Annotated in this window: 56 protein-coding genes and 5 pseudogenes (1 of these 61 only partly in view); 25 read left to right on the top strand and 36 right to left on the bottom strand. The window is 72.0% G+C overall.

The genetic code is table 11. The annotated features are described in order from the left end of the window. On the top strand, positions 1–918 hold the 3' portion of the coding sequence (gene gndA, locus AMK33_RS25055; protein WP_073935201.1) for an NADP-dependent phosphogluconate dehydrogenase. It extends 522 nt beyond the left edge of the window; 918 of the gene's 1,440 nt are visible here — the last part of the coding sequence; its start codon lies beyond the left edge, outside the window; the stop codon is at positions 916–918. 477 nt (positions 919–1,395) lie between these two features. Here gndA and AMK33_RS25050 read toward each other — a convergent pair whose 3' ends face one another. The 7 genes and pseudogenes from AMK33_RS25050 to AMK33_RS44010 all read right to left on the bottom strand — a co-directional run. After that, a complete protein-coding gene (locus AMK33_RS25050; RefSeq protein ID WP_073935363.1) occupies positions 1,396–2,160 on the bottom strand; it encodes a DUF899 family protein in 765 nt (254 codons plus the stop codon). Positions 2,161–2,192: 32 nt separating this feature from the next. Beyond that, positions 2,193–2,528, bottom strand: coding sequence for an ArsR/SmtB family transcription factor (locus AMK33_RS25045; RefSeq protein ID WP_073935200.1), 336 nt, complete (start codon positions 2,526–2,528; stop codon positions 2,193–2,195). Next, on the bottom strand, positions 2,525–3,022 hold the full coding sequence (locus AMK33_RS25040) for an SRPBCC domain-containing protein (RefSeq protein ID WP_073935199.1): 498 nt from the start codon (positions 3,020–3,022) through the stop codon (positions 2,525–2,527). The genes AMK33_RS25045 and AMK33_RS25040 overlap by 4 nt, the downstream gene beginning before the upstream one ends. Positions 3,023–3,150: 128 nt before the next feature. Beyond that, positions 3,151–3,282, bottom strand: coding sequence for a hypothetical protein (locus AMK33_RS44755; RefSeq protein WP_268817384.1), 132 nt, complete (start codon positions 3,280–3,282; stop codon positions 3,151–3,153). A gap of 205 nt (positions 3,283–3,487) precedes the next feature. Beyond that, complete coding sequence (locus AMK33_RS25030) at positions 3,488–3,832, bottom strand: GNAT family N-acetyltransferase (RefSeq protein WP_073935198.1); 345 nt, start codon at positions 3,830–3,832, stop codon at positions 3,488–3,490. 34 nt (positions 3,833–3,866) lie between these two features. After that, a complete protein-coding gene (gene panD, locus AMK33_RS25025) occupies positions 3,867–4,289 on the bottom strand; it encodes an aspartate 1-decarboxylase (RefSeq protein ID WP_073935197.1) in 423 nt (140 codons plus the stop codon). 591 nt (positions 4,290–4,880) lie between these two features. Next, positions 4,881–5,099, bottom strand: a pseudogene (locus AMK33_RS44010) (integrase core domain-containing protein); the annotation flags it as partial. Between the two features lie 47 nt (positions 5,100–5,146). On the opposite strand from AMK33_RS44010, the pseudogene AMK33_RS44005 reads away from it, so the two are divergent. Further along, positions 5,147–5,449, top strand: a pseudogene (locus tag AMK33_RS44005) (helix-turn-helix domain-containing protein); the annotation flags it as partial. On the opposite strand, the pseudogene AMK33_RS45245 reads toward AMK33_RS44005, so the two are convergent. Beyond that, positions 5,441–6,267 (bottom strand): annotated as a pseudogene (locus AMK33_RS45245) (IS3 family transposase); the annotation flags it as partial. The pseudogenes AMK33_RS44005 and AMK33_RS45245 overlap by 9 nt on opposite strands. A 562-nt stretch (positions 6,268–6,829) precedes the next feature. On the opposite strand from AMK33_RS45245, the gene AMK33_RS25005 reads away from it, so the two are divergent. The 3 genes from AMK33_RS25005 to AMK33_RS42255 all read left to right on the top strand — a co-directional run bounded on the left by AMK33_RS25005 (position 6,830) and on the right by AMK33_RS42255 (position 8,512). Next, a complete protein-coding gene (locus AMK33_RS25005) occupies positions 6,830–7,507 on the top strand; it encodes a DsbA family oxidoreductase (protein WP_073935195.1) in 678 nt (225 codons plus the stop codon). A 138-nt stretch (positions 7,508–7,645) separates the two neighbouring features. Then, positions 7,646–8,215: a DUF6328 family protein gene (locus tag AMK33_RS25000; RefSeq protein WP_073935194.1), complete on the top strand. Its 570-nt coding sequence runs from the start codon at positions 7,646–7,648 to the stop codon at positions 8,213–8,215. A gap of 117 nt (positions 8,216–8,332) precedes the next feature. Then, positions 8,333–8,512 carry a hypothetical protein gene (locus tag AMK33_RS42255; RefSeq protein ID WP_143203864.1) on the top strand — a complete coding sequence of 60 codons (180 nt, stop codon included), beginning with the start codon at positions 8,333–8,335 and terminating at the stop codon, positions 8,510–8,512. A 498-nt stretch (positions 8,513–9,010) separates the two neighbouring features. Here the strand turns inward: AMK33_RS42255 and AMK33_RS24995 are convergent, their stop codons facing one another. From AMK33_RS24995 to AMK33_RS44750, 4 genes are all read right to left on the bottom strand, one after another. Further along, on the bottom strand, positions 9,011–9,817 hold the full coding sequence (locus AMK33_RS24995) for an SDR family NAD(P)-dependent oxidoreductase (RefSeq protein WP_073935193.1): 807 nt from the start codon (positions 9,815–9,817) through the stop codon (positions 9,011–9,013). Positions 9,818–9,888: 71 nt separating this feature from the next. Then, positions 9,889–11,757: a polysaccharide pyruvyl transferase family protein gene (locus AMK33_RS43995; protein ID WP_235618192.1), complete on the bottom strand. Its 1,869-nt coding sequence runs from the start codon at positions 11,755–11,757 to the stop codon at positions 9,889–9,891. 366 nt (positions 11,758–12,123) lie between these two features. Then, positions 12,124–12,285 (bottom strand): zinc ribbon-containing protein, encoded by a 162-nt coding sequence (locus tag AMK33_RS24980; protein WP_073935191.1) that lies wholly within the window; start codon positions 12,283–12,285, stop codon positions 12,124–12,126. After that, a complete protein-coding gene (locus tag AMK33_RS44750; RefSeq protein ID WP_073935190.1) occupies positions 12,282–13,607 on the bottom strand; it encodes a zinc-dependent alcohol dehydrogenase in 1,326 nt (441 codons plus the stop codon). The genes AMK33_RS24980 and AMK33_RS44750 overlap by 4 nt, the downstream gene beginning before the upstream one ends. 307 nt (positions 13,608–13,914) lie before the next feature. Between AMK33_RS44750 and AMK33_RS24970 the strand changes: the two genes are divergently transcribed. Beyond that, entirely contained in the window at positions 13,915–14,913 is a 999-nt protein-coding gene (locus AMK33_RS24970; protein WP_073935189.1) for a Ppx/GppA phosphatase family protein, read from the top strand. Between the two features lie 27 nt (positions 14,914–14,940). On the opposite strand, the gene AMK33_RS24965 is transcribed toward AMK33_RS24970, so the two are convergent. Both AMK33_RS24965 and AMK33_RS24960 read right to left on the bottom strand, forming a co-directional pair. After that, the gene (locus AMK33_RS24965; RefSeq protein ID WP_235618191.1) at positions 14,941–15,249 is read right to left on the bottom strand and encodes an STAS domain-containing protein; all 309 of its coding nucleotides are present in this window, start codon (positions 15,247–15,249) and stop codon (positions 14,941–14,943) included. 95 nt (positions 15,250–15,344) lie between these two features. Next, entirely contained in the window at positions 15,345–16,526 is a 1,182-nt protein-coding gene (locus AMK33_RS24960) for a PP2C family protein-serine/threonine phosphatase (RefSeq protein ID WP_383460744.1), read from the bottom strand. Between the two features lie 869 nt (positions 16,527–17,395). On the opposite strand from AMK33_RS24960, the gene AMK33_RS24955 reads away from it, so the two are divergent. Together AMK33_RS24955 and AMK33_RS42950 are read left to right on the top strand one after the other, a co-directional pair. Then, on the top strand, positions 17,396–17,629 hold the full coding sequence (locus tag AMK33_RS24955; protein ID WP_073935186.1) for a DUF5133 domain-containing protein: 234 nt from the start codon (positions 17,396–17,398) through the stop codon (positions 17,627–17,629). 50 nt (positions 17,630–17,679) lie between these two features. Beyond that, the gene (locus AMK33_RS42950; protein WP_167748589.1) at positions 17,680–17,853 is read left to right on the top strand and encodes a hypothetical protein; all 174 of its coding nucleotides are present in this window, start codon (positions 17,680–17,682) and stop codon (positions 17,851–17,853) included. 422 nt (positions 17,854–18,275) lie between these two features. Here the strand turns inward: AMK33_RS42950 and AMK33_RS24950 are convergent, their stop codons facing one another. The 3 genes from AMK33_RS24950 to AMK33_RS24940 form a co-directional block, all read right to left on the bottom strand. Beyond that, entirely contained in the window at positions 18,276–18,686 is a 411-nt protein-coding gene (locus AMK33_RS24950) for a DUF2795 domain-containing protein (RefSeq protein ID WP_073935185.1), read from the bottom strand. Between the two features lie 34 nt (positions 18,687–18,720). Beyond that, positions 18,721–19,872 carry a baeRF2 domain-containing protein gene (locus AMK33_RS24945; protein ID WP_073935184.1) on the bottom strand — a complete coding sequence of 384 codons (1,152 nt, stop codon included), beginning with the start codon at positions 19,870–19,872 and terminating at the stop codon, positions 18,721–18,723. A gap of 230 nt (positions 19,873–20,102) precedes the next feature. Beyond that, on the bottom strand, positions 20,103–20,297 hold the full coding sequence (locus AMK33_RS24940) for a DUF2795 domain-containing protein (protein WP_073935361.1): 195 nt from the start codon (positions 20,295–20,297) through the stop codon (positions 20,103–20,105). 359 nt (positions 20,298–20,656) lie between these two features. Between AMK33_RS24940 and AMK33_RS24935 the strand changes: the two genes are divergently transcribed. From AMK33_RS24935 to AMK33_RS24880, 12 genes are all read left to right on the top strand, one after another. Further along, complete coding sequence (locus tag AMK33_RS24935) at positions 20,657–21,619, top strand: NAD-dependent epimerase/dehydratase family protein (RefSeq protein ID WP_073935183.1); 963 nt, start codon at positions 20,657–20,659, stop codon at positions 21,617–21,619. Positions 21,620–21,801: 182 nt separating this feature from the next. Next, entirely contained in the window at positions 21,802–23,436 is a 1,635-nt protein-coding gene (locus AMK33_RS24930) for a carbamoyltransferase family protein (RefSeq protein WP_073935182.1), read from the top strand. 3 nt (positions 23,437–23,439) lie between these two features. Further along, positions 23,440–24,444, top strand: a complete 1,005-nt coding sequence (locus AMK33_RS24925) for a glycosyltransferase family 2 protein (RefSeq protein ID WP_073935181.1) — start codon at positions 23,440–23,442, stop codon at positions 24,442–24,444. Continuing rightward, on the top strand, positions 24,441–25,031 hold the full coding sequence (locus tag AMK33_RS24920; protein WP_073935180.1) for a D-glycero-alpha-D-manno-heptose-1,7-bisphosphate 7-phosphatase: 591 nt from the start codon (positions 24,441–24,443) through the stop codon (positions 25,029–25,031). The genes AMK33_RS24925 and AMK33_RS24920 overlap by 4 nt, the downstream gene beginning before the upstream one ends. Beyond that, positions 25,028–26,017, top strand: coding sequence for a glycosyltransferase family 9 protein (locus tag AMK33_RS24915; protein WP_073935179.1), 990 nt, complete (start codon positions 25,028–25,030; stop codon positions 26,015–26,017). Before AMK33_RS24920 ends, AMK33_RS24915 begins: the two co-directional genes overlap by 4 nt. Further along, positions 26,014–26,970 (top strand): glycosyltransferase, encoded by a 957-nt coding sequence (locus AMK33_RS24910; RefSeq protein ID WP_073935178.1) that lies wholly within the window; start codon positions 26,014–26,016, stop codon positions 26,968–26,970. Before AMK33_RS24915 ends, AMK33_RS24910 begins: the two co-directional genes overlap by 4 nt. Next, positions 26,967–28,184: a glycosyltransferase gene (locus tag AMK33_RS24905; protein WP_073935177.1), complete on the top strand. Its 1,218-nt coding sequence runs from the start codon at positions 26,967–26,969 to the stop codon at positions 28,182–28,184. The genes AMK33_RS24910 and AMK33_RS24905 overlap by 4 nt, the downstream gene beginning before the upstream one ends. Beyond that, entirely contained in the window at positions 28,184–28,771 is a 588-nt protein-coding gene (locus AMK33_RS24900; protein WP_073935176.1) for a D-sedoheptulose-7-phosphate isomerase, read from the top strand. The genes AMK33_RS24905 and AMK33_RS24900 overlap by 1 nt, the downstream gene beginning before the upstream one ends. Positions 28,772–28,773: 2 nt before the next feature. Then, positions 28,774–30,192, top strand: coding sequence for a D-glycero-beta-D-manno-heptose 1-phosphate adenylyltransferase (rfaE2, locus tag AMK33_RS24895; protein ID WP_073935175.1), 1,419 nt, complete (start codon positions 28,774–28,776; stop codon positions 30,190–30,192). Then, positions 30,189–31,139 (top strand): glycosyltransferase family 9 protein, encoded by a 951-nt coding sequence (locus AMK33_RS24890; RefSeq protein ID WP_073935174.1) that lies wholly within the window; start codon positions 30,189–30,191, stop codon positions 31,137–31,139. The genes rfaE2 and AMK33_RS24890 overlap by 4 nt, the downstream gene beginning before the upstream one ends. Further along, positions 31,136–32,002, top strand: coding sequence for a glycosyltransferase family 2 protein (locus tag AMK33_RS24885; protein WP_073935173.1), 867 nt, complete (start codon positions 31,136–31,138; stop codon positions 32,000–32,002). The genes AMK33_RS24890 and AMK33_RS24885 overlap by 4 nt, the downstream gene beginning before the upstream one ends. Further along, the gene (locus AMK33_RS24880) at positions 31,999–32,895 is read left to right on the top strand and encodes a glycosyltransferase family 2 protein (protein WP_073935172.1); all 897 of its coding nucleotides are present in this window, start codon (positions 31,999–32,001) and stop codon (positions 32,893–32,895) included. Before AMK33_RS24885 ends, AMK33_RS24880 begins: the two co-directional genes overlap by 4 nt. A gap of 106 nt (positions 32,896–33,001) precedes the next feature. Here AMK33_RS24880 and AMK33_RS24875 read toward each other — a convergent pair whose 3' ends face one another. From AMK33_RS24875 to AMK33_RS24865, 3 genes are all read right to left on the bottom strand, one after another. After that, entirely contained in the window at positions 33,002–33,493 is a 492-nt protein-coding gene (locus tag AMK33_RS24875) for a hypothetical protein (protein ID WP_073935171.1), read from the bottom strand. After that, positions 33,490–35,985, bottom strand: a complete 2,496-nt coding sequence (locus tag AMK33_RS24870) for a molybdopterin oxidoreductase family protein (protein WP_073935170.1) — start codon at positions 35,983–35,985, stop codon at positions 33,490–33,492. The genes AMK33_RS24875 and AMK33_RS24870 overlap by 4 nt, the downstream gene beginning before the upstream one ends. Before the next feature lie 406 nt (positions 35,986–36,391). After that, positions 36,392–37,855: an aminotransferase class I/II-fold pyridoxal phosphate-dependent enzyme gene (locus tag AMK33_RS24865; RefSeq protein WP_073935169.1), complete on the bottom strand. Its 1,464-nt coding sequence runs from the start codon at positions 37,853–37,855 to the stop codon at positions 36,392–36,394. Between the two features lie 194 nt (positions 37,856–38,049). On the opposite strand from AMK33_RS24865, the gene AMK33_RS24860 reads away from it, so the two are divergent. The 4 genes from AMK33_RS24860 to AMK33_RS24845 all read left to right on the top strand — a co-directional run bounded on the left by AMK33_RS24860 (position 38,050) and on the right by AMK33_RS24845 (position 40,767). Next, positions 38,050–39,246: an amidohydrolase gene (locus AMK33_RS24860; protein WP_073935360.1), complete on the top strand. Its 1,197-nt coding sequence runs from the start codon at positions 38,050–38,052 to the stop codon at positions 39,244–39,246. Positions 39,247–39,249: 3 nt separating this feature from the next. Further along, positions 39,250–39,540: an SDR family oxidoreductase gene (locus AMK33_RS24855; RefSeq protein ID WP_073935168.1), complete on the top strand. Its 291-nt coding sequence runs from the start codon at positions 39,250–39,252 to the stop codon at positions 39,538–39,540. A gap of 469 nt (positions 39,541–40,009) precedes the next feature. After that, positions 40,010–40,426, top strand: coding sequence for a CBS domain-containing protein (locus AMK33_RS24850; RefSeq protein WP_073935167.1), 417 nt, complete (start codon positions 40,010–40,012; stop codon positions 40,424–40,426). 125 nt (positions 40,427–40,551) lie between these two features. Further along, the gene (locus AMK33_RS24845) at positions 40,552–40,767 is read left to right on the top strand and encodes a DUF5133 domain-containing protein (protein WP_268817383.1); all 216 of its coding nucleotides are present in this window, start codon (positions 40,552–40,554) and stop codon (positions 40,765–40,767) included. A 50-nt stretch (positions 40,768–40,817) separates the two neighbouring features. Here AMK33_RS24845 and AMK33_RS24840 read toward each other — a convergent pair whose 3' ends face one another. The 4 genes from AMK33_RS24840 to AMK33_RS24825 form a co-directional block, all read right to left on the bottom strand. Beyond that, positions 40,818–41,102, bottom strand: a complete 285-nt coding sequence (locus tag AMK33_RS24840; RefSeq protein WP_073935165.1) for a SpoIIE family protein phosphatase — start codon at positions 41,100–41,102, stop codon at positions 40,818–40,820. Positions 41,103–41,359: 257 nt separating this feature from the next. Next, positions 41,360–41,686 (bottom strand): plasmid stabilization protein, encoded by a 327-nt coding sequence (locus AMK33_RS24835; protein ID WP_073935164.1) that lies wholly within the window; start codon positions 41,684–41,686, stop codon positions 41,360–41,362. A gap of 53 nt (positions 41,687–41,739) precedes the next feature. Beyond that, positions 41,740–41,928: a hypothetical protein gene (locus AMK33_RS24830; protein ID WP_073935163.1), complete on the bottom strand. Its 189-nt coding sequence runs from the start codon at positions 41,926–41,928 to the stop codon at positions 41,740–41,742. Between the two features lie 85 nt (positions 41,929–42,013). Further along, complete coding sequence (locus AMK33_RS24825; protein ID WP_073935162.1) at positions 42,014–44,146, bottom strand: SpoIIE family protein phosphatase; 2,133 nt, start codon at positions 44,144–44,146, stop codon at positions 42,014–42,016. A gap of 116 nt (positions 44,147–44,262) precedes the next feature. On the opposite strand from AMK33_RS24825, the pseudogene AMK33_RS43980 reads away from it, so the two are divergent. After that, a pseudogene (locus AMK33_RS43980) lies at positions 44,263–44,346 on the top strand (flavodoxin family protein); the annotation flags it as partial. A gap of 187 nt (positions 44,347–44,533) precedes the next feature. Here AMK33_RS43980 and AMK33_RS24820 read toward each other — a convergent pair. From AMK33_RS24820 to AMK33_RS24765, 12 genes and pseudogenes are all read right to left on the bottom strand, one after another. Beyond that, entirely contained in the window at positions 44,534–45,763 is a 1,230-nt protein-coding gene (locus tag AMK33_RS24820; RefSeq protein WP_073935359.1) for a cytochrome P450, read from the bottom strand. A 70-nt stretch (positions 45,764–45,833) separates the two neighbouring features. Beyond that, positions 45,834–46,488: pseudogene (locus tag AMK33_RS24815) on the bottom strand (SDR family NAD(P)-dependent oxidoreductase); the annotation flags it as partial. After that, the gene (locus tag AMK33_RS24810; protein WP_327379778.1) at positions 46,487–46,840 is read right to left on the bottom strand and encodes an STAS domain-containing protein; all 354 of its coding nucleotides are present in this window, start codon (positions 46,838–46,840) and stop codon (positions 46,487–46,489) included. The gene AMK33_RS24810 and the pseudogene AMK33_RS24815, both read right to left, overlap by 2 nt. Positions 46,841–47,412: 572 nt before the next feature. Next, on the bottom strand, positions 47,413–47,823 hold the full coding sequence (locus tag AMK33_RS24805) for a four-helix bundle copper-binding protein (RefSeq protein WP_073935160.1): 411 nt from the start codon (positions 47,821–47,823) through the stop codon (positions 47,413–47,415). A 379-nt stretch (positions 47,824–48,202) separates the two neighbouring features. Beyond that, positions 48,203–49,210, bottom strand: a complete 1,008-nt coding sequence (locus tag AMK33_RS24800; RefSeq protein WP_073935159.1) for an SDR family oxidoreductase — start codon at positions 49,208–49,210, stop codon at positions 48,203–48,205. A gap of 105 nt (positions 49,211–49,315) precedes the next feature. After that, positions 49,316–49,495: a hypothetical protein gene (locus AMK33_RS24795; protein ID WP_073935158.1), complete on the bottom strand. Its 180-nt coding sequence runs from the start codon at positions 49,493–49,495 to the stop codon at positions 49,316–49,318. Between the two features lie 195 nt (positions 49,496–49,690). Further along, complete coding sequence (gene mnhG / locus AMK33_RS24790; protein ID WP_073935157.1) at positions 49,691–50,083, bottom strand: monovalent cation/H(+) antiporter subunit G; 393 nt, start codon at positions 50,081–50,083, stop codon at positions 49,691–49,693. After that, entirely contained in the window at positions 50,080–50,346 is a 267-nt protein-coding gene (locus tag AMK33_RS24785) for a monovalent cation/H+ antiporter complex subunit F (RefSeq protein ID WP_073935156.1), read from the bottom strand. Before AMK33_RS24785 ends, mnhG begins: the two co-directional genes overlap by 4 nt. Next, positions 50,343–50,948: a Na+/H+ antiporter subunit E gene (locus AMK33_RS24780; protein WP_235618189.1), complete on the bottom strand. Its 606-nt coding sequence runs from the start codon at positions 50,946–50,948 to the stop codon at positions 50,343–50,345. The genes AMK33_RS24785 and AMK33_RS24780 overlap by 4 nt, the downstream gene beginning before the upstream one ends. Next, on the bottom strand, positions 50,945–52,477 hold the full coding sequence (locus tag AMK33_RS24775; RefSeq protein WP_073935155.1) for a Na+/H+ antiporter subunit D: 1,533 nt from the start codon (positions 52,475–52,477) through the stop codon (positions 50,945–50,947). Before AMK33_RS24775 ends, AMK33_RS24780 begins: the two co-directional genes overlap by 4 nt. Beyond that, the gene (locus tag AMK33_RS24770) at positions 52,474–52,905 is read right to left on the bottom strand and encodes a Na(+)/H(+) antiporter subunit C (protein ID WP_235618188.1); all 432 of its coding nucleotides are present in this window, start codon (positions 52,903–52,905) and stop codon (positions 52,474–52,476) included. Before AMK33_RS24770 ends, AMK33_RS24775 begins: the two co-directional genes overlap by 4 nt. Beyond that, on the bottom strand, positions 52,902–55,751 hold the full coding sequence (locus AMK33_RS24765; RefSeq protein WP_073935154.1) for a Na+/H+ antiporter subunit A: 2,850 nt from the start codon (positions 55,749–55,751) through the stop codon (positions 52,902–52,904). The genes AMK33_RS24770 and AMK33_RS24765 overlap by 4 nt, the downstream gene beginning before the upstream one ends. Positions 55,752–55,910: the final 159 nt, after the last annotated feature.

Here is a 55,910-nt window from a genome sequence, read left to right as displayed (position 1 = left end):
GTCGGCCCGGACGGCGCCGGACACTTCGTGAAGATGGTGCACAACGGCATCGAGTACGCCGACATGCAGCTGATCGGTGAGGCGTACCAGCTGCTGCGCGATGTCGCCGGGTACTCCCCCGCGCGGATCGCGGAGATCTTCCGCACCTGGAACACCGGCCGGCTGGACTCCTACCTGATCGAGATCACGGCCGAGGTGCTGTCGCACGTGGACGCCGCCACGGGCAAGCCGTTCGTGGACGTGGTGGTGGACCAGGCGGAGCAGAAGGGCACGGGCCGCTGGACCGTGCAGATCGCGCTCGACCTGGGCGTGCCGGTGTCCGGCATCGCCGAGGCCGTCTTCGCGCGCTCCCTGTCCGGTCACGCGGCGCTGCGCGAGGCCTCGCGCTCCCTGGCCGGTCCGAAGGCCGCGCCGATGGGCGAGGCGGAGGCGGCGGCGTTCGCCGACCGGGTGGAGCAGGCGCTGTACGCGTCGAAGATCGTGTCGTACACGCAGGGCTTCCACGAGGTCGCGGCCGGCAGCGAGGAGTACGGCTGGGACATCGACCTCGGCGCGGTCTCCGCGATCTGGCGCGGCGGCTGCATCATCCGTGCGGCCTTCCTGGACCGCATCCGGGCCGCCTACGACGCCCGCGCGGACCTGCCGAGCCTGCTGTCGGACGAGACGTTCGCGCGGGAGATCGCCGACGCCCAGGACGACTGGCGCGAGGTGTTGATCGCGGCGACCCGCCAGGGTGTGCCGACCCCCGGCTTCGCCGCCGCCCTCGCCTACTACGACGCCCTGCGCGCGGAGCGTCTGCCGGCCGCGCTCACCCAGGGCCAGCGCGACTACTTCGGCGCGCACACCTACCGGCGCACGGACCGCGCCGGCTCGTTCCACACGCTGTGGGGCGGGGACCGCTCGGAGGTGACGGCGTAACACCCCGTGCGACAGGGCGGTGGACGGCCTGCCGGTCGTCCACCGCCCTGTTCCGTGCCGCGTCCGGGTCAGCTCAGCGGCGGGCCGGGTTCCGGGTTCGGCACCGGCTCGGGGCCCGGCGGGATCGGCGAGGGCGACGGCTCGGGGGGACCCGGGTGCGGCGGGGGCGGCTGCGGTCCCGGGCCCGGCGGCTGCGGGGTCGGCTCCGGACCGGGGCCCGGCGGCGGGGGCGGAGGGGTGGGCTCCGGGCCGGGCGAGGGCACCGGGTCGGGGTAGGGCTCGGGGTGCGAGGGGTCCGGGCCCGGAGTGGGGCCCGGCGGGACGGGGTCCGGGTACGGGTTCGTCATGGCGCGTGTCCTCCGGCCTGTCGGTCGACGTCGGCTCTGGACTACTCCCCCGCCTACCCGACGGGCGCCTCTCCAGTCACCCGCCCGGGTGACGGCCGGGGGCCGGGTGGCTCCGGTCCGGGGCAGGGCGTCAGGTGCGGGGCGTGAGGTCGTCGGAGCGGCCGGCCTCGATGCGCGACCACTGGGGGGTGGGGCGTCCGTCGCTCCGCAGCCGGATGGCATCGACGGGCGTGCCCTGGACGGTGGGCCAGCCGGAGGGCGAGTCCTCCCACAGCTCCTGGCGTCCGTACACGGTGAGATCCATGAGCGCGTAGCTGTAGTCCATCGCCTCCACGCCGCGCCGGGTCGTCCAGTACGTCTCGAAGACGCGGTCGCCGTCCCGCAGGTAGCACACGATGTGCATCATGCCGACGTGGCGCCCGGTCAGGAGTTCGTCCTGGGACGGGACCGCCGAGTACCACGGCACGTCCCAGCCCATGAAGTCGCGGTAGCGGCGGCTCTCCTCGTACGGCCCCTGGCAGAAGACCGCGTAGGTGATGTCGCGCGAGTGGAAGTACGACAGCTCCTGCACCTGGGTGGTGACCCAGGTGCAGCCCTCGCACTGCCCGGCCGCGTCGTGGCCGTGGTGCCACATGAAGTAGTAGGCGATGAGCTGTCGGCGCCCTTCGAAGGCCTCGAGCAGGGTGACCGGTCCGTCGGGCCCGGTCAGTTCGAGGCCGGCGTCCACCTCGACCATGGGCAGCCGCCGCCGGGCGGCGGCGATCGCGTCGCCTTCCCGGGTGTGCGCCTTCTCCCGGATCCGCAGCCGGTCCAGTTCGGCCTCGAAGGCGGCCCGGTCGGCCGTCGGGGGCAGCGCCGGGGCACGGTCCGTGGGCCTGTCGTCATGCTCATTCATGATCATGTCCCATCGTCGTAGGTCGCGGTCCGTCAGGTGGCCGGGTCAGGTCCGGGACGCTCCGCCAGTTCCTTGATCCGCAGCAGACGTGTCTCCCAGTCTCGGCCTATCCGGTCGAGTTCGCGGGCCAGCGCACCGAGCCGGGCGCCGACGGCGAGGTGGACGACCTCGCGCCCGCGCCGCTCGGACTCGACCAGCCCGACCTCGCGCAGCACCTCCAGGTGCTTGCCGATCGCCTGTCGGCTCACCGGCAGGGCCCTGGCCAGCGCGGACGCCGACATGGGGCCCTCGCCGAGCCGGGTGAGTATCTCCCAGCGCGTCGCGTCGCCGAGCGCGGCGCACACGACGGGGAGAGCGGAAGCGGTCACGGACGCCTCGCCGGGGCCTGCGCGCTCTTCTCGACGAACACCTTCGCGGCCGTCAGCTCGGTGAGCCAGCCCTTGTCGTTGCCCTCGCGCTCCTTCAGCCATGCCGCCGGGTCGTCGGCGAGGCTGGAGAACCCGCTCTCCACCACGCGCAGGGTCACCCCGCCGTCGTCCCGCTCGTCGATCCAGAACTCGACCAGGGTCGAGGGCGTCGAGTCGTCCCGGTAAGGAGTTCCTGTCCAGCGGAACGCCGCGTAGCGCGGCTTGTCCAGCTCCACCGTCCGGAACCGGAACTCACCCAGCGACGGATGGCGCACCACGGTCACGTCACCCTCGTGGCGCAGGTCCGGCTCCGCCTCGACCACGCCGTCATTGATGTACCAGCCGGGCCGTACGACCAGCTCCCATACCCGCTCGGCGGGGGCGTCGATGTCGATCTGCCGGGCGATCCGGTCGAGCTCGGCCAGCTCCGCGTCGGTGTAGGTGGTGTCGTTCACGGGAACCTCCCTCGTCGATTGTCGTGCAACACAAGGGTTGCACGTACCGGCGGCTACTGCAACCCATTGGTTGCAGTAGAGGTTCCGACGCCTCGCGCAGTTGCAGTGGGAGAGCAGCCGGCACAGCCTCACCAGGGACTGGACAGCACGGGCACCGGAGTCGTGGTGAGCCGCTCGGCCGGGGTTACGGAGGCCTGGGCGAGGACGATCGCGTCGGCGCCGGTGACCACGTCGGCGGCGTACGCACCCCGTCGGATCATCCGCCTCGAAGCGTTCCCAGGCACCCTCGACGGACCAGCCGGCGCAATGGGTCTCCTCGATCAGCGCCACCGCGGGCCGGAACGTGCCCTCGGATTCCCGGCGACGAGATGTCACAACTCCGGCCCGTGCCGGTCCTCGTCGCGCGGCGCGTCGAGGACCGGCACGTGAACGGGTGAGGTGTGCAGCGGTGCGGGTACGGGGGCTTCAGAACCGCCCTGGGTGCGCCGCCAGCCACTCCTTCGCCGCCCGGATCAGCTCCGGCCCGGCCGCCGGAGCCTGGTCGGCGTGGCGTTCGGCCCACTTGGCGACGTACGGGCAGAGCGGGGCGACGGCACTGTCCTCGCGGGCGGCGATGGCGTAGAGCTCTCGGGCGAGGGAGCCCGCGATGCCCTTGCCCTCGTGGGCGGGCTCGACGACGGTGTGCACCGGCACGAGCGCGCGCCCGGGGGCGTCGAGGACGAAGTACTCGATCCGCCCGACGACCCCGCCGTCCGCCACCGCCTCGAGCCGACCCGCCGCCCGGTCGTCACGGATCTCGATGTCACCCATGGCCACGTCACGCTCCTGCCTCGGTCTGCGCCGGTCAGGCCGTGGTGACGGCCCCCGGGCTGCGCTCCTGGTCCGACCCCGGCACCGGCTCGGACGGATCGGCTCCCAGGGCCACGATGCGGTTGTCACCGTCCACGTGCACCACCCGGGGTTCCAGCGCCCGCGCCTCGGCGTCGGTCACCTGAGCGTAACTGATGATGATCACCAGATCACCGGGCTGGACGAGATGGGCGGCGGCCCCGTTGATCCCGATCACCCCGGACCCGCGCTCCCCCTCGATGACGTACGTCTCCAGCCGCGCCCCGTTGGTGATGTCGACGATGTGCACGAGCTCACCGGGCAGCAGATCGGCGGCATCGAGCAGCTCGGCGTCGATCGTCACGGATCCCACGTAGTGCAGGTCGGCCTGGGTGACGGTGGCGCGGTGGATCTTGGACTTGATCAGAGTTCGCAGCACTTTGGACTCCTGAAGGACGGCTCCCTGCCTGCTTTCTGCAGGTCAAAGGCGGTCTTCACTGTACACGGGCACGCGTCGAACTCGAAGATGTCCAGGAACATCGGTTCGATCTCACGGCAATGCTTTCCGCCTGCACTTTCACGAGAGCCCCGCTGCTACGACAGCGCTGATCCGGCGGCTCTTCGGGTGGCCATTTCGGAATGGTCGGGGACTGGTGCTGACCTGTTGCTGACTTACCTGATGATGCATCAGGCGGATGAGCGGCCTCTCAGCGCGTAAGCGTGAGGTACCAGCCGCGGCGGGCTCCTCAGCCGCTCTCATGCGCTCGGCAGCCGGTCACGGTCGGCGTCGTCTCCGGTTGCCCAGCCCGGCTCTGCCACGAGGAGCCTGACTTCTTGGAGGCCGAGGTTCACGTCGACCACATAACGGAACCCGGCCGTCCACGCTACGGCGCTACGGTCGCGGTCGGCGATAGGAGCGGCGTACACGGCGACGCCGGCCGCCCTCATCACTGAGCGGGCGGCCGGGCTTGCATGGGAGCGAAGGCGCGGGGCGCCGCGGTGCCCGGGTCAGTGAATCATGATCGGGCCAGTGACGGCGTCGGGTGTTGTAGCGGTGCAGCCGGCGGAACGCGTCGAGGCGGGCCTCGCGCTCGCTGGACCAGCGCTTTCGGCCCTGGAGCGTCTCGCGTTTGAAGGTCGCGTTGAAGGACTCGGCGAGTGCGTTGCGGGCCGAGCTGCCGATCGCGCTCATGGACTGACGGACGCCGGCTTGGCGGCAGGCGTCGGCGAAGGCCCGGCTGGTGTACTGGACGGATTCAACTGCTCGTCGCAACACCTTGATCGAGAGGTGGAGCGATGGGCTCTGTGGAGCGGCACAAGCAGGTTCGTGCGTATCGGGGATTGATGCCGTCGCCGGGCAGGCCGTCGGTGGCCTGGCGTGAGGACAGGGTCAGGTTCTGGACGGCGATCGCCCGGGGTGCCAAGACCGAGGATGCGTGCAGTGCTGCCGGGGTGTCCGGGCCGGTGGGATTCCGCTGGTTCCGGCACGCTGGCGGCGTGAATCCGTGTCTTCCTGATGAGGTGTCCGGGCGCTACCTATCGTTTCCCGAACGGGAGGACATCGCCGTCTGGCACGCCCAGGGCGCCGGCGTTCGCGATCGCCCAGCCGGCCAGGCGGCGTGAGGCGAGGTCGATGACGGTGGCCAGGTAGAGGAACTTCCCGCCGTCCACGGGGAGATAGGTGATGTCACCGACGTACTTCGTGTTCGGCTTGCGTGCCGTGAAGTCGCGGCCGATCAGGTCCGGGGCCTTCACCGCGGCCGGGTCCGCAACAGTGGTGCGGTGCCTGCGACGCAAGCGCACGCCTGCCAAGCCGATGATGCGCATCACGCGCGCGATCCTCCCCCGCGAGCGGGGGTACCCCCAGTGGTTGACCCGCTCGCCCGCCTCGCGGAGCTCAGCGGTGATCCTGGGGACGCCATAGGTGCCGTCCGACTCGCGATGCACGGCCCGTATCCGTGCGGCGAGAGCGGCGTCGGCCGCCTGCCGGGCGGCCCGGTCCGCGGCCGTGCGGCGCCAGTAGTAGAAGCTGGAGCGGGCGATGCCCAGGATGGTGCACAGCCGCTTCACGCCGTAGCGGCGCTGGTGGTCGGCGACGAACTGGAAGCGGTTCACCAGCGCGTCTCCCCGGTGAAATACTTCGCCGCCTTGCGCAGGATCTCGCGTTCCTCCTCCAGCTCACGGACCTTCTTGCGCAGAGCGGCGTTCTCCGCCTCCAACGGCGTCGGTGGCTTGGCCGGCACCTCCGTCCGGCGCCCGCGGGGCCGACTCGCACCGGCCGCCCTCACCCAGTTCCGCAAAGTCTCCGGGTTGCTCCCCAGATCGGCAGCGACCTGCCCGATCGTCGCCTCGGGCCACGACTGGTACAGCGCGACCGAGTCCGCCTTGGACTGCGGCGGACAGTTCTTCATGACCACAAGATGTCCGTTCTCAAATCCTCAGGATCCAGTGTCTCGCGCATCCAAGATCAAGGGCCAAGGCCCACGCCCTTCTGTTCGGCACTGCCCTTCCCGGACGGGCCCGCCGGGCGGGGGCGGCCGTCAGCGCTCCGGGCTGGGTCACCCTGGCGGTCGCGGGACTGGCCGGAAGCCACCACGTTGCGGCGGGTTCCCGGGGCTGACCCGTCCGCAGCACCACTTCCCCCAACCGCAACAGGGGAACGCGTTCCGGGATCGAAACTGCTCCGCTGGGTCCACACGCCAGGGTGAGACTCTTTCGACCGCCGTCGGTCAGGTCGGGAGCGGATAGTCCGGTCAGTGTGGGGTGTGTGCCGGGCCGGTAGTCCCCGCAACCTCGACGTGCCTCTGAGGTCGGCGGTTTCCGGTCGGTACCGGGCCGGTCGCCGTGTCACTGCACACGCCGCGCCAGCCGGTCCGACAATCCGGACGGCAGTGCCGGCCCCGAGCAGAGGGGTACTCCTGGGGACACGTATCAGGGCGCAGCCGGTCAGCGGCGCGGCCCCGGACACAAGGAGAGGTCATGACGATCGAAGTGGCGCCTGGCACGGTAGTCGTCTACACGGACGTGGCGTGCGCGTGGTCCACGGTGGGGCTGGCGAGGCTGTACGCCGCCCGGGAGCGGGCGCGGGCGCAGGACCGGCTTCGGGTGGACCACCGTCTCTTCCTGCTGGAGGACATCAACCGCTTCCCCATTCCGAAGCGTTACCTGGACGCCGAGATCCCGGTCGTGGGGCCCCTGGCTCCGGAGCTCGGCTTCAAGCCATGGCAGCAGGACCCGTCGGCCTGGCCGGTGACCGTCGCCCCGGCGAACGAGGCCGTGCACGCCGCGAAGGCCCAGTCGTACGCGGCCGCCGAGCAACTGGACATGGCGCTGCGCCTCGCGTTCTTCCGCGACAGCCGCTGCATCTCGCTGCACCACGAGATCCTCGACATCGCCTCCGGCTGCGACCGGGTGGACACCGACGCACTGGCCGAGGCCCTCGACACGGGGAGCGCGCGCGGGACGATGATGCGCGACTACCGGGAGCACCGCGACGAGGTCCAGGGCAGCCCGCACTTCTTCCTCCCGGACGGCTCGAACGTCCACAACCCGGGCATCGGCCTGCGCTGGGAGGGTGATCCCGGCGCAGGCTATCCCGTGGTCGAGGACGACGATCCTGGAGCCTACGACGCGCTCGTCCACCGCGCGCTGGAATGACGCCCCATCCCGGCCACGAAGTCGTCGTGCGTGGCGCCCCCGTCGGCCGCAGTCGTCGGATCAGCCTTATCGCGCCCATGACCTGCATGAAGGCGGCGGAGACGGGGCAGACGGTGGTCCTGCGACGGGGAGGATGCCATGACGATGACGGAGCAGTCGGCCAAGCCGGCGGAGGAGGAGACCGCTCGCTGCGCACACCACGACGGCCACGGCCCGGGGTCGAGTGCCGAGGCGCCGGAGTCACCGCGTGAGCGGGTCAACCGCCGCTGGAACGAGGTCCTGCAAGAGACGCGGGTCACCCAGACCGGTGTGCAGATCCTCTTCGGCTTCCTGCTGAGCGTGGCCTTCACCCCGCTGTTCCGGGAACTGGGGACGGTGGACCGCGTCATCTACGTCCTCACCGTGGTCCTGGGCGCTTCGGCCACGGGATCGCTCATAGCACCCGTCTCCATCCACCGCTTCCTGTCCGGCCAGCGCATGAAGGACGAGGTGGTGGAGGCCGCCTGCCGCCTGATGATGTGCGGCATGGTCCTGCTCGCGCTGACCATCGGCTGCACGCTGCTGCTCATCCTGCGTTTCGTGGTCCCCGGCGTCCTCGCCGAAGTGCTCGTCGGCGGGGTCATGCTGTGGTTCGGCCTCTGCTGGTACGTGCTGCCGCTGCGCCTGCGCCGCCGCGCCGCCCGGCGCCCCCCCACCGACGACGCGTAGGCGCCCGGAGCGCGAGGCGGGCAGGGCGTCGCGACCGGACGCCGGAGCAACGGGCGACACGGTCCGCCTCAGGTGCGCCGCCTGGAGGCCAGCGGGTTGCGCTGATTCTCGTGATGCATGACGATCCCGGCATCAGCGGGCCTGTCCTGTCCGACGCGCAACAGCGAACTTGTGCACGCCTGCATGCCGGCGTCCGCCGTCCTTGTTATGGACGAACCGGCGGCGATGGGGATCGTGGCCGGTGTCGTCCCGCATGCCCGCCGTATGCACAGCCGTCTCGGCGTGTACGGTGCGTGATCACTCGCGGCGCACCGGTGCGTCGCCCTCTCGAAAAGAGAGCGGACACCGGCGACGCCCACATGGTCCTTCACTCCTGAGTCGGCATCGTCGCCGCGTCCGCCCGATCTCGCTCGCGTGCGAGTGCCCCTCCGGACGCCTGACGGTGGATCATCTCTTCACGCATGACGAACAGCAGGAAGAGGAGCGTATGGAGCCGTATGGGCGGTCGGTCGGCGCATCGTGAAGTCAGTGCTCGAGGAACAGGGCGTGCCCGTCTTCGGCAGACTGCCGCAGGCGCCCGGCGGGGATTGTTCGGCGGCTTGTGACTCAAGCGACCGTCGAGCTCGGAGAGACGATGACAGGGTCGGGCGCTCCGGGTGAGTCGGTGACCCGGGTCAAGGACGGCCTGCTGTTCTCCGGGCGCGGCCGGTTCACGGAGGGTGGGGCATGAGGCGTTCGCCGAGCGAACCGTGGCGGGGTGAGCCCACGCTTTCGGCACGTCGTCCCGCTCACCTCTCATTCCTGGGGCCCGGCGTCCTTGCCGGTTCCCGGTTCCGCCAGTTTCCGATGCGCCGCCGCCTTGACGCTGTCCGGCAGCGCCTTCCCCGCCGCACCCATCGCCTTGGCTTTCAGCGACCCGGTGACGGCCTTCTTCTCGCCCTTCACGATCGCCGTGAACGCCTGCTCGGCGACCTGTGCGGGATCGTCCTTCCGCGAAGTGCCCATCCGGGTGTCGTCCGCCATCCCCGCCCTGCGGAAGAAGTCCGTCTCCGTCGCTCCCGGCATGAACGACGTGATCGTCACGCCGGTGTCCCGGGCCTCCTCGTCCAGCGCCTCGGCGAAGGACTGCACGAACGACTTCGAGGCGTTGTAGACGCTCTGGAAGGGGCCGGGCATCATCGAGGCGACGGACGAGGTGAAGGCGATCCTGCCCGCGCCGCGCGCCAGCATGGCGCGCAGCAGCGGCTTGGCCAGCCGGACGGTCGCGGTGATGTTCAGATCGATGACGGCCTGGTCGTCGGCGGGGTCGGTGTCCACGAAGGCGCCGCCCCGGCCGACCCCCGCGTTGAGGGCGGCGACGTCGACCGTGAGTCCGTCGACTGCGGCGAGCAACTCCTCCACGCCCTCGCGGGTCCGCAGATCGGCGCGTACGGGACGTACCCGCGCGCCCGTCTCCCGCAGGCTGCGCGCGGCGGAGTCCAGCCGTTCGTCCTCGGCGTTGACCACGAGGTCGTAGCCGTGCTCGGCGAACTGCCGGGCCAGTTCGTATCCAATTCCGGCGGAGGCGCCGGTGATCAGGGCGAGAGGCCGTGTGTCGGTCATGCCGGCCGGGTAACCCGCATGCGAATCGCCAAGCTCAGCCGGCGGGAAAGGGTTACCGGCACCGGCGGTGGTCACTGCCGCCCGTCGTCCCAGGACGAGCGGAGAGTGAACGCCGCTCCGTCGTCGGGTGCCGCGTGGGAAGGCTCGTGCCGCATCCGGTCCGCGACCTCGCCCCAGGCGCGGCACATCATGGCGGCAGGGCCGAGTGCGGCGGTGCCGAGGAGACAGTGCCGTCCCCGGCCCGCAAGGAAGGACCTCGGGGTCGGTGCGCTGCCGGGCCGCGGCACCGACAACAAGCTCAAGGACATGCCGACCGGCCGGGACACCGTGATGAAGGTCCTCGGCGCGGGCAAGGGCCCCGCCAGTTGTCCGGCCGGAGAACCGGCCCAGGGCGATGCCGTCACCATCGGCGCCGACGACGCGCAGAAGATCCTGCGCACGAGGGCCGCACATGAGGTACGGCGCCTGCCGGTGATCGACGGGCACGACCCGGTCGGCCGGCCGACACCGCCCCTTCCCTGCCCGACCCTCGGATCGGCGACCTGTTGCGGGCGCTCTCCACCGAACCGACTACTGTCGTCGGTGGTATCTGGCCGGTCGTCACAGTGCCGGTTACCCGACAGTGCCTCCCCCACCGTGTCCTTCGCTCTCTGCCTGATCATGAAACCGCGGTCGCAGTCACCGTGCAGGATCGCGGAGGCCGCGGCCTCGGTTCCCGGCGGTGCTGCTCCGTCCTTCTCACGTCTTGTCCACGGCCAGAAGCGGTCGCACTCGTACCGGGTCCGGCGCTCCACCGGTGTGGCTGTGGAGGTCGTCGAGTAGGGCCCGCAGCGGACACCGGTCCCTCGTGCGAGGTCCTGCAGGTCCCGGACGCGTGCGAGGAGCTCCGGACGGCGCTGCGGGAACTCGTCCCACAGCCCGTCCAGTTCCGCCAGCAGGAGCCCGGACTGCTCGCGTGCCACGCCGACCAGCATGGGGGCGCCCAGCCGACGGGCGAAGTCGAACACCTTGCCGGCGTAGGGGAGGGGCAGCACCGGCAGGCCGGCGAGCGCCGCGAAGATCAGGAAGTGCAGGCGCATGCCGACGACCAGGTCCAGGTGGCGCATCAGTCCGAGGATCTGTCCGGGGCTGTAGGCGCCGTTCAGAGTCCGGCCCCGGTCGGGTGCCGCCATCCTGGACAGGACGGCGTGGGCGTGCCGGACGTCCTGGCGTTCCATCGGCACGAAGAGCACATGGACGTCGAGGCGACGGACCAGGAAGTCGGCGACGCCGGCGATCAGCGCGTGGTAGTCGCCCTCGTTCAGGTGCTCCGCCGCCCGGCCCGGCTCCCGCACCGACATCCCCACCAGGCGGGCACCGGCCGGGACGCCCTCGCGGGCCATCATCCGTGCGGTGAACGGCTCCGGCGGCAGCAGCAGCGCCGGGTCGGCGGTGACGGTGACGTCCCGCTCGGGGCCGGCCTCTTCCAGGACGAGCCGCGTCTCCTCGTCGCACACCACGACCTCGTCCATGGCGGACAGCACCGTCCGCACCGCCTCCCGGTCGTCCGGCTCGCGCAGGGGCCCGGCGCCGACCGCGTAGGCGAAGGTCCGCACGCCGTCGAGCTGCGCCGCCCTGACCAGGCGCAGGTAGCGGTGTGCCTCGTCGTCGTAGAGGATGCCGCCCCCGCCGAGCACCAGCAGGTCCAGGCCCGAGAGGGTCTCGAGCAGCATCCGGTGCGGGACGCCCTCCCAGGCCACCACCTCGTCCGCGAGCGGCTGGTGCGCGCGGGTGTGCTCGGCGTCGCGGCTGAGGACGACCAGCCGCTCCTGCGGGCGGTGGGCGCGCAGGCAGGTGAGGACACAGGTGAGGATAGCCTCGTCAGCCGTGTTCAGGCCGCCGTACGAACCGAGCACTCCGATACGCGGCCTCTGTGGGACGGTCGGACGCTGGGTGGTCATCCGGATCTCCTGTCGGAAACGCGAGGCGCACGGGGCGGAATGTGTGAGTGGCTGCCGGGCGTGGCCGTCGCCGGACGACTGCGGAGGCGGGCAGGGAGCCACACGGAGGTGTTACTGCTGCGGCCACCCCATCCATACCTGCGGGGCACCCTGCGGCGAGATGACGAATGGACGGGGATCCACGGAACGGGGTCGGTATCTGGACCTCGGGTCCGGCCCGGAAGAAGGGCTGCGCCCCTGTTCGGCGTGGATGACACCGGAGCGGCGCCCGGCGTGGCAGGTCTCCTTCCACAGCGGCGCGGGGCATGTGCCGCGCCCCCAAGACGGCCACTCCCAACGGAGCCGTATACCGCCGGCCGACTCCGTTCAGGACTTGTTGCCCGGCTCGTTCCTGCGGGTCTGGAACTCCTTGTGGCCGTTGGGGCAGGACGGGATCTTGTCGCCCTGCTTCACATGGACCTTCTCGCTGCACTCGGCGCAGTAGAAGTCTCCCGTCTTCTGCGCCTTCTCGCCCGCTTCGGCCGTCATGGCCGGTCGCCTCCGCTTTCCTGATTCGTCGCCACCGGTCCCTGCGTACCGGCGGTGGTGGCGGCGCCGGTACCGGCCGCCTCGCCCAAGCCAGGAGCGACCGAGCCGTCGCCGGCCACGCCGAGCGCCACCTTCGTCCAGCCCGCTTCCCGCCGGTCGAAGGTGCGGTAGGCGTCGACCGCGTCCTCTGTACCCACCCAGCGGGTGATCAGCGGAGTCGGGTCCAGGCGGCCTGCCGCGACCATCGACACCAGCTCGGGCACGTACCGGCGGTGGTTGCAGTTGCCCAGCTTGAGCGTGAGGTTCTTCATGAACGCCTCGCCGAACGGATAGTGCTGGACCTGCGGAGGGTAGACCCCCACGGTGCCGACCGTGCCGGCCTTCGCCGCCATCTGCACGGCCCAGCGCGCCGCCAGCGTCGGGGCGTCACCCGGCACCCACGTCCTCCCGTCCGGGTTCTGCTCGGGGGCGGCCTCGTCCCGTTCGTGGTCGAACTGTCCGGCCTGTTCGCGCAGCGCGTCGGCGGCCGGTCCTCCAGAGGGCCGCTGAGCGTCCACGCCCACGGCCTCGATCACCCGGTCGGCGCCGATGCCACCGGTCAGTTCCAGCACGGTCTGCACCGGGTCCTCGGCGTTGAAGTCCACCGTCTCAGCGTGTTGGTCGCGGGCCAGCTCCAGCCGGTCGGCCATGCCGTCGACGACGATGATCCGTCCCGCGCCCCGCAGGCGGGCGCAGGCGACGGCGGCCTGCCCGATCGGCCCGGCACCCACGATCGCCACGGTGTCGCCGTCACCGATCTCGGCCAGCCTCGCCCCGAACCACGCGGTGGGGTAGATGTCGGACAGAAGGATGGCCTGCGCGTCGTCGACCGTGTCCGGCAGCGGGACCAGTCCGACGTGCGCGAAGGGAATGCGGGCGTACTCGGCCTGCAGCCCGTCCAGCCCGCCCGCCGCCTCCGGGCCGCCGAAGAACACGGTGCCCGCACGGGAACCCTGCGGATTGGCGTTGTCGCACTGCGCGTAGTAGCCCGCACGGCAGTAGCTGCACGTCCCGCACGCAACGGTCGACGGCACCACCACACGGTCCCCGGGCCGGAGGTTACGCACTCCCGACCCCACCTCCTCCACGACGCCGACGGCCTCGTGACCGAGAATCCGCCCCTTCCGCATGCCGGGCATGGTGCCACGGACGAAGTGCAAATCCGTGCCGCAGATGGCAGAGGTCGTGATCCGCACGACCGCGTCGTACGGGTCCTTGATCTTCGGCTCCGGCACGTCGTCCAGACGTATGTCCCCCAGCCCGTGCCACACGACAGCTTTCATATGGACCCTCCGTTCGTACGCCCTGGTACCCCGCCGCCCATCCGAGGTACGGAGCCGACGGTGACATCACCTGCTTTGTCAGATTTCCTCCCGGAGTTTCCCTTCGGTCAACCCCGAAACCGGAACGTCTGAACCGGCACCGTTACGCAGTCGGCGACGCCCCCCGACCGCGTCCACAGCACTCGTCCCGCTCTCATCCCGGTCTCCCTCCAGCCAGGGGCACGGGTGAGATCGGCGCACCGGGGAAGCCGGCTGACGATCACCGGTCTGCACGCATACCGCCTGGTCATCGGGTACCCACTTGTCTATGCGACCCGGAATTGTGGAGGTGGGTTCGAACACGGTGCGGCTGGCCATCGCCGATGAGGACGGTGGCACGCCGCTGCCCGTGCACACCAGCAAGCGGCGGTTGCACCTCGCCGAGCGAGCCACGGGCGACGGTCGGCTCGGCCACGACGCCGTCGAGCAGCTGGTCGGAGCACTCTCCCAAATGAAAGAAGAGGCGGCCCGCTGGGGCGTGACCGAGCTGTTCGCGTTCGCCACCGCCGTCGTGCGTGACGCACCCAATCAGCAGGAAATACTGGCCGAGGTGCACGCCCGTACGGGCCTGGTCCTGGACGTCATGTCCGGCGTGACGGAGGCGGAGCTGACGTTCCTGGCCGCCCGGCAGTGGATGGGCCTGCAGGTCGGGCCGATGGTCCTCCTCGACATCGGAGGAGGCTCCCTAGAGGTCGCCTTCGGCCGCGGCAGGTCGCCCCTCTTCGCCGTCTCGCTGCCGCTCGGGGCCGGCCGACTCACCCGGGAGTACCTGGCCCGTGACACTGTCCCCGATCCCGAAGCGCTCCGGCGGGTGCGGCGGCGGGTCCGCCACGAACTGCGCGACGTCGCGACCCGCGTCCAGTGGGAGGGCCCGCGGACCGCCGTGGCCACCTCGCGCACCTTTCACCAGCTCGGCCGCCTGTGCGGAGCCGCCCCCGGCCGTGAAGGGCCCTTCGTACCTCGCCGCCTGACCCGCCGCGACCTCAAGGCCGCGGTGAAAACCCTGGCCGGGTTGCCCGTCCCTGAGCGTGCCGGGCTGCCCGGCATCTCACCCGCACGTGCGCGCCAGTCTCTGGCCGGCGCAATCATCGCCCACACCACCATGCGCTGCCTCGAGCTCGACCAAGTCGTGCTCTGTCCCTGGGCCCTGCGCGAAGGCGTCATGCTCACAGCACTCCACAATGACGGCGTCTTCCGGTACCGCATGCCCGCGTCGGCGCCACCACCCGGGGATGAACCCGTCCGATTGCCCGTATCCGTCAGGTGAGCGTTCCAAGGCGGCTGCGCGAACCGGTCAGTGCGAGGCGGCGTCCAGTGTGGGACAACCGGCCAGGACTTGACCGGCGCCGACCAGTTCCAGCATGCACTGCACGGGTTGACCGGGTGCGACCAGTGCGAGGTGGGCGCCGGCACTCCGGGCGGTGCGGTAGGCGGTGATCAGACGTGTGAGCCTGGTGGAGTCCAGGAAGGTGACACCGGGCAGGCCCGCGAGTACCGCTTGGCCCTCACGCTGCAGGAGTGGCTGCAGGGCGTCGGCGAGACGGCGGGCGGTGTACAGGTCGAGATCACCCGCGACCGTTACAAGGTGACGGTCGGCGGTCACGGGGTGAACATGCGTGTTCAGGGTGGCCTGCCAGCCGTAAGGGGCATGAGGTCGGTCGGTGCTCACGGAACGCTTCTGTCCTGCAGGACCGCGGTTCACGGAGTCAACTCGTCCTGGTGGCCGCCGCGCCATTCGGCGAGCAGGACGGTGGCGTCGTCGTCGAGTTTTCCGCCGTGGTGATCCATGACGGCCGCCATCAGCCGGCGCAGGGTTTCGTGGAGGGTACGTCGGCCGGAGTGGTGACGTCGGATGAAGTCGACGAACCGGTCCCGACCGAACTGCCTGCCCCGGGTGTCGCGGGCCTCGATCACACCGTCGGTGTACAACAACAGGCGGTCGCCGGGCTCCAACTGCTCGGTGCACACGGTCACCGGCAGGTCCAGGCCCGCGCCCATGGGGCCGGCCGGCGGGCAGGCCAGCTCGGTCGTCCACCGGTTCCCGCGGATCAGGATCGGGAGAGGATGACCGCGGTTGACCCAGGTCAGCCGCCCGGTGTCCATGTCGAGGTCGGCCAGAATGCCGGTGACGTAGCGGCTGGCGCCGAACTGCTCCAGCAGCGTCTGTTCCACCAGTTCACCGATCTCCGCCAGTGACGCGCCGTGGCGGCGGGCATGGCGGCAGGCTGCCACAGCGACGTTCGCGGAGATCCCGGCAGTGGTGTCGTGACCCATGGCGTCGAAGACACCCAGGTGCAGCACGCTGCCGGCCACGGCGTAGTCGAAGGCATCCCCGCCGACCTGGTAGGCCGGTTCCATCACCGCGCCCACCGTGGCGTCATGTCCGGCGTAGGCGGGCGGAGGAGTGAGATTCCACTGCATCTCCGCCGCCACGTTCATCGGCTCGGTACGCACCAGGCGCGCGTAGGAATCGCTGAAGGACCGCTTGCTGAGCAGGAGCAGGGCCGTCATCGACGCCAGATCGCGCACGGCTTGGCGGGTCGGCTCGTCGTCGGTGTCGGTATCGGTCCGCAACACGCCCAGACGCTCCACGCCGTCGGTGACCGCCACCCACCAGCGTCGCCGGCCATCCGGCGCGTTGCCCGTCGTCGGCTCGGTGAGCAGGTCCACGCGCTGATATGCCTGGCCTGGCAGGCTGCCCCGGACGGTGAACTCCTGCCCGTCGTTCCCGGCATCCGGACCCTTGCCCGTGAGCCGACGCAGCACACTCTCGCGGATGTCGACGACGAAGACGGCCGCGTCGTACATTCCGGCGCCGGCAGCGTGCTCGGCGATGAGGTCCGGCAGCTGCTCGAGCGTAGCGGTGTGGCTGGTCTGCATCAGCCGTACCAACGCCAGCGCTGCCACACCTCTGTCAACCACGGCCGACATCCGGCAGGGAGCGAGCACCCCGGACAGGCAGCCACAAGGCGGACGAGGATGTGCACATCCGGCGCGGATCCTTTTCGCCTCTGCCGGTCCGGGTCATACGGACACGTCCCGGCGGTGTCTCACACCCTTGCAGTCGTCCCGGCAGCGCGGGGCGGACGATCGGCATGGCGGCTTCCCTCCCGCCCGGCATATGCCGGGCATTCGGTTACTGCGGTGTCTACCCCCTTCCTCGGACAACTGCACGCAACCCGCACCGGCAGTCCGCACGCATTCCATGCGTGCGGGGCGGTCGTCCGCGCTCGGCACGCGACGAGAACGCGGCCCGCTTGCCGCCCCTGCGGCACGCGGACGTGAACTTTCCGAGCCTCTCCGGCTTCCACACCTGAGCCCCGGTCAACGGGATGCCGTGACCGTTGCGCGGTCCTTACCCCGGCCCGATCCCGGTACCAAGGCCACGGTAAGGGAGTGGGCGAGGCGCGAACGCTCGACGAGAACCAGTAGCGGGCGCCTGCGGTACGAGCTCTCGGAGGGATGGGACGACTCGGGAACCGCGCACCGCTGTGTGGCGCGGACCCGGTGCGGACGGGCTGTGGATCGAGCCGCCCCGCGGGGCGCTGCGCCGGGTGGCCAGGATGGTCTGTCGGCACCGGGGGACGAGGAGGAGAGATCCGGGGCCGACGGCTTCCTGCCCCAGGACGAACAGGGCGCTTGGGGACGTCACCGGCTCCATGGTGGCTGTGGGGCGTGCGGGGCGGAGAACCGGGTAGCCGAGCGACGACCTCCTCTGGGTCCGTGGCAGCGTGGAAGGAGAACCCCTGATGTTGATGGCCCACCCCGCAGTGCTGCGGGACCTGATCGAGCAGTATGAAGCCCTGGCGGCCTTGAATGCCTCCGGGGCGGACAGCGCACGCGTGCGGCAGCGGATGGAGGACGTCGCCTACACCTTGTGTGTCTCCACCGGCACCCGTGACATCGACGCGGCCCTGATCGCGGCCCGTCACCAGTTGCCCGGCGCCCGCCCCCAGGACGATTCCGTCCTGAGTGACAGCTGAACCTCCCCGCTCACACTCATGCCAGCACACCGAACAGAACGGACGAAGACGTGGATGCCACTGACAGAGCTGCTGCGCCGATTTACGACCGCTTGATAGCCGAGCGCGGCGACGTCATCGCGGTGGCCGCACTCACCGCGGAACAGACCCGACGCGAGGTCGCCGAGGTTCTGGACTTCGGCTCTTCGAGCGTGGGCAGCAACGTGGAGGACAACGAGAAGTAGAGTCGGCTGCCCCGGGCAGGTGGGGCATCACCCGCGGCGGCGGACGCACAGCTCTTGGCCCGACATCAGGCGTATCGACGCGGGCAGACGGTGGCTGGCAGTCGTGTCCATAAGTGGTCATGCCACGGCGTGCGGCTCGGCGCCATGCTCGCACCGGCTCTTCGCCGACTGCTCCGGCTTCTTCCCGAGTCGAGGGCACGAGAACGCACGCGGATGCGCACGCCACCATGTGTCCAGCTCCCGCTCGAAGCGAGTGACGTCCTCGGTGACGTGATCGCGCCGCTCGGACCGTGTGCCGTACGAATTCGCGGTGCCGGGTACCGTCGGCACCGCGGGGGCCGGGCTGTACCACTTCTTTCTCGGCGTCTCACCTCCCGTGCGTGATCCGGGCCGCGCGGGAGCCGTCCGCCGACTTCTCGTCGTCACCGTGCCGGTCGGTGGCCGAGTGCCTCGACGATCTCGGTCACGTTGGTGTACGTGCCGTCCTCCGGCAGACTCCGCGCCGCCTCCAGCACCGGGTCCGGTGCGTGGTGTGCTTCCAGGGCCTCCAGCACCGACCGCCGGTCGGCGGGGAAGGCCGTGCGGTCCAGGTGGCGTGCCAGTTCGAGGCGCAGGGAGTCCGCCTCCGCCTCGGCGCGCGCCCGGTCGCGTTCCTCGCCTGGAGGGGGAACCGGTCCGCCCGGGTCCACCCGGATGTCGTCGTCCGCCGGCGGCTCCGGGTCGCTCGCTTCCTCCACGTGGGTCGGCCGACCGGAACGCAGGTGTCCTTCCAGCTCGTGCTTCATCTCGTCGTCGGTACGCGGACTGATCGGGTTGCTGCCTCGTTCCGTCATGTCTCCACACCTCGCTTTTTCGCCTGTGTCGCCGTTACGCCGGAGTCGTCTCGTAGGTCCAGCGCAGAAGGGCGCCCAGGCCGCCCGTCGGAATGTCCGTGGCGTCCGTGCCGTCCTCGTCCGCCGGGGGAACGACCAGTACGTCGGCGGCGGTGACGGCGGCTGCGCGCAGCAACGCGTCGTCCGCGCGTACCGCCGTCGGATCGCTCTCCCCCAGCGTCCGGGCGTCGCTCCGGCGCGCCGCGACCTGGTCGGGTCGGGCGCCCACCCATGTCTCACGGTCCAGCTCCGGTCCGTCGGGCCGGACGAGCAGCGTGTCGATGCGGTGTTCCCGGGCCGCTTCCACCAGCGCCGGGATGCCTTCCACCGCCTCCGTGGGCCGGTCGGTACCCGCGCGGCCGGCGCGGAAGCGGTCGAGCGCCTCCTCGACACGGTGACGCGTGTACCGCCGCCGGGCCTGCTCGATGGCCTCCTCCAGTGCGGGGGAGGCGGACCCGGCGGCGCGACCGCCGTGTTCGGTCTCCGTCGTGACCCGGCGGACCGCTTCGGGGAGCCTCTCGTGCACGGCCGGCCGCTCGCGGGGGTCACCGGCCAGGACGACCAGGTCGGCGCCGGATTCCTCGTAGGCCGCATTCAGCGCTTCGGCGATCTCACCGGCGTTGTGCTCCCAGGTGTTCTCGACCTTGAGCTGGAAGTGCCGCTCGGACCAGTCGGACGAAGCCGTGCGGTGCACGGGGTGTCGCTCCCCCTCGACCTGTCCCGCGGACCGCGGACCGGCCGCCCCGCGCAGCTCGAAGTCGGCACCCGTCCGGTCGATGTACGCCACGATGCAGACCGGGTCCTGACCCGCCAGTTCCAGCAGCGGCGTCAGCCGGGGCAGCGGGGCCCAACAGGCGATCGGCCGCTGCGGCGGGCGGGAGAGCCGGTGGCTGAGCACCACCTCGCCCCCGGCCGCGAAGAGCACTCGGCCGGCCGGGTCCTCCGCGGGTCCGATCCGCAGGAGGGCGTCGCGTACCGCTTCCGTGGTCGCGGCGTCGGCACCCTCCTCCTCGAGCGTCCGGCACGCTTCGCGTACGGACAGCTCACGCCGCTTGGCACCCGACTCGTCGTTCTGGGCGGGATCGAAGTACACGGTGGCCCACGGGCCCGGGCGGTCGAAGAGCGGTTGCAGGAAAGACAGCTGCACTTTTTCTCCTTCGGTCCGTTGCCGGCCGGGTGCCCGAAGCAGGGCGAAAGACACACGACAAACCCGGCACGCGGGTCTCGTCCCGCGTGGTCCGGCTGCGGCCGGAGCGCCGTCGGTGTCCTCGGAGCGGCGGACGGTCTCTCCGCCCGGCTGCGCCGGCCCGCCGGCCCTCATGTCATCCTTCGAGGGGGTCGGCGGCCCACCACCGGCGTCCTCGACAGCCGTCCGGGTTATTCGTTCCCGAACACGGCCTTCTGGACGTCGTTCGGGCCGTCGAACTCGTCCGCGGGGGCATCGCCGAGCTTCTCGACGAGGGTGTCGTCCGCACCGTTGTCCTTGGCCAGTGTGACCAGGTCGTCGCGGCTGGCAGGGTATTCGGCGCCCTTGAGGGCCTTCTGCAGGTCGATCGGGCTGATGCTCGCCATGTCTGTCTCCTCGCTGTCCTGAGGGTCCTCCGGCGGGACCCGTCGTACCGGGTCGGCCGGCAGGTACATCGTGGCCACAGTGGAGGGGGCGGCGCATGTCGGCCCGTGCGTCCCGGTGCCTCGGCGAAGTGGGCGACACCGCCCGTGGCATGGGCCGGCTCCGGTTCCGTGGAGGCCCCGGTCCGCCCGGAGTCGCGCGGAGTCGTGTCGGCCGGTCGCACGCTACGGACCCCGTGTGATCGCTCAGGGGCCACCGAAGCGACGCGCGGTCACCGAGCGAGCACGACTGCACGCATGCGGCAACCCGATCCGGCTACTCACACCGACATCCGAGTCGACGCGAGAGCGAGGAGGGACCCGTGAGCGGACACCCCTGGCGCAGGGCCCTGGTGACCGGCGGGGCGGGATTCGTCGGGTCCCACCTGTGCGCCCGGCTGGCCGAGACCGGCACCGAGGTCGTGTGCCTGGACAACCTGGTCACCGGTTCCCGGGCCAATGTCGCCGAGCTGGAGCGGTACCGCGGCTTCCGTTTCGTGCGCGCCGACGCCACCGACCCCGCCGCCCTCGCGGCACTGCCCGGCAGGTTCGACCTGGTGCTGCACTTCGCCTGTCCCGCCTCGCCCGCCGACTACCTGCGGCTGCCCCTGGAGACCCTCGACGTGGGCAGCACCGGCACCCGCAACGCCCTGGAGCGGGCACGCACCGACGGCGCGCGCCTCGTCCTCGCCTCCACCTCCGAGGTGTACGGCGACCCGCTGGAGCACCCGCAGCGCGAGACCTACTGGGGCAACGTCAATCCCATCGGGCCGCGCAGCGTCTACGACGAGTCCAAGCGCTTCGCCGAGGCCCTGGTCACCGCCCACCGTCAGGTGCACGGCACCGACACCGCCATCGTGCGCATCTTCAACACCTACGGCCCCCGCATGCGCACCGGCGACGGCCGCGCCGTCCCCACCTTCATCGCGCAGGCCCTGGACGGGGTGCCGCTCACGGTCGCCGGCGACGGCGGCCAGACCCGCTCCCTGTGCTACGTGGACGACACCGTCGACGGCGTCCTCGCCCTGGCCGGCTCCCGCGAGACCGGGCCGGTGAACATCGGCGGCGGCGAGGAGATCACCGTGCTGGAACTGGCCCGCCGCATCGTCGAACTCACCGGATCCGCCTCCCGGATCCGGTTCGTGGACCGCCCCGTGGACGACCCCGCCCGGCGCCGCCCCGACACCCGACTGGCCCGCGAACGCCTGGGCTGGCGGCCCCGGACCGGCTGGAGCCAGGGCCTGGCCCTTACCGCCGACTGGTTCTCACGTTCGATGGCCGCCTGAAGTAACGCTCGTCTTGTGAACACAACTCCAGCGCAAAGGAAGGTCCTGCACCCGCACAGTCACGGAGAGAAACGAACGCGAGGACCTCCGGGCGAGCTGTCTCCAAGTGTTTGAGATGACTGCGGTGCGGGACCCGCGAGGCCAGAGCGCCCCTGCATGCCGTCCGGGACGGAGCACCCTTCATGCGCATTCTTGGTATCAACGCCTTGTTCCACGACCCGGCCGCCGCCCTCGTCGTGGACGGGCGTACGGTCGCGGCGGCCGAGGAGGAGCGGTTCAGCCGACGCAAGCACGGCAAACGCCCGCTGCCGTTCTCGGCATGGGAACTGCCGGAGCTGTCCGCCCGCTGGTGCCTGGAACACGCCGGTGTCCGGCCCGAGGAACTGGACGCGGTCACCTATTCCTACGACCCCGCGCTCGCCCGGCCCGCCGCCGACATGGGCCTGGACGACCCCTTCGACCCGCTGCGCCAGGACTACGCCCGCCGCGCCCCCGAGTTCCTCGCCGAGGCCCTGCCCGGCCTCGACCCCGAGCAGGTCGTCTTCGTCCCGCACCACGTCGCGCACGCCGCCTCCGCGGGACGTGCCGCCCCGCACCCCGACAGCGCGGTCCTCGTCCTGGACGGGCGTGGTGAGTGCGCGTCCCACCTGGCCGGGCGCTACGACGACGGCAAGCTGGACACGCTCTTCACCCAGCCTCTGCCCGACTCCCTCGGCCTGGTCTACGAGGACCTGACCCAGCACCTCGGCTTCCTGCGCAGCAGCGACGAGTACAAGGTGATGGCGCTCGCCTCCTACGGCACCCCGCGCCACCTGGCCCGGCTGCGGCAGTACGTGCACGCCACGGGCGACGGCGGCTTCCGCGCCCACGGGGTCGACTGGGCCGCCCTGGCCCCACCCCGCGCCAAGGGCGAACCATGGAGCCAGGAGCACGCCGACCTGGCCGCGAGCACCCAGGCCGTCCTGGAGGAAGTCCTCCTCGAACTCGTGCACTGGCTGCACCACGAGGCCGGCGGTGAGACCCTCGCCCTGGCCGGCGGCATCGCGCTGAACTGCGTCGCCAACTCGAAGATCGCGGCGAAGGGCCCGTACCGGAACGTGTGGGTGCAGCCCGCCGCCGGGGACGCCGGCACCGCGCTCGGCGGCGCCCTGCACCTGGCCGAGAACCCGGAGCCGATGTCCGGCGCCGACCTCGGCCGCGGCTGGAGCGACCAGGAGATCCGCGCCTGGCTCCAGGAGGCGGGCGTCCCGTACGAGGAGCCCGCCGACATCGCCGAGACCGTCGCCGGGGAGCTGGCCCGGGACGGTGTCGTCGCCTGGTTCCAGGGCCGGAGCGAGTACGGGCCGCGCGCCCTCGGGCACCGCTCCCTGCTGGCCCACCCGGGCCGGGCGGAGAACCTGGAGCGGCTCAACCGGGTCAAGGGGCGTGAGGAGTTCCGGCCGGTCGCGCCCATGGTGCTCGCCGAACGCGCCCACGAGCTGTTCTCCGGTGGCCCGCTGCCCAGCCCGTACATGCTGTTCGTGCACGACGTCGCCGCGGAGTGGCGTGAGCGCATCCCGGCTGTGGTGCACGTGGACGGCACCGCCCGCATCCAGACCGTCGACGCCGCTCAGGAGCCGCTCGTGGCGCGCATGCTGACCGCGTTCGAGCAGCGCACCGGGGTGCCCGTCGTGGTCAACACCAGCCTCAACACCGCCGGCCGGCCCATGGTCGACGACCCACGCGACGCCCTGGAGTGCTTCGGCTCCGCCCCGGTGGACCTGCTGGCGATCGGGCCGTACGCGGTACGCAGGAGCGCGATATACGGAAGGGCCTGACGTATGACCGCCTACGCCGTCGTCATCCCCACACTGGTGCGCGGCACGCTCACCCACTGCCTCGCCGCGCTCGCCACCGCGACCGGGCCGAAACCGCAGGAGATCGTCCTCGTCGACGACCGGCCGGACCCCGAGTCGGACCCCGAGCCGCTGGAGCACTCGCTGGGTATCCTCGGTGATCTGCGCGAACGCGCCCTGGTGATCCACAGCGGAGGGCGCGGGCCTGCCGCCGCCCGCAACGCCGGACTGCGCGCGGTCACCGCGCCCTGGATCGCCTTCCTCGACGACGACGTCCAGGTCGGCCCGCACTGGTGCGACCAGCTCGTGGAGGACCTCGCGGAAGCCGGCCCCGAAACCGGTGGTGTGCAGGGCGTCATCACCGTACCGCTGCCGGGGAAGCGCCGGCCCACCGACTGGGAACGCGGCACCGCCGGACTGGCGCGGGCGCGCTGGATCACCGCCGACATGGCCTTCCGCGCCGAAGCCTTGAAGCAGACCGGCGGCTTCGACGAGCGGTTCCGGCGGGCCTTCCGCGAGGACGCCGACCTCGCACTGCGGATGCTGGACTCCGGGTGGCGCATCCGGCAGGGCCGGCGCACCACCCGGCATCCGGTGCGGCCGGCCGACCGCTGGGTGTCCCTGCGTGCCCAGCGGGGCAACGCCGACGACGCCCTGATGCGGCACCTGCACGGGCCGGACTGGTGGCAGCGGGCCGAGGCGCCGCGCGGTCGGCTGCGCGGGCATCTCGCGATCACGGCCGCCGGTCTGGCCGCCGGCGTCCTCGCCCTGACCGGGAACCGCCGGGCCGCCGCGGCCGCCGCACTGGGCTGGGCAGCCGGCACCGGCGAGTTCGCCTGGGCACGCATCGCGCCCGGACCGCGCACCCGGCACGAGGTGAACACCATGCTCGCCACGAGCGTGCTCATCCCGCCCGCCGCCACCTGGCACCGGCTGAGCGGGCTGTGGCGCCACCGCGACGCCGCCCCCTGGCAGGAGGTGGTGTCGTGAACGAGATCGACCTCGTGCTGTTCGACCGCGACGGCACCCTCGTCCACGACGTCCCCTACAACGGCGACCCCGATCTGGTCCGCCCGGTCGACGGCGCCCGCGAGGCGCTCGACGCGCTGCGCGCCTGCGGCATCGGCACCGGCGTCGTCACCAACCAGTCCGGCATCGCTCGCGGGCTGCTCTCCACCGCCGACGTCCGCCGTGTCAACGAGCGGATCGACGCCTTGCTCGGCCCCTTCGACATGTGGGCCCTCTGCCCGCACGGCCCCGACGACGGCTGCTCCTGCCGCAAGCCCCGGCCCGGCATGATCCTCCGGGCCGCCGACCGGCTGCGCACCCCGCCGGAGCGGATCGCCGTGATCGGCGACATCGGAGCCGACGTCGAGGCCGCCCGCCGGGCGGGCGCTCACGGCATCCTCGTGCCCACCGCGCAGACCCGGCCGGAGGAGATCGCGGCTGCTGAACACGTGGCACGCGACCTGTCGACCGCCGTGCGCACAGTGCTGTCCGAGCGGCCGCCCGGCCGGATCCCAGTCGGTAGGCGGCCTGTCACAGCCGCCCGCGAGGCCACCGGGAGCATCCGATGAGAGCTCTGGTCACCCGCCTGGACAGCTTCGGCGACGTGCTGCTCGCCGGACCGGCCATCCGTGCCGTCGCGGCCCGGGCCGACCACGTCACCGTCCTGTGCGGACCGGTCGGCGCGCCCGCCGCCCGCATGTTGCCGGGCGTGGATGACGTCCTGGTCTGGGACGCGCCCTGGGTGGGCTTCACGCCCCCGGCCGTCGGCCGCGGCGAGGTCGAGCTGCTCGTCGACACGATCGACGCCGACGCGGCGCTGGTTCTGACCTCCTTCCACCAGTCCGCGCTGCCCGCCGCCCTGCTGCTGCGCCTGGCCGGCGTCGGCTTCATCGCCGCCGACAGCGACGACTACCCCGGCTCACTGCTCGACGTACGCCACCGGCGCGCCCCGCACGCCCACGAGGCGGAGGCCGCGCTCGACCTCGCCGAGGCCGCGGGCTTCCCCCGCGTCGACGACGGCCGGCTGCGCGTGCTGCACCCGCCCAACGCCCTCCGGCTGACCGGCCCGGAGCCGTACGTCGTACTGCACCCCGGGGCCAGTGTGCCCGCCCGGGCCTGGAGCCGGGAGCGGTGCGCCGAGGCGGTGCGTGAACTGTCGGTGGCCGGGCACCGGGCCGTGGTGACCGGCGGTCCCGGGGAGCGCGGGCTGACCGCGTACGTCGCCGGTGACCACGGCCTCGACCTCGGCGGCCGTACCGACGCCGTGGAACTGGCCGGCGTGCTGGGCGGCGCGCGGGCCGTCGTCGCCGGCAACACCGGCCCCGCCCACCTCGCCGCCGCCGTCGACACCCCGGTGGTGTCCCTGTTCGCCCCCGTCGTCCCCCCGGAACGCTGGCGCCCCTACGGCGTCCCGCACGTGCTGCTCGGCGACTTGGACGCGCCCTGCGCGGACAGTCGCGCCCGGGACTGCCCGGTGCCCGGCCATCCGTGCCTGCAGTCGGTCACCGCACAGGACGTGGTGGCCGCCGTGGAGAAGGTGATGGTCGCATCATGAGGATCCTGCTGTGGCATGTGCACGGGTCGTGGACCACGGCCTTCGTGCAGGGCCCGCACACCTACGTCGTCCCCGTCACCCCGGACCGCGGACCCGACGGACTCGGCCGCGCCCGCACCTTCGACTGGCCGGAGTCGGTGATCGAGCTCCCCCCGGAACGGCTGCGGGACGCCGACATCGACGTCGTGATCCTGCAACGCCCGCACGAGTACACCCTCGTGGAGCAGTGGCTGGGCCGCCGCCCGCCCATGGTGTACCTGGAGCACAACGCTCCCCACGGCTCTCCCGGAGTACCGGACACCCGGCACCCGGTCATCGACCTGCCCGGTGTGCCGCTGGTCCACGTCACCCACTTCAACCGCCTGATGTGGGAAGCCGGGACTACCGAAACCACCGTCATCGAACACGGCATCGTCGACCCCGGGCCCCTGTGGACCGGCGATGTCCCGCACGCGGCCGTCGCCGTCAACGAGCCGATCCGGCGCGGCCGTACCACCGGCACCGACCTGCTGCCGGCGTTCGCCGAAGCCGCCCCGCTGGACGTCTTCGGCATGAAAACCGACGGCCTCGCCGACCACCTCCGCATTCCGCCCGAGCGCTGCCGCTCGTACGAGCTGGTCCAGCAGGACCTGCACGCCGCGATGGCCCGCCGCCGGGTCTACGTCCACCCCGTGCGCTGGACCTCCCTCGGGCTGTCCCTGCTGGAGGCGATGCACCTCGGCATGCCCGTGGTCGCCCTCGCCACCACCGAGGTCACCGAGGCGGTACCGCCCGGCGCCGGGGTGGTCTCCAACCGGATCGACGTACTGACCGACGCCGTCCGCGACTTCGTCGCCGACCCGCTGCACGCCCGCGCGGTCGGTGAGGGCGCACGGGCGGCGGCCCTGGCCCGTTACGGGCTGTCCCGCTTCCTGGACGACTGGGAGCGGCTGCTGAAGGAGGTGTCCCGATGAGGATCGCCATGGTGTCCGAGCACGCGAGCCCGCTCGCCGTGCTCGGCGGTGTCGACGCCGGCGGCCAGAACGTGTACGTGGCGCGGCTCTGCGAGGAGTTGGCGCGTCGCGGTCACGACGTCACCGTGTACACCCGCCGTGACGCGGCCGACCTGCCCGACCGGGTGGAGCTGCCCGGCGGTGCCGTCGTCGAGCACGTGCCCGCCGGACCGCCCGAGGTGATTCCCAAGGACGAACTGTTGCCCCACATGCCCGACTTCGGCGCGTACCTCACCCGGGCCTGGCGGCGGGACCGGCCGGACGTCGTGCACGCCCACTTCTGGATGTCCGGCCTGGCCGCTCGGATCGGCGCGCACCCGTACGGCATCCCCCTCGTCCAGACGTTCCACGCCCTCGGGACCGTCAAGCGCCGCCATCAGGGCCGGGACGACACCAGCCCGCCCGAACGCGTCGGCATCGAACGGCAGATCGGCCTCACCTGTGAACGGATCCTGGCCACCTGCACCGACGAGCAGGAGGAGCTCGCCGCTATGGGCGTGTCCTCCAGCCGGGTGTCCGTGGTGCCGTGCGGCGTCGACACCGACCACTTCCACCCTCGGGCGGACACCGCCGACGCTCCCGGGCGGGAGCAGCGGCACCGGCTGCTCGCCTGCGGCCGACTGGTCCCCCGCAAGGGCTACGACCAGGCGATCCGCGCCCTCACCCGGATCCCGGACACCGAACTGGTCATCGCCGGCGGCCCGCCCTCCGACCGGTTGCACGCCGAGCCCGAAGCCCGACGGCTGCTGAAACTGGCCGAGGAGCAAGGAGTGGCCGACCGGGTACGGCTGCTCGGTGCCGTCGACCCGCGCCGGATGCCCGCGTTGATGGGCAGCGCGGACCTGGTCCTGTGCACTCCCGTGTACGAACCGTTCGGCATCGTCCCGTTGGAGGCCATGGCCTGCGGTACACCCGTCGTCGCTACCGCCGTCGGTGGTCACCGGGACACCGTCGCCGACGGCCGCACCGGACGGCTCGTGCCGCCGGGCGACGCCCCGGCGATCGCCGCCACCGTCCGCGATCTGCTCGGGCACGACCGCAGGCGTAACCGCTTCGGCGCGGCCGGCCGCGAGCGTGTGCTCGCCCGCTACACCTGGCAGCGCGTGGCGGACGGAGTGGAACGGGTCTACCGGCAGACCGCCGTGGGCCGTGAACTGCGTACGGAGGTCGCCTGATGAGCACCCACGCCGAATCGTCCGTCGTCACGCACTGCGACGAACTCCTGGATGCCCTGGCCCGGTTCCGTGGCCGGGCTCCTCTCACCGAGCACTGGGGCGGGCTGCTCGCCGAGGTGCTCGTCGGCGGGGGCCGGCTGCTGGCCGCGGGCAACGGCGGCAGCGCGGCCCAGGCCCAGCACCTGACCGCCGAACTCGTCGGCCGCTACCGCGACGACCGCCCTGCCTTCTCCGCGATCGCCCTGCACGCCGACACCTCCAGCACCACCGCCATCGCCAACGACTACGGCGTCGACGAGGTGTTCGCCCGCCAGGTCCGCGCCCACGGCCGGCCCGGCGACGTGCTGATGCTGCTGTCCACGTCCGGCGCCAGCGCCAACCTGCTGTCCGCCGCCGACGCGGCCCGCGCGGCCGGTCTGCGCGTGTGGGCCCTCACCGGACCCGCCCCCAACCCGCTGACCGCGGGCAGCGACGAGGCCCTGTGCGTGGAGGCGCCCACGGCGGCCACCGTCCAGGAACTCCACCTGGTGGCGGTGCACATGGTGTGCGCGGCGTTCGACGCGGCGCTGGAGAGGAAGGCGAAGTGACCATGGCACGCTCGGGCACGTCCCCCCTCGTCGTGGTCGGTGACGCCCTGCTCGACCGCGACCTGACCGGCCACGCCGACCGGCTCGCCCCCGACGCGCCCGTACCGGTCGTCACCGAGCAGGGACGGCGGGCACGGCCGGGCGGCGCCGCCCTCGCGGCCTGCCTCGCGGCTGCGGACGGCCGGGACGTCACCCTGATCACCGGCACGGGCGACGACCCGGCGAGCGAGGAGTTGCGCCGGCTGCTCGACGGCCGGGTGAGGGTGATCGGCCTGCCGCTGTCCGACGCCCTGCCGGAGAAGACCCGCGTGCTGGCACAGGGCCGCCCGGTGGTGCGGCTGGACCGCGGTGACGGCCGCGTCCGCGGGGCCACCGACGAAGCCCGCGAAGCCGTCCGCTCGGCCCCGGCCGTGCTGGTCTCCGACTACGGCCGGGGCGCGGCGGACGCCCTGCGCGACGTCCTGACCGAGCGTCCGCCGGTGGTCTGGGACCCGCACCCGCGAGGCGGACCGCCGGTGCCCGGCACCCGGCTGGTGACACCGGCGCGGTCGGAGGCGCGCGCACTGGCCGAGGCCGCCGGAACACCGGACGCCGACGGCGCGCCGGACGACGACCTGCGCGCCACCGCCCGCGAGGCCGCCGCACTCGTACGGCGCTGGGGCGCGACCTCCGTGGCGGTGACCATGGGCGCGCGCGGTGCCCTGCTCTCGTACGGCGACCACCCCCTGCTCGTCCCGGCGCCGGCCGCGCACCACGGCGACCCCTGTGGTGCCGGCGACCGGTTCGCCGCGACGGCGGCCGGGCTGCTCGCCGACGGGACGCTGGTGGGCGAGGCCGTCGAGGCCGCCGTCGTCGCCGCGAGCGGGTTCGTCGCCGCGGGCGGCGCGGGCGCAGTGGTCGGCGGGGCCCCGCCCGAAGCCGAGGCACTTCCCCGGCAGCCCGGCAAGGACGGCGCGGGCGCTGCTCCCGACCCGCGGACGGTGGTCGCCCGGGTACGGGCCGCCGGCGGCACCGTCGTCGCGGCGGGCGGCTGCTTCGACCTCCTGCACGCCGGGCACGTCGGCCTGCTCCAGGCCGCCCGCCGCATCGGAGACTGCCTCGTCGTCTGCGTCAACTCCGACGCGTCGGTACGGCGCCGCAAGGGAAAGGGCCGCCCCGTCAACCCGCTGGCCGACCGGGTCCGTGTGCTGCTCGCCCTGGGATGCGTAGACGCGGTGGCCGTGTTCGACGAGGACACCCCGGAACGGCTGCTGACCGACCTGCGCCCCGACATCTGGGTCAAGGGCGGCGACTACACCGGCGCGGACCTGCCCGAGGCGGCGCTGCTCGAGGAGTGGGGCGGGCAGGCGGTGCTGCTGCCGTACCTCGACGGGCGGTCCTCGACGACGCTCATGGCCCGGGCGGCGGAGGGAGCCCGATGACGCGCCCCCGCCTGCTCGTCCTGCGCGCCCTTGGCCTCGGCGACCTCCTCGCCGGCGTGCCGGCGCTGCGCGCCCTGCGACGGGCCTTCCCCGGCCACGAACTGGTATTGGCCGCCCCGGCCGAACTGGCGCCGGTCGCCGCGGCGACGGGCGCCGTCGACCGGCTGCTGCCCGCCTCCGCTCCCGGGCGCGCCGTACCGCGCGGGCTCGACTGGAACGGTCCCCCGCCCGACGTCGCCGTCGACCTGCACGGCAACGGACCGCCCAGCCACCGCCTGCTCCAGACACTGTCCCCGCGGCGCCTGTTCGCCTTCGCCCACCCGGAAACCCCTGAGATCGACGGACCTCCGTGGCGGGCCGAGGAACACGAGCGGGACCGCTGGTGCCGCTTCCTGGAGTTCTACGGCATTCCCGCCGACCCCACCGACCTGCTGCTGCCCCGCCCCGCGGGCCTCTCCCCCGCCCCTGGGGCGGTCGTGCTGCACCCCGGCGCCGGCGCCCCCTCCCGATGCTGGCCCGTCGACCGCTACGCGACCGTCGCCACCGCTCTGCGCCGGCGCGGCCACCGGGTCGTGGTCACCGGCGGTGCGGGCGAGGACGACCTGGTGGCGCGGCTCGCCAAGCAGGCCGGCCTGCCCGACACCGACGTCCTCGGCGGCGGCCTTCCGTTCGACCGGCTCTCCGCCCTGGTCGCCGGCGCCCGCGCCGTCGTCAGCGGCGACACCGGCATCGCCCACCTCGCAATCGCCCACGCCGTCCCCACCGTAACCCTCTTCGGCCCGGTCCCGCCCAGCCGTTGGGGCCCGCCCGCGCACCCGCGCCACCAGGTGCTGTGGCACCCCGGCCCGCAGGGTGACCCGCACGGCCGCCGCACCGACCCGGCACTGCTGCGGTTCGGTTGCGAGCATGTGCTGGACGCCCTGAATCTCCTCCTTCACACATCATGAGCCACACACCCACGGGCGTCGTCATCGCCACCCGCGACCGCTCGGAGAGACTGGCCCGCACCCTGCGCCGCCTGCTCGTCCTGCCCGAGCGGCCGGAGATCCTCGTCGTCGACAACGCCTCCACCGATGGCACCCGCGCCATGCTCGCCCGCGACTTCCCCGAGGTACGCGTACTGGCGCTGCCCGTCAACCACGGCGCCATCGCCCGCAACCACGGCGCCCGCGCCCTCGACACCCCCTACGTGGCGTTCAGCGACGACGACTCCTGGTGGGCCCCCGGAGCCCTCGGCCGGGCGGCCGGGCTGATGGACACCCACCCGCGGCTCGGCCTGGTCTCCGCCCGCACCCTGGTCGGCCCCGCCGAGGAACCCGACCCGCTCAACGACGTCCTCGCCACCTCCCCGCTCGGCCCGGCAAAGGACCTGCCCGGCACGCAGGTCCTCGGCTTCCTCGCCTGCGCCTGTGTGGTCCGCCGTGAGGCGTACCTCGAAGCGGGCGGCTTCCACCCGCTGCTGTTCTTCGGCGGCGAGGAGACCCTGCTCGCCTACGACCTCGCCGCACGCGGCTGGGGCGTCACCCACTGCACGGACGTGATCGCCCACCACCACCCGGACCCGGCTCCCCGCACCGGCCGCCCCGCCAGGATGCTCCGCAACGAGGTCCTCACCTCCTGGCTGCGCCGCCCCCTGCCGCACGCCCTCACCCGCACCCGTGCCCTGGCCCGGGACGCCCCGCACGACCCGGCCGCCCGGCAGGCCCTGCGCGAGACCCTCGTACGCCTGCCGGCCGCCCTGCGCGCACGCGCGCCCCTGCCCCCGCATGTCGAGCGGGCCGCCCGCACGCTGGACGGAGCACACCCGTGACCGACCCCCGCACCACCGTCGTCGTCATCACCCACAACCGCCGCACCGAGTTGCTGCGCACCCTCGAACGACTGGCCGGACTGCCCGAGCGGCCACCGGTGATCGTCGTGGACAACGCCTCCACCGACGGCACAGCCGACACGGTCGCCCGCCACCACGCGTGGGTACGGCTGCTGTGCCCCGGCCGCAACCTCGGCGCCGTCGGCCGCAACCTCGCGGTCCGCGAGGTGCGTACGCCCTACGTGGCGTTCTGCGACGACGACTCGTGGTGGGCGCCCGGCTCCCTGGCCGGTGCGGCCGACCTGCTCGACCGGCATCCGGCGCTCGCCACCGTCACGGCCCGCATCATGGTCGAGCCCGAAGGCGTGGAGGACCCGATCGTCGAGGAGTTGCGCGACTCGCCCGTACCCGGCCCCGAGTGGCTGCCCGGCCCTGCGCTCGGTTCCTTCCTGGCCGCCGCGACCGTGCTGCGCGCCGACGCCTTCCGGGCCGCGGGCGGCTTCCACCCCCGGCTGTGGCTGGGCGGCGAGGAGGAGCTGCTCGCCGTCGACCTGGCCGCCCAGGGGTGGTGGTTGACGTACGCCGATCACCTGACGATCCACCATCAGCCGTCCCTGATGAGGGACGCGACGCTGCGCCGGGCGCACGGCATCCGCAACACGCTGTGGTTCACCTGGCTGCGCCGCCCGGCCGGTCCCGCGTTGCGCCGCACTCTGCACCTGGCCCGTACGGTGCCGCGCGACACCGTGTCGCTGCGGGCCTTCGCGCAGGCCGCGGCCGCGTGGCCGTGGGTGCTGCGCGAGCGCCGGGTGCTGCCGGCGGAGGTCGAGGCGCGGATGCGGGTGCTGGAGGAGGCGCAGCGGCGCTCGTCCGCCCGTCGTTACGTGGGCTGACGTCCGGGGAGCGCGGCCACCCGGACGGGGCGGGTCCCCCGGGAGCCCGGCAGCGTGCCGATGGAACGCACCGGGCTGGAGTCGACGTCGGTGTCCCGGCCGGCCGCTAGAGGCTGGTCAGGATCTGCGGGCCAAGGTTCTTGATCATGGTGTTGGTCCAGCGCGTCTGCCGCAGGGTCTGCGGGTGGCAGTGCGCGGCGAGGGTGAGAAGCCGGTCGTCCCGGGTGGCTTGGGCGGCCTGGGCGAGCATCTCCCAGTACAGCGAGTTCTCGGTGGCTCCCAGGTGCAGGTCACGCAGATCGCGCAGCAGGAGCAGACCGGGCTCGGGCCGGTGTCCCACAGCCTCCGCCGCCTTCTCCCGGAGCATCGTCAGGACGCCCGTGCTGGAGGTGTCGGGAGCCTCGTCGAGGTTCAGGCCGTAGTGGCGGCCCGTGTCGGCCAGTCGTTGGACGTGTTCACGGGACCAGAGGGCCAGGTCGGTGGCGACGTGGTGGATCTCGTGCTCGGTGCGGTGGCGCTCCGCCACCGTGGTCAGGTGCTCGGCGAGGTGCTTCTCGCCGTGGTGCAGCGCGCGCAGGGCCAGCGTGACGCCGTTCACCGGGTGCCCTCCTCACGGCCGTGCCACGTGGCCTCGTCGGACTGTGTGACCTGCGCGGTGGGGCCGCCCTGCGTCGGGGGGATGCCGGCCTTGCCGGTCCCGGAGGGCGCGGAGGCGGTGGTGGTCGGCGCGGGGGCGGTCCGGCCGTCGCCGCGTTCGACGAGGGTGAGGGCCGCCGCGGCGGTCTTGAACAGCGGCTGCTTGGAGGCCGGGTCCCAGTCGGTGACGGTCGTCTCGTTGGCGGCGCGCCCGGGTGTGTTCCCGTCCGGGCCGTGGCCGGCCGGGGTGTCCCAGTAGCCGTAGTGGAACGGCACGAACAGCAGTCCCGGCCGGATGTCCGTGACGCGGACCCGTGCCCGCAGCGCGCCGCGCGGCGTGGAGACCTCCACCAGGTCGCCCTCGTTCAGACTCCGCTCGGTCGCGTCGGCCACGGACACCTCCACCCAGACGTCGGGCGCGGCGGCGTTCAGCTGCGGGGCGCGCCCGGTCTTGGTCCGGGTGTGGAAGTGGTAGATCGTCCGGCCGGTGGTCAGCTGGAACGGATGCTCCTCGTCCGGCATCTCGTGGAGCGGCAGGTAGGCGGCCGCCTTGATCATGGCCTTGCCGTCCGGGTTGAGGGAGCGGTACTCCACCACGCTGTCCGAGGCGCCGGTGACGAGGTCCTTGCCGTAGGTCTCGCACACGTCGGGGTGGGCCCAGGCGATGCCGTCGGTGTAGAGGCGTTCCGTCCCCTGCGGGGCGTGCTCATTGCACGGCCACTGAATGCCGGAAGGGCCGCGCAGCTTGCCGTAGGTGAGACCGGTGTAGTCGCACGGCCGGCCCGCGCTGCACCGCTTCCACGCCTCGAAGGCCGACTCCGGGTCGTGCCAGTGGACCAGCGGGCCGCCGTCCTTGTCGCGGAAGTCCATGCGGGCGGCGTAGTCGAGGAAGATGTCCAGGTCCGGCTTGGCCTCGCCCGGTGGGTCGACGGCCTTCTCGGACAGGTGCACGGTGCGGTCGGCGTTGGTGAACGTGCCGGTCTTCTCACCCCACGTCGCAGCGGGCAGCACCACGTCGGCCAGTTGGGCGGTCTCGGTCGGGAACAGGTCCTGCACCACGACGAACAGCCGCTCCTGGGACAGGATCGAGCGGATGCGGGACAGCTCCGGCAGGGAGACGGCGGGGTTGGTGCCACTGATCCACAGCATGCGGATCGATCCCTGCTCGGCGTAGCGGAACATCTGCATCGCGTGAGTGGGAGGCGCGTAGTGCGGGATCTGCTTCGGTTCGACGTTCCACACCTTCGCCAGGTCCGCCACGTGCTGGTCGTTCTGCCAGTTCCTGAAGCCCGGAAGGTCACCGTTGGCGCCGCACTCCCGGGTGTTCTGGGCGGTGGGCTGCCCGTTCATCTGCAGGATGCCCGCTCCCGGCCGACCCAGCATCCCGAGGATCAGATGGATGTTGTTGACCTGCACGGCGGCGGCGGTGGCCTGGTGGGACTGGTAGACGCCCTGCAGCACCGTCGACAGCAGACGGTCGGCCGAACCGAGGATCTCCGCCGCCTCCTCGATGCGCGCGGCCGGCACGTCACAGATCTCAGCGGCCCACGCGGGTGTGCACTCCTCGACCCGGGCCTCCAGCTCCTCGAAGCCGACAGTGTGAGCCGCGACATAGTCGTGGTCGACCCGGCCGGTGCGGATGATCTCGTGCAGCAGCGCGTTGAGCAGCGCCACGTTCGTCCCGATGCGCGGGGCCAGGTGCACGGCGGCCCGGCGCGCCACCTGCGTCGGCCGGGGATCCACACAGACCAGACGGGGCGGGTCGCCTCCTCCGAGCCGGTCGAGGATGCGCATCCACTGCACCGGCTGCGTCTCGGCCAGATTGTGCCCGAAGAGGGCGATGACGTCCGCGTGGTCGATGTCGTCGTAGCTGCCGGGCTGGCCGTCGCAGCCGAAGGACTCCTTGAGCGCCTCCGCGGCCGTCGAGGTGCACAGCCTGGTGTTGCCGTCCAGGTGGTTCGTCCCGATTCCCGCCCGGGCCAGCACCGCCAGTGTGTAGTACTCCTCGAGGAACAGCTGGCCGGACGTGTAGAAACCGATCGAGCCGGGACCCCTCTCCCCCAGAAGTGACCGGGACCGGGACACGATCCTGTCCATCGCGGTCGCCCAGTCGGTCTCGACCAGACGGCCGTCCTGGCGGACGAGGGGCCGACGCAGCCGGTCCGCGGAGGCGTTGGCCTGCCAGCCGAAGAGGTCCTTCGGCCCGAGACGGCCGTGGTTCACCCGGTCCTGCGCGCGGCCCCGGACGCCCACCATGCGGCCGTCCATGACCGCGATGTCCATCGCGTCACCGTCGGAGTGCAGGATCGAGGCGGCCCGCACCCACTGCTGCACGTCGTCCGGTGTGACGCCCTCCGCAAGCCGGGTGTCCACCCGCGCCGGCCACACCTCGTGCCGCCCGTACGGAGTACGACTGCCCCACGGTTGCGCGATACGGTCCACCGAAACGTCCATGCCCCAGCTCCTCCATCGCATCCGGTACCGGCCCTCCAGCCGCGTCATCGGTACCCGACACCACCCGTGTGTAACGCCGCACCACGGGGCTCTCGACATTCCCTCCGGCTGCGACCGGAGGAGCGTCGGCCGCCGACCGGAGCCATCGCGGGGCGACCTTCCTGTCACCTGCCGGCCGAGATGTCGAGTGTCGCCATAGCGAGTCGCGGCGTCGCCTGCTCCGGTGACATGGTGTCTGCGCCTCCGCGGTACCGGGCAGTGCCACGGGCATCAGCGCATCAGCGCATCAGTCTGCCTCTGGACGCGGTGAGTTGCGGACGTCACGGTCAGTGTCATCCGCGACCAGGGAGCGGCGAACCCGGAACCTCGGACCCGGTTGTCCGAGCACGTCTTCGATCGACCGTCGTCAGTCCCGCGCCACCACACGGAGCGTCCTGACCGAAGGGTCGGCCGCGTCCGGGATCAGGACCCCGTGCTCGACGCCGCTGCGCAGGTAGTCCAGCACCTCGTCGGTGATGACTTCACCGGGAGCGACGACAGGCACTCCCGGCGGGTACGGGCTGATCATCTCCGCGGCGATCCGTCCCGCCGCGCGCTCGGCGGGCACGTGCTCCACCGGGGCGAAGAACGCCTCCCGCGGCAGCATCGCCTGCTCCAGTTCCAGGGCCGAAGGGCCGGGCAGGCGCACCGGCGGCTGCTTCTCGATGGAGTCGGCGCCCTCGACGAGCGCGCGCAGGGCGTCCAGCAGGACCTTCTCGGTCTCGTCGTCGTCGGCGTGCGTGATGGACGCGCTGATCCGGCAGGTGTCGGAGCCACCGACGTCCACATGCCGGTTCGCCCGCAGCCACTCGGCCGCCTGCATGCCGCTGATGCCCAGTTCCCGTACGTCGATCACCATCTTCAGCGGGTCGAACGCGGCGGCGAACCCTTCCTCGACGACCTCCCCGCCCATGGGCCGCAGGCCGGGCAGATCACCGACGGCCGACCGGATGCGCTCCGCACGGTGCAGCGCGGCCTCCAGGAGATCGTGTCCGTGTTCGACCATCTGACGGCGCCAGCCGTCGAGGGTCGCGTAGACCAGGGACGAGGCGCTGGTGGTGCCCAGCAGGTCCTCCCGCTGTTTGAGGGCCTCCGGCGACACCCGGTCGTACTGGAGGTGGAAGACGGAGCTCTGCTCGACGGCCCCGCCCATCTTGTGGACGCTGGTGACCACCAGGTCGGCCTCGGCGTCCATGCCCCAGGCCGGCAGCCCGGGATGGAACGGAAGGTGGGCCCCCCACGCCTCGTCGACGATCAGCGGAACGTCGAACTCGTGGCAGACCCGGGCCACGCCCGCCACGTCCGCACAGGTGCCCCAGTCGGTGGGAGTGATCAGCAGCATGCCCTTGGCGTCCGGGTGCTCCTCAAGGCGGCGCCGGACGTCCTCGGGCTCCGGCGGGTGCGCCAGGTGCCGTTCGGCGTCGAACTTCGGGTGCACCCAGATCGGCTCCACACCGTTGACGACGACGGCCGCGATCACCGACTTGTGCGCGTTGCGGGACAGCAGCAGCTTCTCGCCGGGACCGGCCACGGCCAGCATGGCGGTCTTGACCGACAGCGAGCTGCCACAGGTGGAGAAGAACGCCTGCTCGGCCCCTACCGCGTCGGCCATCAGTTCCTGGGCCTGACCGAGCACGCCCTGGGACTGACGGCGGTCGTCCAGTCCATTGAGGGACAGTACGTCCGACCGGAACACGTCGAGCCCGACGATGTCCGCCACCCGCGGGTCCACGCCTCGGCCCTGCTTGTGCCCCGGCGGGCCGAAGACCACGTCCCCGCGCCGCCGGAACTCCTCGAACGCCTCCAGCACGGGTACCCGCGAGTGATCCATCGTTCCTCCCGGCGGTCGTCCTCCACCCGGCCGCTTTCGGCACGGCGACGTCGCTCCGCGTCGTCCGGGAGCGCACCGAACGTGTTGCACCTGCGCCCCGGTTGAAACCCGGAGGTGTCGCGACGCCCGGTCGATGGAACCCGGTGGGGCACGAAGCGAAGACCGATGACCGCACCTCGATCCGAGGAGACCAGGTGGCCCCCACGCCTTCCGGCGACGACGTGAACGACGACGTCCACGACAGGCTGCGCGTGCAGGTCGCGAAACGGGCGGATCAGTTGTGGGAGGTCGCCCGCGAGTTGCACGCCCATCCCGAGCACGCCTTCTCCGAGCACCGGGCCGCGGCGCTGCTGACGGGCACGCTGGAGCGGGCCGGTTTCGAGGTCGAGCGCGGGACTGCCGGGATGCCCACCGCGTTCACCGCCCGCTCGGGCCACGGCCGCCCCGCCGTGGCACTGCTGCTGGAGTACGACGCCCTGCCGGGGCTCGGCCACGCCTGCGGGCACAACCTCATCGCAGCCGCCGGCCTGGGAGCGGCGCTCGCGCTGGACACGGTGCTGGACGCCTCGGCCGGACGCGTCACGGCGGTCGGGACGCCGGCCGAGGAGGGCGGGGGCGGAAAGGTCCTGGAGGTGGAGGCCGGCGTGTTCGACGACATCGACGCCGCGCTGATGTTCCACCCGGGCGTGTACGACTGGACGCGGGCGCCGCTGACCGCGCAGGTGCAGTACCGGGTGGCCTTCCACGGCCGCGCCGCACACCCCACCGGCAACCCCACCGAGGGCGTCGACGCCCTCCTGGCGCTGGTCGAGCTGTTCAACGTCCTGACCGTCCTGGGCAGGCGTCTGCCGGTGGCCTCCCACATCCAGGGAATCGTCACCGACGGGGGCAGGGCCACCAACATCGTCCCGGAGTACGCGGAAGGGCTGTTCGGCCTGCGCGCGGCGACGACCGAGGCGTTGGAGGACCTGACCGGGCGGTTGCGCGCCGCCGCCGAGGGTGTCGCCCACGCCACGGGCACCCGGGTCGAGGTGGAACGGGCCACGCTCCGCTACGAGCACTTCCGTGACAGCGGCCCGCTGTCCGAGACGTTCGCCGGACACCTGTCCGGGGCGGGGATCGGGCTGACGCCGCCCTCACCGGGCGTCTACCTGGGATCGTCGGACATCGGCAACGTCAGTACACGCGTGCCCGCCATCCACCCCTTCGTCGCCATCATGGACGACGGGTCCGACCACACCCCCGAGTTCGCCGCGGCAGCCGCCTCCCCGCGGGCCCGCGACGTGCTCGTCGCCGTCGCCGGCGCGCTGGCCTGCACGGCCGCGGACCTGCTCCTCGACGCGGACTTGCGCGAGGAGGCGTGGAGACTGCACCGGGAGGCGGGACGCTGAGCCATGTCCGCCACAGCCGTCCTCACCAAGTCCATCGCCCCGCATCCCGCCGAACGAGGCATCCGCGCTGGCCCTGTTTCCCCTGGCCCCACCAGGACCGTGCTCGATCTGACAGGCCGACGCTTTACGGGCGACTACCTCACGAAGCTGGGCAGTTCGGCCCCGACGGGCCGGGGCTCCCAGTCCGAAGAGGCAGGCCCCGCGTACGTCCACCTGGTCTCAGACACGGACTCCAGCTTTCCGGTCAGCGAGGTGACAGTCGTCGCCGGTGGCCTGACCGGCACCCGGCGGTGAACGGGCCATGAGAGTCGTAGCCACCCGCCGGAGAACGGAAGACGGCGCACACGGGAAACGACGGTGACGATGTCACCGGTGCGCACTCACAGCGCCCGCCTCTGTCCACCGCGGAGGATCGGCCGTCCCCCGCTCCCCGGTGTCTCACTTGCACCCCTTCCGTACCGGTCCCCACATATCCCGGCTCCGGGCGCGTGCACCCGATGGTCATGCAGATGCCGACCGCGTCCTTGATCGACCGTTCCGTGCCGGCTCTCGTCCAGAGCCACACCTGGTTGCCAGGTTTGCTGCGCGAACGTCCCGACGGCATGGGCCCGCACCCGCGCGCTGGGCAGGCCGCGCACGCAGTCAGCGGAGAAAGGAGGAATGGCCCGTTACCAGCCGTAGCGCTCGGGAACACATGTCGCGCCCGTCCAATCGCCGCCCTCGGCCCGCGTGCGGGAGGCGGCACACCGAAGAAGGGGAGTCCATGACCAAGGCGCGAGACATCATGACCGGCGGAGCCGAGTGCATCGGTGCCGAGGAGACGGTGCTGGACGCGGCCCGCAAGATGAAGGACCTCGGGGTCGGCGCCCTGCCGATCTGCGGCACCGACAACAAGCTGAAGGGCGTCCTGACCGACCGGGACATCGTGGTGAAGGTCCTGGGTGCCGGAAAGGACCCGGCCACCTGTCAGGCCGGGGAACTGGCCCAGGGTGAGGCCGTCACCATCGGTGCCGACGACGACGTGCAGGAGATCCTGCGCACCATGTCCGCTCACAAGGTGCGCCGCCTGCCGGTGATCGACGGGCACGACCTGGTCGGCATGGTCGCCCAGGCCGATGTGGCCCGCTCCCTGCCCGACCCCCAGGTCGGTGATCTGCTGCAGGCGCTCTCCACCGACTGACGCCGTCCCCGTCCCGAGCCCCGGCCCGCTGCCCCACGTCATGTGGGGCAGCGGGCCGGGGCTCGGGGCACCCAGGTCCGTATGCGACCCAAGCGAGCGGTGGCGACCAGGGGAAACCCCCGACGTTGCTGACATACCCTGCCGTGTCGATGGACCTGGTCGAGCAGTACGAGGCGCTGCACGCAGAGAGCGGCGGCGAGGAATACCGGCGACGCCTGGACGGCGTCAGCTCCACCCTGTGCGTGTTCACCGGCACGCGTGGCATCGACTCCGCCCTCATGGCGGCACGTCACCAGACACCTGTGGCCCACCGCGCGGACAACTCACTCCTCACGAGCTGAGAGCCTGGTCCGCCGCAATCCCACGATGGGCTGATCCTGTTCTGGCGGCATCACGGCAGCATGATCGAGGAGGGCGGATCACCCCCGCCCTCGATGCGCTCGCCCTTCAAGGCAGAAGGATCCTGTCGAGTTTCGGGAAGCGGGACCTCGTCCGCGTGGTGGCGGACGAGGAAGTCGACGAAGCGGTCGGGGCCGGACATCCGTCCTGTGGCGTCGCGGGCTTCGTTGATGCCGTCGGTGTGGAACAGCAGCCGGTCACCGGGTTCCAGCTGCTCCCCCGGCAGACGGCGGAAGTCAGACCGGGATCGGTTCGGAGAGGATGCGTGGGCGGGCACTTCAGGGTGATGAGCAGCGGCCGCCCCGAATACGGAGCAGGTCCGTACCCGGTTCGCGGAGGCGTACCGGGTCAGGCACCTTGAAGCCCAGGAAGCGGCATGGCGCCACGCCACCCGACTGACCGAGTACGTGGGCGCGGTACGCGCACAGTCAAGGCCATGCCACCGGGGCACACCACAGAAGCCGAAGCGAGGATCAGCTGGGCAGCAGCCACCTGGCCCCGTCCGTCTTCCAGCCGACCGTGCGAAACCTCGGGTCAGCGGCCCAGGGCGTTCTCCAACTGCTCCTTACTCATCGAGGAGCGGCCCTGGATGTTGCGCTTCTTGGCCTCTTCGTACAACTGGTCCTTGGTGGGGCCCTGCGCGCCGCTGTGTGAGCGCTGCCCGCCGCGCTGGGACGCCGACTTGGGGTCACGCGTCGAGGTCTTGCCGGCGCTCTTCGACTCGCCCGACCTGGCCCGCTCCTTGTTGACCGTCCGTGCGGCGATCTCCTTGGCGCGCTTCGACGACGCGCCGCGGTCCTCGGCGCCCTCCTTGATGTGTTCGTACTGGCGCTCACGCTTGGAGCTCGATCCGGCCGGCATGGCGTATCTCCCTTCTCGGGTGGATCGGTGACTGCGACAGGTCGCCGGGAGGGTCACGGATGCTCGGTCTGCTGGTCCGGCGGCACTCCGCCGCCTTCTCCGCCGCCCTTGTCGCCCTTGTCCGTGCCGTGGGCGCTGCCGCCCTTCGCCTCCATCTCGCGGGCCTTGTTCTCGCCGCTCTGCTGGGGCGTGCCGCCGCCCTTCTGACTGCGTCGCTGTTCTGGCTGCTGTGGATTGGACATGTGTGAGCACCTGTCTCGTTTCGGAGGTTGTTCGGGACGACGGGTTCCCCTGAGGGATCACCCGAAGCATGCAGCCGTCGTGCGGTCAGCCCGCGTCGTGGTGCACCGCGTCGTGGTGAAGGACCAGGAGAGCGATGTCGTCGGCACGCTGCCCGTCCGTGCCGGCTTTGCTGAGCAGGTGGTCGATGAGCAGGTCGAGGTCCCGTTCGTCGGCATGGGCGAGATGGTGCGCGAGGCCGGCGATGGCGTCGTCGAGGTCGGTCCCCGGTTCCTCGATGAGGCCGTCGGTGTAGAAGGCGAGCGTCGAGTCCGGGGTGAGGGGGATCTCGGTCAGGGGGAAGACGGCCTCGGGGTCGATTCCCAGGAGGGGGCCGGGCGAGACGTCGGCGGGCCGGGTGTCGCCGTCGGCCAGGCGCAGTAGGGGTGGCGGGTGGCCGGCGCTGGCCAGCGTCACGCGTCGGCAGGCGAAGTCGAGGCGGGCGTAGAGGCAGCTGGTGAAGAGGTCGGGGGCGAGGTCGGCGAGGAGCCGGTTGGTTCTGGCGAGGATCTGGTCGGGGGACGTGCCGACGGTCGCGTGGGCGTAGATACCGGTGCGGACCTGGCCCATCACGGCGGCGGCGGCGACGTTGTGCCCTTGGACGTCGCCGATGACGGCCGCGGCGGCGGTGTCGCCGAGCCGGATCAGGTCGTAGAAGTCACCGCCGATGGCCATGCCCCGGGTCGCGGGGAGGTAGCGGGCGGCGACGCGCAGACCGGCGATCTCGGGAAGGGCGCGTGGCAGCACCGCCTGCTGGAGGCCGTGCGCAAGTTCGTGCTTGGTGTCGTAGAGGCGGGCGCGGTCGAGCGCCTGGGCGATGAGGCCGGCGAGCGAGGTCATGACGGCGCGTTCCTCGGCCGGGAACGCGCGGGGGTGGTCGTAGGACAGGATGCAGCAGCCGACGGGCCGGCCGGAGATGATCAGCGGAAGGAAGGCCCATGCCTGTTTTCCGCTGACCTGAGGGGCCTCGGGGTACAGCCGGCGCATCTCCTCCGGATCGGAGAAGAAAGCGGGGACACCGCTGCTGAGGGCGCGCCCGGCCGGGGTGAAGTCGGTGTCGACGGACAGACCGTCGAGGCGCTCGATGATGTGGGGGTCGTAGCCGCGGTATCCGGTGATCCGCAGCCGGCCGGCCTCCGCTGTGGACAGGACCAGGCCCCGCGCACCGAAGGCGGGCATGACCTGCTCGGCGACCAGGGCGACGACATCCTGGACTCCGACGACCTCGGTCAGTCCGGCGGCCAGGTGGGTGAGCTGGTAGAGCCTGCCCGCGCGGGCCGGAGTGGCCGGGCGCGCGGAGTGGCTCGACGCCGGTGCGGGCGGGGGCTGCGCACCGCTGGGGACGATACGGATGCTGATCCCGCTGGCGTCCGGGTAGAGGTGGAACTCCAGCCAGTGATCCGGTGGACGACAGGCGGTGAAGGAGACGGGCTCGCGGCTGAGCACCGCGGCACGGTAGCGGTCCTCGTAGGTGGGATCGTCGAGCCAGCGCAGGGACTGCCACGGCACCGTGCCCAGCAGTCGGCCGGCTTCGCAGTCCAGCAGGTCACAGGCGCCGGAGCTGACGTAGGTGACCTGGCCCTCGAGGTTCAGCGCGCAGCTCCCGCCGGGCAGGCGCTCCGCGAAGTCGGCGGCGGCCATCGCCGGGCTGTCGGACCGGTCCTCCGGGGCGAGAGGGACGACGCGGGTCCGCTCGTCGCCGGACGGGGGCCTGCCGCGCTCGGCGGCTTCCTCCAGCAACCGGGCCAGACGTCGGCAACTGGCCGTGATGTGACCACGCTCCCGTCCGGTCATGTACGGCGGACGGGTGGCCGGCCACATCAGCAGCAACGCGCCCCACCTGCGGGTGCCGGTGACCGGCGCGGCGGCCAGGACCAACGGGTAGGGAAGCACGACCGACGTGCGTGGATAGGTGCGGGCCATCTCCTCCTGACTGCCCACCCACACCAGGTGTTCCTCGCGGAACGCGACGGCCACCGGTGCGGGAGCGGCCACCGCAACTTTCGACCAGGGTGCGGCGAACTCGGCCGGGGCCCCGCACAGCACGTCCAGCCGCAAGGACTGCTCATCAGGCGTGAGCAGATACAGGGCACCGATCGACGCGCCGGTCCGGCGTGCCGTGTCCGCGAACACGGCGTCCAGCTCACCGTTGTCGGCGACTGGATCACCTGCGCTGGTCACGGAAACACCTCCAGCATGCGGGCCCTACGAGGACGCTACGCCCATGGGAGGTGGTCGGCACGCCGTCTCGTGCGGCCGGTCGCCGCCCTCCTCGGCCCACAGGAATGAGAACCGTTCTTGCCTACAACCGAGTGGCAGGCGTGGTAGTCATCCGCAACGAGGACGGCGCACACCACGTGAGCAGCGAGATCTCCGGTGCTTGGCAGGCCCCACCGACGTGACGGCTGGCCGCGCGCCCATGAGGGGCGGCGGCGCAGTTCGGCAGTAGTGGGGGATGACCGGTGAGATCGGTGATCAGTTCGTGCCGCTCGCCCGGAGTTCGGGTGCCGCCCGCGGTCCGAGAAACTGGCACGTGGCCGGCCTCAGGGTATGGCAGCCGCCCAGTGCCTACGCGAGCACCTTGATGATCATTCCGCTGCGGGGGCGGGTGGGGATGCGGTTCAAGGGGACGGTCGGGTCCTGCGGCGGAACCTCGTAGCTCAGCTGGGCCAAGCGCTGGGCGAGCGTCTCGAGGACACCCACTGCCATGGCCTCGCCGGGGCAGCGGTGTCCGGCGCGGGGATCCGCGCCGCCCTGAGGGATCAGGTCGTCCCGGCCGGGCGGGTGGTCGAGGAAGCGCTCCGGACGGAAGGCGTACGGATCCTTGAACAACCGCTCGTCGTGGTTCTGCCCGTAGACGTCCAGCAGAACCAGCCCGCCGGCCGGGACGCGGCGGCCGTGCCAGGTCAGGTCGGTGACGGCCTGCCCGCCCAGGAACGGGGCGAAGGGATAGAACCGGCGGACCTCATGGGCGAACGCCGTGGCGAACGCCGCCTCGCCCGATCGCAGCCGCTCCGAATGCTCCGGCCAACAGTGCAGGGCGTGCGCGGCGAAGGCCACGAACCAGCTCAGCGCGGTGGTGGGCCGGATGACGTTGAGGAGTTCCACCGCCGCGATCCGGGGGGACAGCTCGGCGCCGGAAGCGTCTCGGTGGCCGCAGACGCGGTCCAGTACGGAACCGGTCGGGGCGTCGACCGCCCCGGACCTGACCCGGGCCACCAGGTCCGCGAATCGCTGTTCCCGACGGGTACGGGCCCGCCTGGCCCGCCAGTGGCGTGGGCCCACCGTTGCGAAACCGTCGACCATGGCCAGCAGGTCCCGCGCGAGCGGTTCCTCCTCGTCCTCGGTAAGGGGCACGCCCGCCCAGCGGCAGACACCGCGCGTGATCACCCGGCTGACGGCGTCGAAGAGCACCACCTCCGGCCGCTCCCGCCAGCGCGGTACGGCCTCGTCCCAGGCATCGGCGATGTGCCCGGCCGAACCTGTCACCGCGTCGGTCTCCAGCAGGGGCAGGAAAAAGGACTTCCGCTGCCGGTGCGCGTCGCCGTCGAGGGTGTGGACCGCGCCGTGACCGAAGAGAGTGCTCAGGACCGGGCCGGGGAGCGCGCCGTGGCGCCGGACGTGTTCCTCGTCGTAGAAGAAGCAGACCGCGTCGGGCCCCCGCACGGCCAGGGCCGGCTTGCCGAGGACGCGCAGGGTCAGCGCCGTGTCGTTCTCGGCGCGCATCAGATCGGGCAGCCAGGCGTAGCCCTCGGTCAGCAGAGCCAGGGACTCGGGAACCAGTCGATGAGCACTCATGTCCACTGGAGTGCTCATGACGGCCCGCGCGATACCGGCGCGGTTCGGCCACCGGAAGGCCGTCCCCGCGTCACTCCCGTCGCGCGGAACCCGGTTCGTCACCGGTGCCCGGTTCCGCCATCCGCCGGTGGGCCGCCGCCTTGACCCCGTCGGGCAGGACTTTCCCGGCCAAGCCCTGCGCCTTGGCCTTCCACGATCCGGTCACGGCCTTCCTCTCGCCGTTCACGATCGCTTCGAACGCCTGCTCGGCCACCTGCGCGGGATCGCCCTTCACCGCGGTCCCGATCCGGGTGCCGTCCGCCATGTCCGTCCACTCGAAGAAGTCCGTGTCCGTCGGGCCCGGCATGAAGGAGGTGACCCGTCACCCCAGTGTCCTTCACCTCTTCCGCCAGCGCTTGGGCGAAGGACTGCACGAATGCTTTAGAGGCGTTGCAGAAGGGCTGGAACGAGCCGGGCATCGTCGAGGCGACCGACGAGGCGAACGCGAGCCGGCCCGCCCCGCGCGTCACCATGGCCCGCAGCAGCAGCTTGGCCGGCCGCACGGTCGCGGTGACGTCGAGATCGACGACCTACCGGTCATCGGCCAGGTCGGTGTCCACCAAGGCTCCACCCTGGCCCACACCCGCGTTGAGGGCCGCCGCGTCGACCGTCAGACCGTCGAGCGCGTCCAGCAGCCGAAACCGTCCCTCGCCGGTCCGCAAGTCGGCGCGCACGGCGCGGATCTCATGCCAGGGCACCGCCACCCTGCCGGGTCGGCGGTTCCGGGAGGGGCCGGCATCCGCGGGTGAGTCTCACGGCGCCGGGCAGTGTGGCTGCCACGCGCAGGTATCGGCAGACACCGGTTGCGCGGAAGACCCTGCGGGCCAGCGATCGACGCGCCACCACACACAGCACGGCTCCACGGCTATGGGCGAATCGCCGGGTACGCAGCAGGACACTGACAGCCGTGGCGGTGACCAAGGGCGTTTGCACATCGATGATCACGGTGCGGGCGGCCGACCGCGAGATCTCCCCACAGAGGTGCCCGTGGGCGACGTCCTCCGTGTTGAAATCGATGGCGTCGTCGATCTCGATCACGATCTGGTCTTCGGTGAGGCGGTGGCACGGAAACAGCAACACGGACTCCTCGGATGCATGCCTGGCTAGCGGGCTGCCTCTTCCTGACGCCGTATTCGTCGTACCCCTGCCCCTGCGGCTGACGCCGAAGATCGGAGTGGTCTTGCCCACCCGACCCCGCAGACTGGACACGGGCACGGATTGCGGATCCGACGTGCCCCTGCCCTGCCGGCCAAAATGTCTGCGGTGATGTCGGACAGCGTCCGACCCGACCCGAACGCTCCGGTGCGGAAAAGCGCCAGGGCATCCTCGAACACAGGTGCACCCCGCCGCGCCGACCCCTGGCTGAGATCACCGCGTGCGCCGACGTCCTCTCGCGCACGGACATGCAATGCCTCCTCGCGGCATAGCCGGCCCGCTGCGTGCCCCGGGGTTGTACCGAGCATTCCTTCAAGATCATCCGGCCACTTACGACCGGCTCGCGTGCGGTCCGCGCGGATGCGACCGGGCGGAACTGGGGACCCGCAGCCCTGCCGCCCTCCGAAGTCGGCCCCCGTCCGCCCGGTGCAGCGGCGGAGTGGGCGGGGAGTATGTCAGCCCAGGGAAGCGATCAGGTCGTTGCACGCCTGTTCGCAGCGGCGGCAGGCTTCGGCGCACACGCGGCAGTGGTCGTGCTGGTCGGCGTGGCGCCCGCACTCGTCGGCACAGGCTTTGCAGACGGTGGCGCATGCCTGGAGGATCACGCGGGTGATGTTGGCGTCGTAGCCGGTGTGGCGGGACAGCACCGCGGCGGTGGCGTTGCAGATGTCGGCACAGTCGGCGTTCGTGCGGATGCACTTGGTCAGTTCACTGACCATCTCCTCCGACAGGCACGCGTCCGCGCACGCGGTGCACGCCTGTGCACAGGCGATGCACTCCTCGATGCACCGGGCGAGCTTCTCCCGGTCCACTCCGCCCAGATCGGCAGGGTAGGTACCGAGCATGTCCTTGACTGCAGTAGCCATAAAAGAACCCTCCAGTGGTGTCCAGCGACGGCTGATGCCGTCCACGTAGGGGTAACACCACGCCGGACGCCGCAAACCGCCGAGTGCTCCGTCAGTACCGCTCGGTCCTGATCGCGGTCGCGGTGCGTTGAACCTGGCGCGAACGGAGGCAACGGCGGCGGCCGCAGATGAGGGGGCAGGGTTGGGCGGCGGCGAGGAGGCCGTGGAGACGATGCGCCGAAGGTTCGCGGCGATCGACCCCCTTCACGTCGCGTCCCGGAACCGGAGGCGTGCCGACGCTGCGAACAGGCGCCAACGCTCTGATCATCTCCCTGGGCCGGCGGTCTTGCGGTTGGCCGGCACCCATGCCCCGGGGTAGAGCACCGGCGATGCGTGCGGTTCAGGACCTGACGCGACGAAACAGCGCGTACCCCGTCCCGGCGAGGCCGGCCGCGGTCGCGGCGCGTCCGATGCGGTGGCGGCTCGCCCACGACTGCGGGCTGCGAGCGTGCGCCTGGTCGTCGAAGACTCCGTGCGCGCCGTAGTCCTCCGTGTCGTCGGCCGGCGCGAAGAGGTTGCCGGGTCCCTCGGGCGACGGCTGGGCGTCCGTCTGCTGCGAGTCGAAGGCGGTCCGGGCCAGATAGCGGTCCAGCAGCCCGGGGACCACGGCGTTGGCCAGCAGCGTCGCCACCGTGGAGGCGCCGACCCAGTACTCGCGCCGCCGGGGACGGTCGGCGGCGCGCAGTACGGCGCGGGCGGCGACCTCCGGCTGGTAGATCGGGGGGACCAGCCGCGCGTGCCGGGACAGGTGCGTGCGCAGCCAGGTGAACTGGGGAGTGTTGACCGCGGGCATCTGCACCATCGTGATCCGCACGCGGGACCGGTCGTGCAGCAGTTCGCAGCGCACCGACTCGGTGAAGCCCTGGATGGCGTGCTTGGCACCGCAGTAGGCGCTCTGCAACGGGATGCCGCGGTAGGCGAGCGCGGAACCGACCTGCACGATGGTGCCGCGGTCGCGGGGCAGCATGCGGGCCAGGGCTGCCCGGGTGCCGTGCACATAGCCCAGGTACGTCGATCGGGTCGTCTGGAGGAACTCCTCCGGTGCCAGGTCCATGAAGCTACCGAACGCGGAGGTGAAGGCGTTGTTCACCCAGACATCGATGGGGCCCGACTCCTCCTCCGCGCGGCGGGCCGCCGCTTCCACCTGGTCGGGGTCGGACATGTCGGTGACGACGGGCAGCGCCTGCCCACCTGCCCGTCGGACCTCGGCCGCCGCGGCTTCCAGTCCCGCCCGGCCCGGGGCGAGCAGCACCACCCGGGCACCGCGTGCGGCGAACATCCTGGCCGCCGCACGGCCTATGCCGGCGCTGGCCCCCGTCACCACGACCGTCTCCGGCTTCTGCTGCATGAGCTCTCCTCGTTGCGCTGGGCCGGTCAGGTACCGCGTTCGCGGCACCTGAGAACGAGCCGCGAGGACGGGTACGACGACGCGGACGGTTCGGCGGCGGGCTCACTACTCCCACACCGGCCGGCGGACGCCGAGCAGGCGGTCGGGAGCAGGGCCGAGGGTGGTGACGAGGAGAGCGGCGAGGGCCGTGGCCAGCGGCTCCGAGGCCGAGGTGAGGATGCCGGGACTGACGATGCGCGTGGTGGCGCCGGCCGACGGGCGAGGGGCGGCGAGCAGCTTGGGCACAGGTGGTGCGGTGCTCCACCCGGCAGACCGGTCCGCGGTCACACGGTCCGTTGGCGGAAGGCCGACTGGAAGCCGGTCGAACGGGCGAGACGAAGAGCCGCGGCCGTCGGCCACCGGGTGCCCGAAGACATCGGACAGCGTGCCGTGGCGGTCCACGCCCGTGACCCGTTCGACGCCCGTGGCGTCGCCGTGGGATCAACGTTCCGCGTCGTCGTCCCGCTGGGGCCGGTCGTGTCCGTGGAGGGAGATGCCGTCGCGTGCGAGGCGGTCCGCGAGTTCGTCGCGGAGGAGCAGGTCGCGGTCGAGGCCGTGGGTGCGGTAGGCGGTGCGGCCGATGATCTGGCTGCTGATCGGGGCGGTGAACAGTTGGAACAGGGCCACGAGCAGCAGGACCGGGGCGTGGCGCCCGGGCATCTGTGCGGCCGCTCCGACGAGGACGAGCAGCAGGCCGAGGGTCTGCGCCTTGGCGGCCGCGTGGAGACGACTGGTGGTGTCGGGGAAGCGAAGCAGGCCCAGGGCACCGAGCAGGCAGAAGGCCGCACCCGCGGGGAGCAGGACGGCGGTGACCGTGTTCAGCGCGGTGGTCATCGCATGCCCTCCCGTTTCTCGACCAGGTGGGCCGCCGTCACCGATCCGATGAAGGCCAGCAGGGCGAGGACGACGAGCACGGGGACGGCGGTGGTGTCGTCGCGTGCCACGGCGCCCACCGCGGTCGCGGCGATGGTCATGGTCACGAGGACGTCGAGTGCCATGATGCGGTCGAGGGCGAGGGGACCGCGCACGAGGCGCAGCAGTGTGAGCAGGCCCGCCGCCGCGATCACGGCCAGCGTGGCGCCGTACAGGATGGTCATGGTTCCCTTCCTCGGGAGTGATGTCGGGTGTCGTCCGGCCGGCCGGGGGCCGGCCCCGGTTTCTCGGCGCCGCGGCGGTGGCCGGCCACTCGCGCGACCCGGCGCTCCACGGCCTGTACGTCGTTCCGGCGACGTGCGATGTCGCGCTGGTCACGCACCGGCAGCGCGTGCACGTACAGGCGCTTGCGGCGCCGGTCGATCTCGATCACGACGGTGCCGGGAGTCATGGTGGTGAGCCGGGCCACGGCTGCGATCAGCAGGTCGCTGTCGACGCCCAGGGGGACTTCGACGATCGCGGAGGAGGTCCTCCTGCCGTGGCGGACGACCTGCCAGGCGACGGTGGATCCCGACTTGACCAGGTCCGTGAGCAGGTGGACCAGCAGTCGCCCGGTCTGCAGCGGTCTGGGTACGGTGCCCGGCAGCACCGCGGGCAGCGGGAAGAGCAGGACCACACCGACGGCGACGAGCAGGCCGCCGATGAGGACCACCGCGCTGGTGGATCCCCACAGCAGGATCCACAGCAGCCACAACCAGACGATCATCGGCACGTGGCGCAGTCCTCGACGGAACCGGCCCTGGCGGCGGCTCGGGCGACGGTTCACCGCCGGCTCCCCTCCAGTACGGCGGAGCGGTACTCGCGCGGGTGCAGCAGATCCTCGGCGGCCCGCTCGCCGAGGCCGGCGAGCGGGCCCGCGCACACGGCGACCGCCACTCCGGTCGTCGTCATGCCGGCCGCGGCGGCGAGCATGAGCCGCGTTCCGCTCGGACGGTCGCGCCCGGTGCCCGGGGGCTTCGCCGGACGCTCCTCCGGGCGGCCCGGTGGCCGTCCCATGAACGCCGCCATCCAGACACGGGTCATGGTGGAGAGGGTCAGCAGGCTGGTGAGCAGGGCGGTTCCGGCGAGTGCGTAGGCGGCCGGTGTGCCCTGTGCGATGCCGGCCCGCAGCAGGGCCAGCTTGGCCACGAAGCCGGAGAGCGGCGGGATGCCGGACAGGCTCAGGGCCGGGACGACGAACAGCGTGACGACCAGCGGGCCGGGCTTCGGCCGCGTCGCCATGCGGTGCAGCGCGGCGGTCCCCGTGCGGCGCACGGCCAGACCGGCGACGAGGAACAGGGCCGCCTGGACGACGATGTGGTGGACGACGTAGAGGATGGTGCCGGTCAGGCCCTGTACGTCGAACAGCGCGATCCCGAACAGCATGAAACCGATGTGGCTGACGAGGGTGAAGGACAGGAGCCGGTTGAGGTCGTCCTGGGCGAGGGCACCGAGGATTCCCACGATCATGGTGATGACCGCCGCGCAGGCCAGCAGGATCCACACACCCGTGCGGGGGAAGAGCAGCGTCTGGGTGCGGAGCAGGGCGTACACGCCGACCTTGGTCAGCAGGGCGGCGAAGACGGCGGTGATCGGCGCGGGGGCGGTGGGGTAGCTGTCCGGCAGCCAGAAGTGGAGGGGGACGATCGCCGCCTTGATGCCGAGGACGGACAGGAGCAGCAGGGCGAGCGCGGAGCGCAGGCCGTCCGGCAGTTCCGCGAGCCGCGGTCCGAGCTGCGCCAGGGTGACGGTGCCGGTCGCCGCGTACACCAGGGCGACCAGGGAGAGGAACAGCAGTGACGACGTCAGGCTGACGATCGTGTACGTCATGCCCGCGCGGGTGCGGTTCTCGTCCGCGTCCAGGGTGATCAGGACGTAGGAGGCGGCGAGCATCACCTCGAAGGCGACGAAGAGGTTGAACAGGTCACCGGTGAGGTACGCCAGGCTCACGCCGGTGACGAGTACCAGGTAGGCGGGGTGGAAGACCACGGCCGAGCTGCGGCGCTCCTCCGCCGTGCCCTGGCCGATGGCGAAGAGCAGTACGGCCAGGGCCACCAGCGCCGACACGGTCAGCAGCAGGGACGACAGCCGGTCGGCCACGAGGGTGATCCCCAGGGGAGCGGGCCAGCCGCCGACGTGCAGGGCCTGCGGTCCGTGCCGGTCGGCGAGGACCAGGAGTGCCGCGCCGCAGGCGACGACTGCCGTGAGCACAGCGATGCTGAGTCCGCGCATCACCGGGCGGGGCAGCCGGAGCAGGGACATACCGGCGCCGAAGGCCGGCAGCAGGACGGGCAGGGCCGGCAGGGCCGCCGTCATCGGCCTTCTCCCGGCGCGGTTCCGCCCTCTTCTCGGCCCGGGACGGGTCCGGCCTCGGCGCGTTCGCGGACGGTGCCGATGAGCCGGTCCTCCACGTCGTCGTGCACCTCGTCGTGGCCGGACAGGCGCCAGGACCGGTAGGCCAGAGCCATCAGGAAGGCCGTGAGGCCGAAGGTGATCACGATGGCCGTCAGCGCCATGGCCTGGGGCAGCGGATCGGCGACCCGCGCGGAGGCGTCGGTCGTCCCGTCCGGCACGGGAGGCCGGCCGGGTGTGCCCCCGGCGACCAGGAGCAGCAGGTTGGTGCCGTGGCCCAGGAGGATGAAGCCGAGGACGATCCGCATCAAGGAGCGCTGCAGCATGAGGTAGAAGCCGATGGCGAACAGCCCGCCGACCACGAGGGCCATGGTCACGTCGATCGTGTTCACCTCGGACCTCCTTGCTTCTCGTCGTCGGCCGTGGCCTCGGCCCCGTCGGCCGCGGCCCTGTCCTGACCGAGTGAGACGCCCACCGCCGACAACAGCTCGAGGACGACGCCGACGACGAGCAGGTAGACGCCGACGTCGAAGAACAGACTGGTCGTGAACTTCACCGTGCCCACCACCGGCGGATGAAGCGTCACCACCGCGCTTTCCAGGGGCGTACCGCCGAGGAGGAGCGGGAACAGTCCCACGACGGCGGCGAGCAGCAGCCCCGTGCCCGCGACCACGCCTGCGGGCACCCGTACGGCGGCTCCGAGATCGGCGCGTCCGCCCACCAGGTACCGCAGTACGAACGCCTGGCCCGCCACCAGGCCGCCGGCGAACCCGCCGCCGGGACGGTAGTGACCTGAGAACAGCAGGAACAGCGAGAACACCAGGATGGAGGGGAACAACAGCCGGGTGGCCACCTCCAGCAGGACCGACCGCTCGCCGCCCGGCCGCTCGTGCGCACCGGGCAGCCAGGTCCGCACCGGCTCGTCCCAGTGCGCCGTCGGGAACAGGCCGCCCTGTCCTCCGTCGGACGTGCTCGCCCGGCGGCGACCGTCCACCCGGACCAGGCTGACGACACCGACCGCGGCCACCAGCAGCACCGAGATCTCCCCCAGCGTGTCGAGCGCGCGGAAGTCGACCAGGATCGCGTTGACGATGTTCTTGGCGCCCGCCTCCGCCATACGGTCCGCGTATCCCGACGAGACCGCCGGGTCCGTGCGCGCGGCCGACGCCACCAGCGCGAAGCCGGTGACGAAGACACCCACGGCACCGGCCGCCACGGCCCGTACCAGGCGCACCCGGGGTCTCGTCCGGCCGGGGCTGAACCGGGCCGGCATCCGGCGCAGTACCAGGACCACCACGACCAGCGTCATCGTCTCCACGAGGAACTGCGTCAGCGCCAGATCCGGCGCGCCCCGCACCAGGAACACCCCGGCCACGCCATAGCCGACGGCTCCGGCCAGCAGGATTCCGGTCAGCCGGTGCCGGGTGCCCACCACCGCGGCGGCCGCCGTCAGCACCACCACGGCCAGGAACGGTTCCACGGGGGACCACCACGGCAGTGGGGAGCCCAGCGGCGGTGCCCCGGTCGCCAGCGCCGCGCCGGGCACCACCACCACGGTCGTCAGCAGCACCGCCAGGTAGAGCGGCAACGACCCGACCTGCGTGTGCCGGGTCACGGCCGAGGCCAGCCTGCCGACCCCCACAACCGTACGGTCGAACACGCGCTGCGCATCGGGCAGATGGGGCAGGGCAGGCAGCGAACGTCTACCCAGGTGCACCAGTCCGCCCAGCGCCAGCGTGAGTGCCGACAGGCCCAGCACGGGCGTGAAGCCGTGCCACAGGGACAGCTTGTACGGCCCGTCGGGCTCCGAGGGGTAGACGTCGGCGTAGGCGGTCGCGAGGGCCGCCGTCCCCGCGCAGCCCACGCCCAGGGCCAGGCCCGCGCCCGCCAGTACGGCCACCGGCGCGACGAAACCGGGCTCCGGACGCTCCGCCCGGTGCGCTGCCTCTCCGGGGCGCCCGCCGAAGGCCCCCTGCACGAACCGCGCGGCGTACGCCACGGTCAGCGCGGAGCCGATCACGAGCACCACCGTCAGCTGTCCGTGCCCGTCGAGCTGGGTACCGTGCAGGAACGCCTCGAAGTACGCCTCCTTGCCGAGGTACCCGACCAGGGGCGGAATCCCGGCCATCGACGCGGCGGCGAGCGCCGTGACCGCGAAGAACACGGGCATGCGGCGCCCCATGCCCGACAGTTGCCGGATGTCCCGTGTCCCCGCCCGGTGGTCCAGGATCCCGACCGACAGGAACAGCGCCGCCTTGAACGCCGCGTGGGCGAGCAGCATCACCGCCCCGGCCAGAGCGGCGGTCCGCGTCCCGGCCCCCAAGAGGGTGACGAGCAGACCCAGTTCACTGATGGTGCCGTAGGCCAGCAGCAGTTTCAGGTCGGTCGCGCGCAACGCGCGCCACGCGGCCAGCACCATCGTGGTCAGGCCCACCGCGAGCACCATCGGCCGCCACGGGGCCACCTCCGCCAGGGCGGGCGCCAGCCGGGCGACCAGGTACACCCCGGCCTTGACCATCGCGGCCGCGTGCAGATAGGCGCTCACCGGCGTGGGCGCCACCATGGCCGCGGGCAGCCAGCCGTGCAGCGGCATCTGCGCGGACTTGGCGAACGCCCCGGTCAGGACGAGCACCACGGCGGCGGACACCGCGCCGCCCCGCGGTGGGTCGGCGAGGATCGCCGAGATCCGGTACGTCCCGGCCGTCTGCCCGAGCACGACCAGACCGAGCAGCATGACCAGGCCACCGGCCGCGGTCACCAGCAGTGCCTGCCGGGCGGCCCGCCGTTCCTCTTCCTCTTCCCCGTGCCCCGCGATGAGCAGGAAGGAGGCGATCGTCGTCAGTTCCCAGAACACGTACAGGACGAAGACGTTGTCGGCCAGGACCAGGCCGGTCATCGCTCCGGCGAAGGCGAGCAGCAGCGCGGCCTGACGGGCGGCGTCCTGCTCGACGTAGTACCGGCAGTACAGCAGGACCAGGGCTCCGACGCCTGCGACGATCCACAGCATCAGCAGGGACAGCGCGTCCAGCCGCAGGCCGACCGTCAGTCCCAGCGACGGAGCCCACGCCAAGGCCTCCCGGTACTCCCCGCCGTCCAGGACGCGCGCGGCCCGCGTGCCCGCCCAGACCACCGTCGCCAGCGGCACCAGGGCCGCCACCGCCCACACCGCACGGCCGAGGCTCCGCCACCACGGGAGGGCCACCGCGACCGCCGCGTGGGCGGCCAGCAGGAACAGCACCGCACCAACTCCTCCGCGAACGCTTCGGCCCACCGATACGCACTCGGCTCGTCCTGCCCGATCCCAGGAGCCCTGTCCCGGTCGACGGCCGTGGGCACCCGACGGCGCGGCAAATCAATACTTCAGGTGTGGCAGACGGGCGTATCACCCGCTCAAAGC

Source organism: Streptomyces sp. CB02400, from assembly GCF_001905725.1.
GTDB classification, from domain to species: domain Bacteria; phylum Actinomycetota; class Actinomycetes; order Streptomycetales; family Streptomycetaceae; genus Streptomyces; species Streptomyces atrovirens.
This window is presented reverse-complemented; position numbering and strand designations above follow the sequence as displayed.

Coding starts and splice junctions, on each gene's coding strand:
- AMK33_RS24800 (WP_073935159.1), bottom strand. CDS start 49,210: ATGCAGCAGAAGCCGGAGACGGTCGTGGTGACGGGGGCCAGCGCCGGC.
- AMK33_RS24850 (WP_073935167.1), top strand. CDS start 40,010: ATGACCAAGGCGCGAGACATCATGACCGGCGGAGCCGAGTGCATCGGT.
- AMK33_RS24960 (WP_383460744.1), bottom strand. CDS start 16,526: ATGCAGACCAGCCACACCGCTACGCTCGAGCAGCTGCCGGACCTCATC.
- AMK33_RS24830 (WP_073935163.1), bottom strand. CDS start 41,928: ATGTCCAATCCACAGCAGCCAGAACAGCGACGCAGTCAGAAGGGCGGC.
- AMK33_RS24785 (WP_073935156.1), bottom strand. CDS start 50,346: ATGACCATCCTGTACGGCGCCACGCTGGCCGTGATCGCGGCGGCGGGC.
- AMK33_RS24910 (WP_073935178.1), top strand. CDS start 26,014: ATGAGGATCCTGCTGTGGCATGTGCACGGGTCGTGGACCACGGCCTTC.
- AMK33_RS24775 (WP_073935155.1), bottom strand. CDS start 52,477: ATGACGGCGGCCCTGCCGGCCCTGCCCGTCCTGCTGCCGGCCTTCGGC.
- AMK33_RS24905 (WP_073935177.1), top strand. CDS start 26,967: ATGAGGATCGCCATGGTGTCCGAGCACGCGAGCCCGCTCGCCGTGCTC.
- AMK33_RS24885 (WP_073935173.1), top strand. CDS start 31,136: ATGAGCCACACACCCACGGGCGTCGTCATCGCCACCCGCGACCGCTCG.
- AMK33_RS43995 (WP_235618192.1), bottom strand. CDS start 11,757: ATGACCACCCAGCGTCCGACCGTCCCACAGAGGCCGCGTATCGGAGTG.
- AMK33_RS42255 (WP_143203864.1), top strand. CDS start 8,333: ATGACGATCCCGGCATCAGCGGGCCTGTCCTGTCCGACGCGCAACAGC.
- AMK33_RS24835 (WP_073935164.1), bottom strand. CDS start 41,686: ATGCCGGCCGGATCGAGCTCCAAGCGTGAGCGCCAGTACGAACACATC.
- AMK33_RS24820 (WP_073935359.1), bottom strand. CDS start 45,763: ATGAGTGCTCATCGACTGGTTCCCGAGTCCCTGGCTCTGCTGACCGAG.
- AMK33_RS44750 (WP_073935190.1), bottom strand. CDS start 13,607: ATGAAAGCTGTCGTGTGGCACGGGCTGGGGGACATACGTCTGGACGAC.
- AMK33_RS24970 (WP_073935189.1), top strand. CDS start 13,915: ATGCGACCCGGAATTGTGGAGGTGGGTTCGAACACGGTGCGGCTGGCC.
- AMK33_RS25000 (WP_073935194.1), top strand. CDS start 7,646: ATGACGATGACGGAGCAGTCGGCCAAGCCGGCGGAGGAGGAGACCGCT.
- AMK33_RS24955 (WP_073935186.1), top strand. CDS start 17,396: ATGTTGATGGCCCACCCCGCAGTGCTGCGGGACCTGATCGAGCAGTAT.
- AMK33_RS24855 (WP_073935168.1), top strand. CDS start 39,250: ATGTCCGCCACAGCCGTCCTCACCAAGTCCATCGCCCCGCATCCCGCC.
- mnhG (WP_073935157.1), bottom strand. CDS start 50,083: ATGACCACCGCGCTGAACACGGTCACCGCCGTCCTGCTCCCCGCGGGT.
- AMK33_RS25030 (WP_073935198.1), bottom strand. CDS start 3,832: ATGGGTGACATCGAGATCCGTGACGACCGGGCGGCGGGTCGGCTCGAG.
- AMK33_RS25050 (WP_073935363.1), bottom strand. CDS start 2,160: ATGAATGAGCATGACGACAGGCCCACGGACCGTGCCCCGGCGCTGCCC.
- AMK33_RS24940 (WP_073935361.1), bottom strand. CDS start 20,297: ATGGCGAGCATCAGCCCGATCGACCTGCAGAAGGCCCTCAAGGGCGCC.
- AMK33_RS24980 (WP_073935191.1), bottom strand. CDS start 12,285: ATGACGGCCGAAGCGGGCGAGAAGGCGCAGAAGACGGGAGACTTCTAC.
- AMK33_RS24925 (WP_073935181.1), top strand. CDS start 23,440: ATGACCGCCTACGCCGTCGTCATCCCCACACTGGTGCGCGGCACGCTC.
- AMK33_RS44755 (WP_268817384.1), bottom strand. CDS start 3,282: ATGATCCGACGGGGTGCGTACGCCGCCGACGTGGTCACCGGCGCCGAC.
- AMK33_RS24950 (WP_073935185.1), bottom strand. CDS start 18,686: ATGACGGAACGAGGCAGCAACCCGATCAGTCCGCGTACCGACGACGAG.
- AMK33_RS24890 (WP_073935174.1), top strand. CDS start 30,189: ATGACGCGCCCCCGCCTGCTCGTCCTGCGCGCCCTTGGCCTCGGCGAC.
- AMK33_RS24870 (WP_073935170.1), bottom strand. CDS start 35,985: ATGGACGTTTCGGTGGACCGTATCGCGCAACCGTGGGGCAGTCGTACT.
- AMK33_RS25005 (WP_073935195.1), top strand. CDS start 6,830: ATGACGATCGAAGTGGCGCCTGGCACGGTAGTCGTCTACACGGACGTG.
- AMK33_RS24930 (WP_073935182.1), top strand. CDS start 21,802: ATGCGCATTCTTGGTATCAACGCCTTGTTCCACGACCCGGCCGCCGCC.
- rfaE2 (WP_073935175.1), top strand. CDS start 28,774: ATGGCACGCTCGGGCACGTCCCCCCTCGTCGTGGTCGGTGACGCCCTG.
- AMK33_RS24805 (WP_073935160.1), bottom strand. CDS start 47,823: ATGGCTACTGCAGTCAAGGACATGCTCGGTACCTACCCTGCCGATCTG.
- AMK33_RS24900 (WP_073935176.1), top strand. CDS start 28,184: ATGAGCACCCACGCCGAATCGTCCGTCGTCACGCACTGCGACGAACTC.
- AMK33_RS24865 (WP_073935169.1), bottom strand. CDS start 37,855: ATGGATCACTCGCGGGTACCCGTGCTGGAGGCGTTCGAGGAGTTCCGG.
- AMK33_RS24915 (WP_073935179.1), top strand. CDS start 25,028: ATGAGAGCTCTGGTCACCCGCCTGGACAGCTTCGGCGACGTGCTGCTC.
- AMK33_RS24995 (WP_073935193.1), bottom strand. CDS start 9,817: ATGACCGACACACGGCCTCTCGCCCTGATCACCGGCGCCTCCGCCGGA.